51 protein-coding genes, 1 tRNA gene and 1 riboswitch (1 of these 53 running past the window's edge) are annotated in these 57,215 nt (G+C 65.3%); of the genes, 19 read left to right on the plus strand and 33 right to left on the minus strand.

Features of this window, described 5'->3' with window-relative positions; all coding sequences use genetic code 11:
• Positions 1–136: 136 nt before the first annotated feature.
• The 8 genes from kduI to DM806_RS18980 all read right to left on the minus strand — a co-directional run bounded on the left by kduI (position 137) and on the right by DM806_RS18980 (position 7,356).
• Complete coding sequence (gene kduI, locus DM806_RS18945; RefSeq protein WP_179044661.1) at positions 137–970, minus strand: 5-dehydro-4-deoxy-D-glucuronate isomerase; 834 nt, start codon at positions 968–970, stop codon at positions 137–139.
• Positions 971–1,069: 99 nt separating this feature from the next.
• Positions 1,070–1,684, minus strand: coding sequence for a LutC/YkgG family protein (locus DM806_RS18950; protein ID WP_179044718.1), 615 nt, complete (start codon positions 1,682–1,684; stop codon positions 1,070–1,072).
• A complete protein-coding gene (locus tag DM806_RS18955) occupies positions 1,681–3,102 on the minus strand; it encodes a lactate utilization protein B (protein ID WP_179044719.1) in 1,422 nt (473 codons plus the stop codon). The genes DM806_RS18950 and DM806_RS18955 overlap by 4 nt, the downstream gene beginning before the upstream one ends.
• Positions 3,099–3,854 (minus strand): (Fe-S)-binding protein, encoded by a 756-nt coding sequence (locus DM806_RS18960; RefSeq protein WP_179044720.1) that lies wholly within the window; start codon positions 3,852–3,854, stop codon positions 3,099–3,101. Before DM806_RS18960 ends, DM806_RS18955 begins: the two co-directional genes overlap by 4 nt.
• Positions 3,851–4,825, minus strand: coding sequence for an alpha/beta hydrolase (locus DM806_RS18965; protein ID WP_179044721.1), 975 nt, complete (start codon positions 4,823–4,825; stop codon positions 3,851–3,853). The genes DM806_RS18960 and DM806_RS18965 overlap by 4 nt, the downstream gene beginning before the upstream one ends.
• On the minus strand, positions 4,822–5,628 hold the full coding sequence (locus DM806_RS18970) for a rhamnogalacturonan acetylesterase (protein WP_179044722.1): 807 nt from the start codon (positions 5,626–5,628) through the stop codon (positions 4,822–4,824). Before DM806_RS18970 ends, DM806_RS18965 begins: the two co-directional genes overlap by 4 nt.
• A 115-nt stretch (positions 5,629–5,743) precedes the next feature.
• Positions 5,744–6,508, minus strand: a complete 765-nt coding sequence (locus tag DM806_RS18975; RefSeq protein ID WP_179044723.1) for an SDR family NAD(P)-dependent oxidoreductase — start codon at positions 6,506–6,508, stop codon at positions 5,744–5,746.
• A gap of 23 nt (positions 6,509–6,531) precedes the next feature.
• Positions 6,532–7,356, minus strand: a complete 825-nt coding sequence (locus DM806_RS18980; RefSeq protein ID WP_256869399.1) for an IclR family transcriptional regulator — start codon at positions 7,354–7,356, stop codon at positions 6,532–6,534.
• Between the two features lie 246 nt (positions 7,357–7,602).
• Here DM806_RS18980 and rhmD point away from each other — a divergent pair, with 246 nt between their 5' ends.
• The 7 genes from rhmD to DM806_RS19015 all read left to right on the plus strand — a co-directional run bounded on the left by rhmD (position 7,603) and on the right by DM806_RS19015 (position 14,356).
• Positions 7,603–8,787: an L-rhamnonate dehydratase gene (gene rhmD, locus DM806_RS18985; protein ID WP_179044830.1), complete on the plus strand. Its 1,185-nt coding sequence runs from the start codon at positions 7,603–7,605 to the stop codon at positions 8,785–8,787.
• A 26-nt stretch (positions 8,788–8,813) separates the two neighbouring features.
• Complete coding sequence (locus DM806_RS18990; protein ID WP_179044725.1) at positions 8,814–9,671, plus strand: fumarylacetoacetate hydrolase family protein; 858 nt, start codon at positions 8,814–8,816, stop codon at positions 9,669–9,671.
• A complete protein-coding gene (locus DM806_RS18995) occupies positions 9,668–10,417 on the plus strand; it encodes an SDR family NAD(P)-dependent oxidoreductase (RefSeq protein ID WP_179044726.1) in 750 nt (249 codons plus the stop codon). Before DM806_RS18990 ends, DM806_RS18995 begins: the two co-directional genes overlap by 4 nt.
• 130 nt (positions 10,418–10,547) lie before the next feature.
• Positions 10,548–11,450, plus strand: a complete 903-nt coding sequence (locus DM806_RS19000; protein ID WP_179044727.1) for an amidohydrolase family protein — start codon at positions 10,548–10,550, stop codon at positions 11,448–11,450.
• On the plus strand, positions 11,447–12,511 hold the full coding sequence (rhaT, locus tag DM806_RS19005) for an L-rhamnose/proton symporter RhaT (RefSeq protein ID WP_179044728.1): 1,065 nt from the start codon (positions 11,447–11,449) through the stop codon (positions 12,509–12,511). The genes DM806_RS19000 and rhaT overlap by 4 nt, the downstream gene beginning before the upstream one ends.
• Positions 12,511–13,551, plus strand: coding sequence for a glycoside hydrolase family 43 protein (locus DM806_RS19010; RefSeq protein WP_179044729.1), 1,041 nt, complete (start codon positions 12,511–12,513; stop codon positions 13,549–13,551). Before rhaT ends, DM806_RS19010 begins: the two co-directional genes overlap by 1 nt.
• Positions 13,538–14,356 (plus strand): alpha/beta hydrolase, encoded by an 819-nt coding sequence (locus tag DM806_RS19015; protein WP_179044730.1) that lies wholly within the window; start codon positions 13,538–13,540, stop codon positions 14,354–14,356. Before DM806_RS19010 ends, DM806_RS19015 begins: the two co-directional genes overlap by 14 nt.
• Positions 14,357–14,360: 4 nt before the next feature.
• Here the strand turns inward: DM806_RS19015 and DM806_RS19020 are convergent, their stop codons facing one another.
• From DM806_RS19020 to DM806_RS19055, 8 genes are all read right to left on the minus strand, one after another.
• Entirely contained in the window at positions 14,361–15,407 is a 1,047-nt protein-coding gene (locus tag DM806_RS19020) for a LacI family DNA-binding transcriptional regulator (RefSeq protein WP_179044731.1), read from the minus strand.
• Between the two features lie 40 nt (positions 15,408–15,447).
• Positions 15,448–16,413 carry a glycoside hydrolase family 43 gene (locus tag DM806_RS19025; protein ID WP_179044732.1) on the minus strand — a complete coding sequence of 322 codons (966 nt, stop codon included), beginning with the start codon at positions 16,411–16,413 and terminating at the stop codon, positions 15,448–15,450.
• Entirely contained in the window at positions 16,410–17,600 is a 1,191-nt protein-coding gene (locus tag DM806_RS19030) for an SGNH/GDSL hydrolase family protein (protein ID WP_179044733.1), read from the minus strand. Before DM806_RS19030 ends, DM806_RS19025 begins: the two co-directional genes overlap by 4 nt.
• Before the next feature lie 10 nt (positions 17,601–17,610).
• The gene (locus DM806_RS19035) at positions 17,611–19,146 is read right to left on the minus strand and encodes an MFS transporter (protein ID WP_179044734.1); all 1,536 of its coding nucleotides are present in this window, start codon (positions 19,144–19,146) and stop codon (positions 17,611–17,613) included.
• Between the two features lie 271 nt (positions 19,147–19,417).
• On the minus strand, positions 19,418–20,533 hold the full coding sequence (bglB, locus tag DM806_RS19040) for a beta-galactosidase BglB (protein WP_179044735.1): 1,116 nt from the start codon (positions 20,531–20,533) through the stop codon (positions 19,418–19,420).
• Entirely contained in the window at positions 20,534–23,557 is a 3,024-nt protein-coding gene (locus DM806_RS19045) for a glycoside hydrolase family 35 protein (protein WP_179044736.1), read from the minus strand.
• 10 nt (positions 23,558–23,567) lie between these two features.
• On the minus strand, positions 23,568–23,882 hold the full coding sequence (locus tag DM806_RS19050; RefSeq protein ID WP_179044737.1) for an L-rhamnose mutarotase: 315 nt from the start codon (positions 23,880–23,882) through the stop codon (positions 23,568–23,570).
• A 113-nt stretch (positions 23,883–23,995) separates the two neighbouring features.
• Positions 23,996–25,192, minus strand: coding sequence for a rhamnogalacturonan acetylesterase (locus DM806_RS19055; protein ID WP_179044738.1), 1,197 nt, complete (start codon positions 25,190–25,192; stop codon positions 23,996–23,998).
• Positions 25,193–25,545: 353 nt separating this feature from the next.
• Here DM806_RS19055 and DM806_RS19060 point away from each other — a divergent pair, with 353 nt between their 5' ends.
• A complete protein-coding gene (locus DM806_RS19060) occupies positions 25,546–28,491 on the plus strand; it encodes a TonB-dependent receptor (RefSeq protein ID WP_179044739.1) in 2,946 nt (981 codons plus the stop codon).
• Positions 28,492–28,678: 187 nt separating this feature from the next.
• Here DM806_RS19060 and DM806_RS19065 read toward each other — a convergent pair whose 3' ends face one another.
• The 7 genes from DM806_RS19065 to DM806_RS19095 all read right to left on the minus strand — a co-directional run bounded on the left by DM806_RS19065 (position 28,679) and on the right by DM806_RS19095 (position 34,275).
• Positions 28,679–29,458, minus strand: coding sequence for an IclR family transcriptional regulator (locus DM806_RS19065; protein WP_179044740.1), 780 nt, complete (start codon positions 29,456–29,458; stop codon positions 28,679–28,681).
• A 166-nt stretch (positions 29,459–29,624) separates the two neighbouring features.
• Complete coding sequence (gene pal, locus DM806_RS19070) at positions 29,625–30,140, minus strand: peptidoglycan-associated lipoprotein Pal (RefSeq protein WP_179044741.1); 516 nt, start codon at positions 30,138–30,140, stop codon at positions 29,625–29,627.
• A 134-nt stretch (positions 30,141–30,274) separates the two neighbouring features.
• The gene (gene tolB, locus DM806_RS19075; protein ID WP_179044742.1) at positions 30,275–31,609 is read right to left on the minus strand and encodes a Tol-Pal system beta propeller repeat protein TolB; all 1,335 of its coding nucleotides are present in this window, start codon (positions 31,607–31,609) and stop codon (positions 30,275–30,277) included.
• Complete coding sequence (locus DM806_RS19080; protein ID WP_179044743.1) at positions 31,606–32,580, minus strand: cell envelope biogenesis protein TolA; 975 nt, start codon at positions 32,578–32,580, stop codon at positions 31,606–31,608. Before DM806_RS19080 ends, tolB begins: the two co-directional genes overlap by 4 nt.
• Before the next feature lie 18 nt (positions 32,581–32,598).
• Entirely contained in the window at positions 32,599–33,069 is a 471-nt protein-coding gene (tolR, locus tag DM806_RS19085; RefSeq protein ID WP_179044744.1) for a protein TolR, read from the minus strand.
• 34 nt (positions 33,070–33,103) lie between these two features.
• Positions 33,104–33,808, minus strand: coding sequence for a protein TolQ (tolQ, locus tag DM806_RS19090; RefSeq protein WP_179044745.1), 705 nt, complete (start codon positions 33,806–33,808; stop codon positions 33,104–33,106).
• Positions 33,805–34,275: a YbgC/FadM family acyl-CoA thioesterase gene (locus DM806_RS19095; protein ID WP_179044746.1), complete on the minus strand. Its 471-nt coding sequence runs from the start codon at positions 34,273–34,275 to the stop codon at positions 33,805–33,807. The genes tolQ and DM806_RS19095 overlap by 4 nt, the downstream gene beginning before the upstream one ends.
• A gap of 179 nt (positions 34,276–34,454) precedes the next feature.
• Between DM806_RS19095 and DM806_RS19100 the strand changes: the two genes are divergently transcribed.
• On the plus strand, positions 34,455–35,333 hold the full coding sequence (locus DM806_RS19100) for a 3-hydroxyacyl-CoA dehydrogenase NAD-binding domain-containing protein (protein WP_179044747.1): 879 nt from the start codon (positions 34,455–34,457) through the stop codon (positions 35,331–35,333).
• 247 nt (positions 35,334–35,580) lie between these two features.
• A complete protein-coding gene (locus tag DM806_RS27625) occupies positions 35,581–36,720 on the plus strand; it encodes a calcium-binding protein (RefSeq protein WP_179044748.1) in 1,140 nt (379 codons plus the stop codon).
• A gap of 50 nt (positions 36,721–36,770) precedes the next feature.
• Here DM806_RS27625 and DM806_RS19110 read toward each other — a convergent pair whose 3' ends face one another.
• A complete protein-coding gene (locus DM806_RS19110) occupies positions 36,771–37,184 on the minus strand; it encodes a DUF1801 domain-containing protein (RefSeq protein WP_179044749.1) in 414 nt (137 codons plus the stop codon).
• Between the two features lie 33 nt (positions 37,185–37,217).
• Positions 37,218–37,385: riboswitch (yybP-ykoY riboswitch) on the plus strand.
• Positions 37,386–37,482: 97 nt separating this feature from the next.
• Between DM806_RS19110 and DM806_RS19115 the strand changes: the two genes are divergently transcribed.
• The 6 genes from DM806_RS19115 to gltB all read left to right on the plus strand — a co-directional run bounded on the left by DM806_RS19115 (position 37,483) and on the right by gltB (position 47,028).
• Positions 37,483–38,061, plus strand: a complete 579-nt coding sequence (locus tag DM806_RS19115; RefSeq protein WP_179044750.1) for a TMEM165/GDT1 family protein — start codon at positions 37,483–37,485, stop codon at positions 38,059–38,061.
• Between the two features lie 99 nt (positions 38,062–38,160).
• Positions 38,161–39,087 carry a complex I NDUFA9 subunit family protein gene (locus tag DM806_RS19120; protein ID WP_179044751.1) on the plus strand — a complete coding sequence of 309 codons (927 nt, stop codon included), beginning with the start codon at positions 38,161–38,163 and terminating at the stop codon, positions 39,085–39,087.
• A gap of 173 nt (positions 39,088–39,260) precedes the next feature.
• A complete protein-coding gene (locus DM806_RS19125; RefSeq protein ID WP_179044752.1) occupies positions 39,261–40,070 on the plus strand; it encodes an undecaprenyl-diphosphate phosphatase in 810 nt (269 codons plus the stop codon).
• A 166-nt stretch (positions 40,071–40,236) separates the two neighbouring features.
• Positions 40,237–41,682, plus strand: a complete 1,446-nt coding sequence (locus DM806_RS19130) for an NAD(P)-dependent oxidoreductase (RefSeq protein ID WP_179044753.1) — start codon at positions 40,237–40,239, stop codon at positions 41,680–41,682.
• Positions 41,682–42,407, plus strand: a complete 726-nt coding sequence (locus tag DM806_RS19135; RefSeq protein WP_179044754.1) for a DUF2059 domain-containing protein — start codon at positions 41,682–41,684, stop codon at positions 42,405–42,407. Before DM806_RS19130 ends, DM806_RS19135 begins: the two co-directional genes overlap by 1 nt.
• 85 nt (positions 42,408–42,492) lie before the next feature.
• Positions 42,493–47,028, plus strand: coding sequence for a glutamate synthase large subunit (gltB, locus tag DM806_RS19140; protein ID WP_179044755.1), 4,536 nt, complete (start codon positions 42,493–42,495; stop codon positions 47,026–47,028).
• 20 nt (positions 47,029–47,048) lie between these two features.
• On the opposite strand, the gene DM806_RS19145 is transcribed toward gltB, so the two are convergent.
• Positions 47,049–47,537 (minus strand): hypothetical protein, encoded by a 489-nt coding sequence (locus tag DM806_RS19145; RefSeq protein WP_179044756.1) that lies wholly within the window; start codon positions 47,535–47,537, stop codon positions 47,049–47,051.
• Between the two features lie 150 nt (positions 47,538–47,687).
• Here DM806_RS19145 and DM806_RS19150 point away from each other — a divergent pair.
• A tRNA-Leu gene (locus DM806_RS19150) sits at positions 47,688–47,774 on the plus strand.
• Positions 47,775–47,817: 43 nt separating this feature from the next.
• Here the strand turns inward: DM806_RS19150 and virB11 are convergent.
• The 8 genes from virB11 to DM806_RS19190 all read right to left on the minus strand — a co-directional run bounded on the left by virB11 (position 47,818) and on the right by DM806_RS19190 (position 55,542).
• Positions 47,818–48,813 (minus strand): P-type DNA transfer ATPase VirB11, encoded by a 996-nt coding sequence (virB11, locus tag DM806_RS19155; RefSeq protein WP_179044757.1) that lies wholly within the window; start codon positions 48,811–48,813, stop codon positions 47,818–47,820.
• Entirely contained in the window at positions 48,810–49,889 is a 1,080-nt protein-coding gene (locus tag DM806_RS19160; protein ID WP_179044758.1) for a TrbI/VirB10 family protein, read from the minus strand. The genes virB11 and DM806_RS19160 overlap by 4 nt, the downstream gene beginning before the upstream one ends.
• On the minus strand, positions 49,886–50,578 hold the full coding sequence (locus tag DM806_RS19165) for a TrbG/VirB9 family P-type conjugative transfer protein (RefSeq protein WP_179044759.1): 693 nt from the start codon (positions 50,576–50,578) through the stop codon (positions 49,886–49,888). The genes DM806_RS19160 and DM806_RS19165 overlap by 4 nt, the downstream gene beginning before the upstream one ends.
• On the minus strand, positions 50,575–51,378 hold the full coding sequence (locus DM806_RS19170) for a virB8 family protein (RefSeq protein WP_179044760.1): 804 nt from the start codon (positions 51,376–51,378) through the stop codon (positions 50,575–50,577). The genes DM806_RS19165 and DM806_RS19170 overlap by 4 nt, the downstream gene beginning before the upstream one ends.
• The gene (locus DM806_RS19175; RefSeq protein WP_179044761.1) at positions 51,375–52,568 is read right to left on the minus strand and encodes a type IV secretion system protein; all 1,194 of its coding nucleotides are present in this window, start codon (positions 52,566–52,568) and stop codon (positions 51,375–51,377) included. The genes DM806_RS19170 and DM806_RS19175 overlap by 4 nt, the downstream gene beginning before the upstream one ends.
• Positions 52,568–54,940: a VirB4 family type IV secretion/conjugal transfer ATPase gene (locus DM806_RS19180; RefSeq protein ID WP_179044762.1), complete on the minus strand. Its 2,373-nt coding sequence runs from the start codon at positions 54,938–54,940 to the stop codon at positions 52,568–52,570. The genes DM806_RS19175 and DM806_RS19180 overlap by 1 nt, the downstream gene beginning before the upstream one ends.
• Positions 54,919–55,152: a type IV secretion system protein VirB3 gene (locus DM806_RS19185; RefSeq protein WP_218647580.1), complete on the minus strand. Its 234-nt coding sequence runs from the start codon at positions 55,150–55,152 to the stop codon at positions 54,919–54,921. The genes DM806_RS19180 and DM806_RS19185 overlap by 22 nt, the downstream gene beginning before the upstream one ends.
• A gap of 69 nt (positions 55,153–55,221) precedes the next feature.
• Positions 55,222–55,542: a TrbC/VirB2 family protein gene (locus DM806_RS19190; protein ID WP_179044763.1), complete on the minus strand. Its 321-nt coding sequence runs from the start codon at positions 55,540–55,542 to the stop codon at positions 55,222–55,224.
• Positions 55,543–55,870: 328 nt separating this feature from the next.
• Here DM806_RS19190 and DM806_RS19195 point away from each other — a divergent pair, with 328 nt between their 5' ends.
• Positions 55,871–56,704 carry a sulfotransferase family protein gene (locus DM806_RS19195; protein WP_179044764.1) on the plus strand — a complete coding sequence of 278 codons (834 nt, stop codon included), beginning with the start codon at positions 55,871–55,873 and terminating at the stop codon, positions 56,702–56,704.
• A 281-nt stretch (positions 56,705–56,985) separates the two neighbouring features.
• A protein-coding gene (locus DM806_RS19200) for a phage tail protein (RefSeq protein ID WP_179044765.1) crosses the window boundary here: on the plus strand, positions 56,986–57,215 show its start. The gene runs 379 nt beyond the window's last position; the window shows 230 of its 609 coding nt (coding positions 1–230); its start codon is at positions 56,986–56,988; its stop codon lies beyond the right edge, outside the window.

The following is a 57,215-nucleotide window of genomic DNA, read 5'->3' on the forward strand; positions in this document are numbered from 1 at the left end:
GCCGGAAAGATCGAAGGGGGTGGTCATGTCATGTCTCCTTCGTCATTCCCGCGCAGGCGGGAACCCATCTCCCATGCCTCACGTCCAGCGCCACGGTCGGGAGATGGGTCCCCGCTTTCGCGGGGATGACGGCAAATTACCGCAGCTGGCAGATGTCCAGCACGTTCATGTCGGTATAGTCGAGATTCTCGCCGCCCATCGCCCAGATGAAGGCATAGCTCTTGGTGCCCGACCCCATATGCACCGACCAGGGCGGAGAGATGACCGCTTCCTCATTCTCGATGACGATGTGACGCATGGCGTCCGGCTCGCCCATATAATGGAAGACGCGGTCGCCGCCCTGAAGGTCGAAATAGAGATAGATTTCGCTACGGCGGTCATGAAGATGCGGCGGCATGGTGTTCCACACGCTGCCGGTTTCGAGGACCGTGAGGCCCAGCAGCAGCTGCGCGCTCTCGCACACGCCGGGGATCACCAGCTGATAGATGGTGCGATGGTTGGAGTTGGCGAGGTCGCCGCGCTCCAGCGGGTTCGCTTGCTCCAGCGTGATCTTCTTGACCGGGAAGGCTTTGTGGGCGGGCAGCGAGGCGATGTAGAAGCGCGCTTCGGCGCCCTCGAAGATCACTTCCTTGGTGCCCATGGGCACGTAGAGGCATTCCTTGTTGCCGATTTCGTAGCGGGCGCCGTCGACGGTGATCGCGCCGGGTCCGCCGATATTGACGAAGCCCGCTTCACGGCGTTCCAGAAAGGGATGGCCCGCCGCCGACGCCGGCTCGGTCTGGTCGGGGAGCTTCAGGCTGCCACCGGCCGGCACCGCGCCGCCGATCACGAACCGCTCATTATGGCTGTAGTTGAGGACGACCTCACCCTCGACGAACATGCCGCCCACCAGATGACGGTCGCGCAGGCTCTCATTGTCCACGCACTCCATCATGTCAGGGTGCGTCGCGTGATAGGTCTTCTCGAACACAGGAATCTCCTTCGGGGATTTTTCCTGCTTATAGCGCCCGGCGACGCGAAAGTAAGCCTTTATTCCCGTAATGTGGAATGAAGTTCTACCATGCGGTGATTAATCGCGAAGCAGGATGACATGGAGGAAGCGGGGGCCATGCGCGCCGCGAACATAGCTGCCCTCGATATCGGTCGTGCCCGATACGCCCGTCACCCAATAATGGGCGCGGGGCTGGACGCCCGGTAAGGGGGCGTCCTCCAGATAAGGCGCGATGTCCTTCACCGCCAGCAGCACGATATGATGCAGGGTCAGGAAATTCGGAAGCATCGGCGCTTGCGGCGAGGTTTCGAAGACGAGCGAGCCGGTTTCGGCGATGCCTTTGCGCGCTATGGCGAGGGTGGCGGCTTCGTCGGGGGCGGCGGACTCGTGGAGGGTGAAGCCGGTCCAGTCGCAGGTCGCGAGGCGCGGATCGGGGGGCAGGTAGAGGGTGAGGTGCTCGCCCTGTCCCTCCAGATAGCGGGCGATCGCGGCGGGCAGGTCCGCCATGGCGGCGATAACGTCATGGCTGGCGTTGACGCTGGGGAGCGCGAGGCGGGCGAGAAATTCGGCCTCGAGCGCGGATTCGTCCACGGCCGGACGTTCGGGGGCGGTCAGCAGGGCGGCGGCTTCGGCCTCGATGGGGCCGGGCGCGGTGCTTTTGAGGCGGGAGAGGATGGCGTCACGGGCGCTCATTTGCGGCGCTCCTTATTATATTGGGCCATGAAGGTCTGCGCGGCGGGCCTGGGCATGTCGCGATACTGGGTCCAGCCGCCTGCGAGCGGGAGCCTGTCGATCCAGCCCTTGCGGCCCAGCAGGCGCATCGCGCGCACGGCGATGCCGGTGCCGAAACGATAGAGGGCAGGGCGGCTGGCGACCCAGGCCCAGACGCCAAGGCCGACGCGCATCGAGGTTGGCTCCAGCCCTTCGCGCCAGCTCTTCTCGCGCCAGCCCTTGAGCAGGGTGGGGAGCGGGATGCGGACGGGGCACACTTCCTGACATTTGCCGTTGAGCGTGCAGGCGTGGGCGAGGTCGCGGCTTTGCGGCAGGCCATCGAACACCGGCGTCAGCACCGACCCCATCGGCCCCGGATAGGTGCCGCCATAGGCATGGCCGCCAATCTGGCGGAAGACGACGCAGTGATTCATGCACGCGCCGCAACGGATGCAGCGGAGCATCTCGGCCAGCCCTTCCTCGCGCATCTTCGTGCGGCCATTGTCGACAAGCACGATATGCATCTCTTCCGGCCCGTCGCGGTCGCCGGGGCGTTTGGGGCCGGTGTAGAAGGTCGTATATTGGGTCAGCGCCGCACCGGTGGCCGACCGCGCCAGCATCCGCAGCATGTGGACGGCGTGGGGCATGGACGGCACGATCTTCTCGATCCCCGCCGTCACGATATGGACGCGGGGCGGCACGAGCGAGAGTTCGGCATTGCCTTCATTGGTGACGGTGCAGATCGCGCCCGTGTACGCGATCAGGAAGTTCGCGCCCGAAATGCCGACATCCGCGCCCAGCATTTCGCCACGCAACTGTCTCCGGGCGCTTTCGGCCATGGCGGCGATAGTTTCTTCCTCATGCGGGCTGCGATGCTTCGCCTTGAACAGGGCGGAAACCTGCTCGCGCGTCTTATGCATGGCAGGCCAGATGATGTGCGACGGACGCTCGTCGGCCAACTGGATGATATGTTCGGCGAGGTCGGTCTCGACCCGGCCGATCCCGGCTTCGGCCAGCGCATGGGGCAGGCCGATCTCCTCGCCGAGCATGGATTTGGAGCGGGCGACGCTTTTGGCGTTCGCCGCCTTGCAGAGGTCGATGACGATCTTGCAGGCTTCGTCGGCGGTGCTGGCCCAATGGACCTTCGCGCCGGCGGCGACGGCGTTCGCCTCGAACATCTCCAGATAGTGGCCGAGGTGCGCGACGACATGATCCTTGATCGCGGCGGCGCGGTCGCGCGCGGCGTCGAAATCGGGGAAGGCGGCGACGGCGATGCCGCGCTTGGTTTCGGCGGTGCCGGCGGTGCGCTCGACCGCGACCTTGAGGATGCGGTCGGCCAGCGCGGCGTCGGTGCGTTCTTTGAAGGTCGCCGTGTCGGCTTTGGCTGTGAAGCTGCTCATGCCTCTTCCCCGATGGCCGGGCCGTCGCCCATGCCCGCGATCAGTTCGATGGCGTGAAAGGCGCGGACCTTGCTCCCCTTGCGGTTGAGCTTGCCCGCCATGTTCATCAGGCAGCCAAGATCCCCGGCAAGCAGCAGGTCGGCGCCGGTGGCGTCGATGGCGTCGGCCTTTTCCCCGACGATAGCGTTGGAGATGGCGGGATATTTGACGCAGAAGGTGCCGCCGAAGCCGCAGCAGGTTTCCTCTCCCTGCAATGGCGCGAAGGTCAGGCCGTCGATATTCTTGAGCAAACGGCGCGGTTGCGCCTTGATGCCGAGTTCGCGCAGGCCGGAGCAACTGTCATGATAGGTGGCTTTTGCATCGACCGTGACGCCCTCCGGCTTCCAGCCGCAGACCTGATCGAGATAGGCCATGACTTCCCATGTTTTGCCCGCCACCGCCTGCGCGCGGGGGAGCCATGCCGCGTCATGTTCGAAGATTTCGGGATAGTGGCAGCGGATCGTACCCGCGCAGGAGCCGGAGGGGACGACGATCGCTTCATAGGGTTCGAGCGCCTCGATCGTCTGCTTCGCCAGCGCGGCGGCATGGTCGCGGTCGCCGCTGTTGAGCGCGGGCTGGCCGCAGCAGGTCTGGCCCTGCGGCACGACCACGTCGCATCCCGCTGCCTCCAGCGCGCGGATCGCGGCGAAGCCGATGCGCGGACGCATGACATCGACCAGGCAGGTGACGAAGAGGGCGACGTTTCTGGTCATAGTCCGTGGCGTTTCGCGAAGGATAGGAAAAGGTCGGGCCAGTGCGCCGGGGCGGCCGGTTCGGGTACCAGCCCAAATCCATGGCCGCCATTTTCGAACAGATGGCATTCGGTCGGGATGCCCTTCGCCCGCAGCGCCGCCAGCATGGACAGGCTGTTTTCGGGCGGCACCGCCTTGTCGTCCAGCGCATGGGCGAAGAAGACGGGCGGCGTTTCCGCGCTCACATCCTGATCGAGCGAATAGGCGCGCAGCCGCTCAGGCGTCGGGTTGGGGCCAAGAAGCTGGGTCCGAGACCCCTGATGCACGAACGCCCCCTCCATCTGGATCACCGGATACATATAGGCGGCGACCGCAGCCCTGATCGGTTCGCGGTCGGCGGCGTCGATGGGCTTGTAGGTCTCCGCAGGCGTCCGGCTGGTCAGCCAGGCGGCGAGATGGCCGCCGGCGGAAAAACCCATCACGCCGATCCTGTTGGCGTCGAACTTTTCCTTGGGCGCGAGCGCGCGGACGAGGCGCAGGGCGCGCTGGGCATCCTGCAAAGGCGCTTGCGGGCCGGCGGCCCAGCCGTCGCCGGGCAGGCGGTAGAGCAGTACGAAGCAGACATAGCCTGCCTCGGCGAAGCGGCGGGCGATCTTATAGCCTTCATGGCCGATCGCGACACGGGCATAGCCGCCGCCCGGTATCAGCATCATCGCCGCGCCATTGGGCTTTGCCGGGCGCAACATGGTCAGCGTAGGCGTGACGATGTGGGTGAAGGCGGTGTCGTCCGGGCCGCTGTCCGGGCGGCGTTTGGTTTCGATCTCCTGCACGGTCACGCGCTCGCCGCCGGGCGCCTGGCCCGGCCAGATCGGAAAACGCTCGAACCCCTGTGGAACCGGGAAACCCTGCGCCATGGCGGCAGGAGCGAATGAAGCGGCGGTCGCTGCGGCGATCGCGCCGGTCATGAGTTCGCGTCGGTCAATGCTCGTCATTGGCAGCTCGTCTTTCCCAGTGGGGTGGTGCGGGCGAGGGCCGCGCGGTCGGCCAGCACCTTTGCGGAAATGGGCAGGTTCAGCGCTTTCAGGCCACCTGCTACCAGATTGGCGACGTTGCGGGCGCCGACTTCGCTGAAATGGGTGTTGTCGGCGATGCCTTTGGGGAAGGCGGCGATGCCGTCCTGCGGCGTGTAATGGAGATAATAGGCCTTGGCCGCGTCCGCTCCAGCCTTATCCAACCAGGCGCGCGACAGCGACTCAAGATCGATCAGCGGCACGTGCAGGTCGGCCGACAATTGCCGCATGACGCCGGAATAGTCGGGATAATCGGCTTTCGCCTTGCCGTCCGGGCCGAAACTGCGCCGCGCGACCGGCGTCACCAGCACGGGGGTGCCGCCTGCAGTGCGGACGTCCCAGATGAAGCGCATCAGATTGTTGCGATAGTCGGTCTGGGCTGGCGCCCAGCGTTCGGGTTTGTTCCGGGCCTGATCATTATGGCCAAACTGGATCAGCACCGTGTCGCCGGGGGTGACTTCGCCAAGCAGCCTTTCCCAACGCCCTTCGCTCAGGAACGTGCGGGTGGAGCGGCCGCCCATGGCGTGGTTGCTGACCCGGACGTCCGACGAGAGGCCGCATTGCAGCATCTGGCCCCAGCCGGTCTGGGGATAGCGATCCGCCTTGTAGGTGGAAGCGGTGGAATCGCTGGCGATGAGGATCGTGTCGCCCGGATGCGTGGCGTGCGCGGATTGGGCGGCAAGCAAGGCTGCCAGGGCGGCGGCGATTCTGGGAGCGATCCTCATGGGCGACTTCCTTTTTCCCCTCTGTCATTCCCGCGGAGGCGGGAATCCATCTCGCAACGTTGCATCTGGGACTAGGTCAGGAGATGGATCCCCGCCTTTGCGGGGATGACGATAATTATTGAAGGTTCACATACATGCCGCCGTCGACCAGCAGCGCGGCGCCCGTGACATAGGCGGCCATGTCGGACGCAAGGAAGACGATCGGCCCGGCCAGATCCTCCGGCGCGCCAAGGCGGCCGAGCGGGGTGCGGGCCTCCATATATTTACGCTTTTCGACGTCGGCCAGGTCATCCTTGTTGATTTCGGTCAGGATGGTGCCGGGCAGGACGCTGTTGCAGCGGATACCATGCTTGCCCAGCGCGATCGCGGTGGACTGCATCAGCGAATGCACGCCCGCCTTGGTCGGGGTGTAATGGGTCTGATATTCACCGCCGACCAGCGCCGAGATGGAGGAGACGGCGACGATCGATCCGCCATGGCCTTGGCGAACCATCTGCTGCGCGGCGGCCTGCACCATGAAATAGGCGCCGTGCAGGTTCACCTTGAAGGTGCGCTCCACCACGTCGACCGGCATGTCGAGGAAGGCGTGGAAGGGGCAGATGCCCGCATTGCTGACCATCACGTCGACCTTGCCGAAGGCTTCGACTGCCTTCGCCACGAAATCCTGCGCGGTCTGCGGGTTGGCGACGTCGCCCTTCACGGCGATGGCGCGCTGGCCCAGCGCCTCGATCTCCGCCACGCAACTGGCGGCCGGGCCGTCGCTGCTGGCATAATTGATGACGACGTCGGCGCCATGCTGGGCGGCGCCGATGGCGGCGGCGCGGCCGATGCCGGTCGATGCGCCGGTGACGAGGACGGTCTTGCCTTCAAGCAGCTTCATGGGATCGGTCTTTCCTGTGGAAGTTAGCGCCGCACGGGGCGGCGGGGTGGTTTGACGCCGGGGGTCCAGCCCAGATCGGCGCTGACTTTCTGCGCGGTCGCGCGCACTTCTTCGCTCAGCACCTGCATCCGGTCGTCGTCCATATATTGGGCGGCGCTCGACAGGCTGATGGCGGCGACGATGGCGCCCGAAGCGTCGCGGATCGGCGCGGCGACGCAGCGAATCTGATCTTCATTCTCCTCCAGATCGAAGGAGCGGCCCGCCGTCGCATAGCCGCGCATCCGCTCCAGCCATGCCTCATAGGCGATGGGATGGGTGCCGGCGGCCTGGTCGGCGTCGAACAGGCGGTGCCAGTTGGCTTCGGGATCGTCGAGCAGCAGCGCCTTGCCAAGGCCGGTGGAGGTCAGCGGCTGGCGGTCGCCGATCCGGCTGGAGATTTCGACGCGGCGGCGGCCGGGAATCTTGTCGAGATAGAGCGCCTGGTCGCCATCGAGCCGGCCCAGATGCACCACATCCTCGCTTGCGGCGGCCAGCGCCTCGATATGCGGGCGGGCGATCTGCACGACGTCGGCCTGGCTTTGCGCCAGGAAGCCGAGCTGGAGCAGCTTCGGCCCCAGCTGGTAGCCCTCGCGCGGCAGGAAGGTCAGGAATCCGCGCTCCACCAGCGCATTGGCGAGCCGGTGCGTGGTCGACCGGGTCAGCCCCATGCGTTCGGACAATTCGGCCAGCTTGATCGGGCCGTCGATCACCTGATCCAGCAGGTCCAGCCCCCGTTGCAGGGTCTGCGACCCCGACGCCTTGGCCGGCTCGGCTTTTTCCGGGGCCGTCGTTTCTGGGGCCGTCGACATGTCCGCTCGCTCTCCTGATCCCTGGCCCAATTCAGGGTTTGACGAATTTTGTCTCATCTACTAATACTCTATCCCACAAAATGAGAAAAACAAGGGCGAAGGAGGGGCCGACATGATTCTTCTCGATCACGCCAGACCCTCAACTCGCCCGGCATCATGCGAGTTTGACCATATATTGGAAGTAGTTGCCGCTGTTTCCCACAATCTGGACAGCGGACAGGCTCAAGGAGTGAGTGCGTGCCGATCGTGACCTTGCCGAAAATCAAACATGTCCGTGCCTTCACCGTGCGCGGCGGTGGCGCCGACTATCATGACCAGGGCGAAGGCCACTGGATCGACGATCACATCGCGACGCCGATGTCGCGCTATCCCGAATATCGCCAGTCGCGCCAGAGCTTCGGCATCAACGTGCTGGGCACGCTGGTCGTGGAGATCGAGGCGGAGGACGGCACCGTCGGCTTCGCGGTGACGACCGGCGGCGAACCGGCCGCCTATATCGTGGAAAAGCATCTCGCCCGCTTCCTCGAAGGCCGCTCGCCGACCGACTATGAGAAGATTTGGGACCAGATGTATTTTTCGACCCAATATTATGGGCGCAAGGGGCTGGTCATCAACGCCATTTCCGGCGTCGATCTGGCGCTGTGGGATCTGCTCGGCAAGCTGCGGCAGGAGCCGGTCTATCATCTGCTGGGCGGCGCGGTGCGCGACGGACTGCAATTCTACGCCACCGGCGCGCGGCCGGACAAGGCGAAGGAATTCGGCTTCATCGGCGGCAAGATGGCGCTGCACCATGGCCCGGCCGAAGGCGTCGAGGGCCTGAAGAAGAATATCGCCGAACTGGCCGATATGCGGTCGAAGGTCGGCGACGATTTCTGGCTGATGTGGGACTGCTGGATGGCGCTGGACGTCGACTATGCCACCCGACTTGCCATCGCTGCCCATGAACTCGGCCTCAAATGGATCGAGGAAGCGATCAGCCCCGACGATTATTGGGGCTATCAGCAGCTCAAGCGCAACGTGCCCAAGGGCATGCTGGTGACGACCGGCGAGCATGAGGCGACCCGCTGGGGCTTCCGCATGCTGATGGAAATGGACTGCTGCGACATCATCCAGCCCGATGTCGGCTGGTGCGGCGGCGTGACCGAATTGCTCAAGATCAGCGCGCTGGCCGACGCCCATGGCAAGATGGTCGTGCCGCACGGATCGTCGGTCTACAGCTATCATTTCGTCATCACCCGCCACAATTCGCCCTTCGCCGAATTCCTGATGATGCATCCGGGGCCGACGGAAGTGGTGCCGATGTTCCACCCGCAATTGCTGGGCGAACCGGTGCCGGAAAATGGCCGCATGAAGGTGAGCGCGCTCGACAAGCCGGGCTTCGGCGTCGACCTGAACCCCGACATCGCGATGCACCGCCCTTACACCCATTGATTGCCTGTTAAAGAGAGACCGATCCCATGAAATTCGTTCGTTACGGCCAGCGTGGCCAGGAAAAGCCCGGCGTCATCGACAGCGAGGGTAAGATTCGCGACCTGTCGGCGGTCGTCCCCGAACTGACCGTCGCCACCCTCGCCAAGGCGAAGGGCGCGGACATCGACGCGCTGCCGGTCGTGGAAGGCGAGCCGCGCTATGGCGTGCCGGTCAAGGGCATCGGCAAGATCGTCGCCATCGGCCTCAATTATGAGGATCATGCGATCGAATCCAACCTGCCGATCCCGACTGAGCCGATGATGTTCATGAAGGCGCTGTCGTCGCTGAACGGCCCGAATGACGAAGTCGTGCTGCCGAAGAACTCGACCCATGGCGACTGGGAAGTCGAACTGGGCGTGGTGATCGGCGAAACCTGCCGCTTCGTGTCCGAAGAGGAAGCGCTGTCGAAGGTCGCGGGCTATACCCTGGTCAACGACGTGTCGGAACGCTTCAACCAGAAGCAGCGCGGCACCCAGTGGAGCAAGGGCAAGGGCCATGACACTTTCTGCCCGGTCGGCCCCTGGCTGGTGACGCCCGACGAGGTCGGCGACCCGCAGAATCTGGACATGTATCTGAACATCAATGGGACACGGATGCAGACCGGCAACACGAAGACGATGATTTTCAATGTCGCCCAGCTCATCTCCTATGTCAGCGAATATATCACCCTCTATCCGGGCGACCTGATGATCACCGGCACGCCTCCGGGCGTGGGCGAGGGCAAGAAGCCCAACGCCATCTACCTGAAGGCCGGCGACGTCATGGAACTGGGCATCGAGAAGCTCGGCACCCAGAAGCAGGCTGTGGTGGAATGGCGTCACCTGGGCGACGAGGTGCTGGGATGAGCGTCTTTTCCGGTCGTTATGAGGGACGCTGCGCCATCGTCACCGGCGGCGCGTCGGGCCTTGGCAAGCTGGTCGCCGCGCGCATCGTCGCCGAAGGCGGCAAGGTCGTGCTCTGGGATCTGAACGCTGACGCACTGGCCGCGACGAAAGCGGAGGTCGGTGCAACCCATGTGGTGGCGCTCGACGTGTCCGATCAGGCCGCCGTCGCCGCCGCCGCGAAGGAAAGCGCCGACGCGCTGGGCAAGGTCGACGTCCTCATCTGCTCGGCGGGCATCACCGGTGCGACCGCCACGGCGTGGGACTATCCGGTCGACAGCTGGCAGCGGGTGATCGACATCAACCTGAACGGCCTCTTCTACTGCAACCGGGAAGTCGTGCCCTTCCTGCTCGAAAACGGCTATGGCCGGATCGTCAACCTCGCCTCGGTCGCGGGCAAGGAAGGCAATCCCAACGCCTCGGCCTATTCCGCGAGCAAGGCGGGCGTGATCGGCTTCACCAAGAGCATCGGCAAGGAACTGGCGGGCAAGGGCGTGATCGCCAATGCGCTGACCCCCGCCACCTTCGAAAGTCCGATCCTGGAGCAGCTGCCCCAGAGCCAGGTCGACTATATGCGCTCGAAGATCCCGATGGGCCGTCTTGGCCTGGTCGAGGAATCGGTGGCGATGGTCTGCTTCATGGCCAGCGAGGAATGCAGCTTTACCACGGCGTCGACCTTCGACACGTCGGGCGGGCGTACCACCTTCTGATTATCTGTTGTACGCGATTTCCGAGTCATCAGATGCAGGCATCTGATTAGAAATCGCTTCCGTAAGTTGCGCGGCGCGACCGGCCACCCAAGAGCCGGAGCGCCGCTTTTTCACCACGGGAGAGGATTGCATGATCCCCTTTGTCGATGCCCATATCCACCTGTGGGACCTGAACCACATCCGCTACGACTGGCTGACCCCGCCCTTCACGGACGAGGGGCCTAACGGCAGTGTCGAGGCGATCGCCCATGATTATGGCGTGGCCCAGTATCGCGCCGACCTTGCCCGCTGGAATGTCGTGGGCGCCGTCCATGTCGATGCCGGGGCCGCCGCCGAGAGCGCGGTGCGGGAAACGCAATGGCTCGATGGCCTTGCCGAAGCGGAGGGTCTGCCCACCGCTTTCGTTGCCTTCGCCGCGCTGAATGACCCCGACCTCGACGCCCTGCTGGCCGCGCAGGCGGCGCATCCCCGCGTCAAGGGCATCCGCCATATCGTCAACTGGCATCCCAGCCCGAAGCGCACCTATGGGCCGGTCGACCTGACCGTCGATCCCCAATGGCAGGCAGGTTATGCGCTGCTGGCCAAACATGGCCTGTCGTTCGACCTGCAATGCTATCCGGGGCAGATGCCGGGCCTTGCCGCGCTGATCGAGCGCCATCCCGACATAGCGGTCATCATCAACCATATCGGCATGCCGGTGCTGACCGACCCGGACGGGCTGGAGGACTGGCGGCGTGGCATGAAGGCGCTCGCCGCGCTGCCCCATGTCGCGGTCAAGCTGTCGGGCATGGGCTTCATCCGTCCCGACTGGACCCGCGAGAGCGTCGAGCCGTTCATCCGCGAGGCGATCGATCTGTTCGGCGTCGCGCGTTGCGCCTTCGCCAGCGACACGCCGACCGACAAGCTGTTTGCGCCCATCGATCGTTCGCTGGAAGCCTATCACGCCATCGTTGCGGACTTCCCCGAAGCCGATCGCCGCGCGCTCTTCGCCGGCAATGCCAATCGCCTCTATCGACTGGGCCTTGATCTATGACCCCCAATCCACTGCTCGGCGTTCTCTTCCACTGGCTGGGGGGCTTCGCCTCGGCCAGCTTCTACGTTCCCTTTCGGGGCGTCAAACGCTGGAACTGGGAGATATTCTGGCTCACCGGCGGCATCTTTTCCTGGGTGATCGCGCCCTGGTTCTTCGCCTCGATCCAGACCAACGACCTGATGGGGGTGATGGCCAGAGTGCCGTCCTCCGTGGTCGGCTGGTGCGTCTTCTTCGGTTTCCTCTGGGGCTTTGGCGGCCTCACCTATGGCCTGACCATGCGCTATCTCGGCCTGTCGCTGGGGATGGCGGTGGTGCTGGGGCTGTGCACCGTGTTCGGCACCCTGATCCCGCCGATCTTCGATGGGACGTTCATGACGCAGATCGCCGGCACCCTGCACGGGCAGATCGTGCTGCTGGGGCTGGCGGTCACGATCGCCGGCATCGTCGTCGTCGCCCGCGCCGGCGCGCGCAAGGATGAGGCGCTGTCGGCGGAGCAGAAGGCCGCTGCCGTCGCCGAGTTCGATTTCAGGAAGGGCATCGCCGTCGCGGTCTTCTCCGGCATCATGTCGAGCTGCTTCGCCTTCGGCCTGGCGGCGGGCGAGCCGGTCAAGGCGCTCTCCGCCGCCGCCGGCACCGGCCCGCTCTGGACCGGCCTGCCGACGCTCTGCCTCGTCATGTTCGGCGGCCTCATCACCAACGCGCTCTGGTGCGGCTGGCTGATCGCGAAGAACAGGTCGGCGGGCCAGTGGGCCGGCGCGCCCGACGCCAGCGGGCACCGTCCGAAACTGCTGCCCAATTTCCTGCTCTGCGCGGTGGCGGGCACCGCCTGGTATTTCCAGTTCTTCTTCTACACGATGGGCGAAAGCCAGATGGGCCGCTTCGGCTTTTCCAGCTGGACGCTGCACATGGCCTCGATCATCATCTTCGGCACCTGCTGGGGCTTTGCCTTCCGCGAATGGAAGGATGCCGCGCCCGCCGTGCGCCGCATGGTGTGGAGCGGGGTCGGCCTGCTGATCTTCGCCACGCTCATCATCGGTTACGGCAACCGGCTGGCCAGCTGATGCGGATGGTCCTGACCGCCCTGCTGCTGGGCCTGTCGGTTCCGGTCGGGGCGGCCGACGCGCCACTGCTGACGTCGCATCTGCGCATCCATGATCCATGGGTGGTCGCCGAGGAGAGCGCGAAGACCTACTGGCTCTTCTCGAAAAACGACCCGGCGGTGACGGGCGACAAGCGGCTGGGCATCATGGCCTATGCCAGCGACGACCTGGCCCATTGGCAGAGGCCCAAACTGGTCTTCGCCCTGCCCGAGGGTGGCTGGGCCAATGAAGGCGGCTGGGCGCCCGAAGTCCATCAGTGGAAGGGGCGCTGGTATCTGTTCGCGACCTTCCATAATGATCGCGCGGCGATCGCTTCCACGGGCAAGCGCCCGCTTTACCGGCGCGCGACGTTGCTGGCAGTGGCGGATCGGGTCGACGGTCCCTACACACTTATCCACAGGGGCGAACCGCCGACGGCGGCGAGCGACATGACCCTCGACGGCACGCTGCATGTCGATGCGGCGGGCAAGCCGTGGATGGTCTATGCCCATGAATGGATGCAGACGGGCGTCGGCACGATCGAGGCGCTGCCGCTGAAGGACGACCTCTCGCCCGCCGGCAGGCCGCGCCTGCTGTTCCGCGCCAATGAGGCCGACTGGGTGGTCGGGCAGAAACAGCCCGAGGGCGACACCGGCTATGTAACGGACGGGCCGGAACTGTTTCGCACGAAGACCGGCACCTTGTTGATGCTCTGGTCGAGCTGGGGCAAGGACGGCTATGTCCAGGCGCAGGCGCGGTCGAAGAGCGGAACGATCGCCGGGCCTTGGGAGCAGCTTGGCCCGCTGGTCGAGCGCGACAGCGGCCATGGCATGATCTTCCGCGCGTTCGACGGGCGGCTGATGATGGTGCTGCATCGCCCGTTCAAGCGGGCGCTGGCCAAATTCTACGAGATGCGCGACGCGGGCGACCGGGTCGAGGTGGTGCGTGAGGCGGTCGAGCTGGATGGCGAGGCCTGGCCCACGCACGGATGCCCGATGGAGACAAAAGATGCTGGCTGCTGATCTGGTCTGGCCGCTGCGCGACGCGGCGAGCGGTGCTTTCACGCTGGAGGATGCAGCGGCTGCGCCCGAAACAGCAGTAGTCACCGCCGTCGATCGGCCGGTGCTGCTCGGCTATGCGCCCGAAACCCCCAATGGCCGGGCGATGCTGGTGCTCGGCGGGGGCGGCTATACCGCGCTGATGGCGGGGCGGGAGGGCGTGCAGGTGGCGCGCTGGCTGAACGCGCTCGGCTATCACGCCTTCGTCCTGATCCACCGCTTCCCCCATGCCGGGACCGGCCCGTCCGCGCCGCTCGACGATGCGCTGGCGGCGATGCGGATGATCCGCGAGAGTGGTTTCGCGGCTGAGGGGCTGGGCGCGGTCGGCCTGTCGTCGGGCGGGCATCTCGCCTCCTGCCTGATCGCCGACTATCCGGCTGAGTGGGGTTCCGTGGAGCCGCAGCGGCCGGATGTGCTGGTGGTGGGCTATGCGCCCATCTCGACCAATGCGAAGGGGCGGACGATCATCGCCGACAAGCCGCCCTTGCCGCCGGTGGAAAAGCAGGCGCTCTATGATGCGCTCCAGCCCGACGCGCAGCTGCTGCCCGATCCGCCGCCCGCCTTCATCGTCTATGCCGGCAATGACCCGGTGGTGCCGGTGGAGAACGCCCGTCGTCTGCACCGGGCGCTGAGCGCGGCGGGAGGAAGCGCGGAACTCCATGTCTTCGCCGACGCCCCGCATGGCTTTGCGCTTGATACGCCGGGCTTGCCGGTGTCGGTGTGGCCGTTGCTGTGCGAGACGTGGTTGCGGCAGGTGGGGTTCTTGTGACGCCTTAGTGCCGCGCGGGGATCGCGTCCGACTGGCGGCGGATGAGCTGATAGTCGAGCTTCACCCGGCCAAGCGCTTCATTCTCCACGCCTTCATCCTCGTTGCGGAAATGCGCCCCCAGCAGGCCGATCGCCTCGCGCGCCATGTCGCGGATCGGCTGGCGGATGGTGGTCAGCGCTGGCCAGATCGCGCTGGCCAGCGGCGTATCGTCGAAGCCGCAAATGGTCACGTCCGCCGGCACGTTGATCCGGCGCTGGTGCGCCACGGTGATGGCGGCGGCGGCCATGTCGTCATTGCAGGCGAAGATGGCGCTGGGCGGGGTGTCGAGGCCGAGCAGCTGCTCCGCCGCGTCGAGGCCCGAGCGATAGGAAAAGTCGCCCGGCACGATCCAGCGTTCGTCGAAGGTAATGCCGCGATCGGCGAGGCATTCGCGAAAGCCCTGCAATCGGCGCGCGCTGGCGCGGTGGCGAGGATTGCCCTCGATGAAGCCGATTCGGCGATGGCCAAGGTCGATCAGATGGCGGGTCAGGTCATAGGCGGCGTGGCGGTCGTCGATCCCGACCGAGAGCATGCCCGCGCCTTCGCGGTCGGGTGCGATGCCGACCACGGCGATGTCGCGCGCCTGCAGCAACTCCACCAGCTCCGCCCAGTCGCACAGCGGCGGCGGCAGGATCACGCCCGCGACATGCGCCTTGGCGACTTGTTCGACGATTTCCGGGGCGAAGGCGCCCGGCGCGCATTGCTCCACCACCAGATGGAGGTGACGCTGCGGCGCCTCGCTTAGCGCGCCCAGCAGCAGTTCGCCCAGATAGGCCGAGGTGGTGCTGTTGCTGTGCAGCAGCGCGACCCGGCGGTCGGCGCTGCCCGCCAGCGCGCGGGCCGACGCGTTGGGGACATAGCCCAGCTCCGCCACCGCTTGCTCCACCGCCCGCTGCGCCTTGGCGCTGACCAGCGCCTTGCCATTGATCGCGCGGGATGCGGTCATGACCGACACCCCGGCGCGGGCGGCGACTTCCTTGATCGTCGGCGGCTTCTTCTTCGGGCTTTTCATGCCCCGGTCCTAGCCGCTTTTGCGGTGCAGGAAAACGGCCTCAGGGTTTTAGGCGGACATGGGTCGGCATGTCGCGGTCGACGCTGATGACACCGTCCTTTTCCTTGAGTTCAGCGATCTGGAGTACGGTGCGACGATAATATTCGGGGTCGCTCTTCGCCGCATCCTCGCCCTCCTGATGGACGAAGTAGATGATATAGGCGCGTTCGCCGGCGACGACGATATCGGGATGCTGGCCCTTGGCGCGATCGGTCGGCTGGGTACCGGGCGTGGCGAGGATATGGCCCGGCTGGGTGGTCCAATGCTCGCCGTCGTCGGAGCGCATGACCAGCAGCCCCTTCCACGCGTCGGAGATCAGCCAGGTGCGCCCCTTCCAACGGAACGCCTTCGGCCCTTCGCCGGGCGTTTGCGTCAGCCGGTCCTTGACTGTCCAGTGGATCAGGTCCGGGCTGTCGGCGGTGATGATGGCCTTGTTCTGCTTTTCATCATTGAAGAACAGGCGATAGCCGCCTTTCGGCAAGGCGAGGACGCTGGCGTCGATCACCCGGTCCGAACCCAGTTCCAGCCGCTCGCCGCAGGTCCATTGTTTGAGGTCCGGGCTGCTCAGGTGGACGATGAAGCGCGGTGCGTTCCAGTCGCGGAAGACGCCCGGCACCACCGTCAGCCACATGTGCCACTCGCCCTTCAGCCACTGGACTTCGGGCGCCCAGAGCGTGTCGCCGGTGCAGCTTTTGGGAATGGCGGCCGTGCCGTCATAGCGCCAGTGCGCGCCGTCCTTCGACCGGGCGACGCCGATGGCGGTGCCATGGACCCAGCTGACATCCTTCGCATCCGCGCGTGCGATGTTGGCGCGGCGGTTGGTGTAGAATATCACCCATTCGCCGGTCTTCGCGTCGCGCACGGTCGAGGCGTCGGCCGCGCCGTCATGCACCGGGTCGCGGAACAGCGGCTTGGGCGCAATCGGGCCGCTTGCGGCGGCGGCGAGCATCAGCAGCGATGCGATCATCGGAACAGCTTCAGGTCGAAGGCGGCAGCCATGGCGCGGAATCCTTCATCATTGGGGTGGAGCGCGTCGCCCACATCATAGGGCTTGGCCATGCGGGCGGGATCGGCGGGGTCGGCAATCGCCTTGTCGAGATCGACGAAGCCGTCGGCCTCCTTGTTGTCGCGAATCCAGGCGTTGACGGCCATGCGCGCGGCGTCGCCCTCCGCGCTCCAATAGCCCGCGCCCTTATAGGGCAGGATGGTGGCGAGGATGACCTTCACGCCCCGGTCGTGGGCGCGGGCTATCATCTGTCGATAGGCGCCGATCAGCGCTGCGGGCGGCAGCATCGGCTGCTGGCTGCGGGCGGCGTTGCCAAGGTCGTTGACCCCTTCGAGGATCACGACATGGGTGACGCCGGGCACGGCGAGAACGTCGCTGTCGAACCGGGCGAGGGCGTTATAGCCGTCGCCTTCGGACAATAGCCGGTTAGCGCTGATCCCGGCATTGGCGACGCCGACCGATGTCCGTCCCGCCTGTTGCAGCCGTTCGGCGAGCAGGTCGGGCCAGCGGCGATTGCTGTCGGGGGTGGCGCGCACCCCGTCGGTGATGGAATCGCCCAGCGTGACGATGGTGGCGCCGGGTTTGCGACTTTCCACCTCGACGCCGGAGATGATGACGCGCGGGCCGAGCGTGGTCGAGTCCGACAGGCGAGGCGCGGCGGTCTGGTCGCCGGGCGCGGTCCAGCCGGTGGCGGCGGAATAGCTGTGCACCGTGGCGTCGGGTGCGCCCTGCGGCAGGTGGATGCTGATGGTGAGGCGGGTGAGCGGCTTCACCTGCATCGCGATCGGATCGCTCAGCAACGGCGCGCGGGCGGGGATGGTCGCGCCCTGCGCCTGGTTGAAGGTCACGACATGATCCGTGCCCGGCAGCGTCTCGCCATTCTCGCCCGCCAGCGCGACATGGACCGCGCCCAGCAGCAGCGGCTGGGTCGACATTTCGTTGGAGAGGCGAAGGCGGATACGCTGGCCGCCGCTGCTGATGCGGACGACCTGCCGCAGGGTGCGGTTATTGAGGTCGGGGCGCTTTTCCGGCGGCGCCTTCGACACCAGCGGCGCGGCCATCCAGCTGCGCGACCAGTTGTCCGCCTGCGCCGGCGTCGTGGCGAGCGCGAGCAGCAGCGTCGCGCCGAACATCATCCGTCCCGTCATCCTGATTCCCTTATTTCGCGGCCGATTGCGCCACCGGGTTGTTGCCCCAGAGCTGGTCGTAGCGCCAGCCCGACAGATCCTCGACTACAATGGCCGCGCCGGGCGAACTGGGCGTGCGCGCGCCGCTGCGCAGATGCTCGATCTCGCGCATCAATATGTCGTGGGTCGCGGGGCTGAGACGGAAGCGGGTGGACACCCATATGCCGAAGCACAGGCAGCCGACCGTGCCGACGCCCAGCAGTAGCGCCATGGTCAGGATCGCACCGTGGCTCTGCGCCTGCGCGCCGGACACGAAGCCGCCCGCCTGCATGATGAAGCCCACGCCCGCGACGGCGGCGGCCTGCGTTGCCTTGCGCACGAAGGTCATGACCCCGGCGAAGCTGCCCTCGCGCCGCTGGCCGGTGACGATCTCGTCCACGTCGGCCATATAATTGTAGGTTGCCCAGGGGATATAGTTGAGCGCGCCACGGCCGAGGCCCGCGAGGATGATCGGCAGCCAGATCCAGGGCGAAGTGGCGGGAACGCCGAGCAGCCACAGGCCGATCAGCGCGAACACGCCCACCGCGAAGTCGGCGGCGGCGACCTGATAGGCGCGGCTGGGCGAGGCGCGCAGCGCGAGGTTGATGGCGATGATGACCGCCACGAACTGGACGATATACATGGTGCCGAGCAGACCCGAGGCGATGGCGGTGGACCCCGCCAGCGCGAAGATCACGAAGAAGGTGAAGGCCGCGTTGAAGATGTCCTGGCTGATATAGCCGCCCAGATACATGCCGAGGTGCAGGCGGAAGGCGCGGATGCGCATGGTCGAGAAAAGGTTGCGGTAGAGCGCCTTCAGCGCCTGCCCCGCGCCGCCCGCTTGCGCCCGTTCAGGCACAGCCGCCAGCGATCCGGGCATATGCCGTTCCCAGCTGAACAGATAGAGCAGCCCCGCCGTCACCATGAACAGGGCGGCGAAGATGATGCCCATGTAGAAGAAGGTGTCGGCGCTGTCGCGGCCGAGCGCGTTGATAAGCCAGAGCGGCAGGAAGCCCGCGAGGATCGCCGACGCCTGACCGAAGAGGATGCGCGATCCGGCGAACTTCGCCTTGGTGCGATAGTCGCTCGACATTTCAGCGGCCAGCGTTTCGAACGGAATGATCTCCATCGCATAGACCAGCTCGAACAGCACATAGCTGACGAGATAATACCAGAAGCCTTGCCCCGGCAGCCACATCAGCGCGAAGCTGGGCAGCAGCGGAATGGCGGCGAGGATGAAGAAGCGGCGGCGGCCGAACTTGCGGCCCAGCCAGGTCGATCCGAAATGGTCGGAAATATAGCCGATCATCGGCGAGGCGAAGGCGTCGAGGATGCGCGCCACTGCGAAGATGGTCGCCGCCTGTCCCGCGGTCAGGCCGCAGAACTGGGTGTAGAAGATCAGCACCCAGCCGGAGATGACCGCCATCGATCCCGCGCCGAGCACGTCGTTCGAGCCATAGGCGAGGTAATTTTGCAGGCGAACCGGACGGCCTTTGGGGGCGCTTGCGGGTGGGGCAGTATCGGGCAATTCAGATCCTCCGCCTAATCATTCTGGCTCGCCGCGATCGATCGGTTCTGCTCTTGCCGCCGCGTCGACATGGCCGAAAGGGACTCATCCCTGTGCCACATAGTGAACAACTATAATATTATATGAGACTTTCGCAAGGCAAACATGTCCGACTTATTGACTTGGACCAGCATGAAAAATGCCGCCAGCGCATGGCGCGCTGACGGCATCCTTCAGCCGGGCCTGACGGGGATCGTCCTTCCAACTCCGATCCCCATCCCGCCGTCTGCCTTCAGATATAGGTGCGCAGGAACTCGCCCAGTGCACAGATGGCCAGGCTTTGGCCATAGGGCATGGAGGTCAGCGCGATGTCCTTGTAGAATTGCTGAGTGTCGCCCATCGCGGTGCCGAAGCTGACCTGCTGAAGTTCGCCCTTGTCGTCGATATTGGCCAGCACGCCACGCACCGCCTTGATGCCGACTTCCTCATAATGGCGGGGCAGATAGCCCTTCCGTACGGCCTTCAAGATGCCATAGGCGAAGCCGGCGGTGGCCGATGCTTCCAGATAGCTGGTTGGATCGACGATCAGCGTGTGCCACAGGCCGGTTTCGGCGTCCTGCGTCTCCGCCAGCGTCTTTACCTGGGCGGCGAGCGTATCGATCAGGAAGGTGCGGAAGAAATCGCCGTCCTGCAGGTCGAGAATCTCGATGATCTCGGGAATGGCGATCGTCACCCAGCAATTGCCGCGCGCCCACAGGGCTTCGGCGAAATTGTGGCGGCCGTTGAAGTCCCAGCCGTGGAACCACAGGCCCGTCTTGGTATCGAAGAGATATTTGATATGGACCAGGAACTGGCGCTTGGCTTCTTCGATATAGGCGGGGCGGTTCAGCAGCAGGCCGATCTTGGCCAGCGGCAGCACCGACATCATCAGCGTGTCGTCCCACATTTCGCCGGGATTCACGTCATTATAGACGATGTGCTGGAAGCCGCCCTCTTCGGTCTTGGGCAGGCCGTCGGCCGCCATCAGCCATTCGGCCCAGACATCCAGATAGGGGATGTAGCGCGGGTCCGGCTCATATTCATACAGATAGGCGAGCGTGATGAACGGCGCCATCGTGTTGATATTCTTGGTCGGCGTGCCTTCGGCGAAGCGATCCTCGAACCACTGCTTGATGATGCCGAGCGCCGTCTGGTCGCCGGTCTGCTCGAAATAGCGCCACATGCCGAACAGGCCGACGCCATGGGTCCATTCCCATCCGGCCCAACCCTTGGTGTCGATGATGCGGCCATCTTCCAGATGGAGCAGGAATTCGCCCGTCTCGTCCTTGATATTGACGAGATTGTCCATCAGCCGGTCGATGGACTCGACGACCTGCTGGCGCGGTACATCATGATTGAGAGCGGCCACTTATTTAATCTCCTTGAGGTCTGAAGGTGCGTTGGGCGCGGTTACCATCTGCACCGGCAGACCGCCTTTGACGTTGCGTAGGGTGACGAGGCGCACGGTTTCGAGCGCATCGCCGGGCGCGCCGTCTGACGTGACGGCGAGCGCGATCTGGTTCCGGCCCCGGTGATTGAGGATGCCTTCGGGAATGGGGAAGGTGCGTTGCGGGCCGACATGGGCGATGAACTGGCCCATGTTCCAGCCATTGACGAAGATCAGCACGCGATAGCGGACGGGCGAGCGCGGCTTGGACGCGTCGCCGAAGCTGAGGCCGATCGTCGCGTCCTGCCCTTTCGGCACGGTGAGCGCGAAGCTGGTGCGATACCAGCTGGTGCCGGACTCTGCCTGGGTCGCGGGGACGCTGGCCTTGTGCCATGTGCTGTCGTTGAAGCCGGGCAGGTGCCAGCCCTTGCGCTCGCCAAAGAGGCCGCCATTGTTGGCGGGGCCACGGGCGATATCGGGCAGATCCTCGCCGCCCTGCTTGCCCTGGATCTTCCACGCGATCGGCACGCCGAAGCTGCGCCCGCTGGGGCCGCCTTCCAGCGAGGCGGAGATGAGGCCGCGGGCTTCCTTGTGGAAATCGTCGCTGTCGAGATCCCAGTTATGGCCGTTGTTGCGGACCATGACCGATACGACATGCTCGCCGGGCGCCTGTGCTTCGGCTGGCAGGGTGAAGCGGGCGGTGCCGGTGGTGATCGGGCGGGGCAGGCCGCCGGGGGTTTCGCCTTCGCCGACGAACTTTCCGTCGACCCAGGCCTGCACCAGCCCCGAACCGCCCGCGCCATAATAGAGCGCCAGTTGTTTCGCGTCGGGCGAGCCGGTGAAGCGGCCGCGATACCAGACGTCGCCGTCATGGAAGCCATAGGCGTCCATGCTCATGTTCGGCTGGCCGTCGGGCCGCGCGGTGATGGGGGCGTAGGACCGGTTGTCGACCGCCTGCCATGCGCTGTCGTCGAAGGCCGGATCGGCTTCGGGCGACCCTTTGGCCATGCGCCAGTCGGTGAGAGCGGGCAGGGTGACGTCGGCGGGACCGGCGAGCGGTTGGGCGGCGGCGAGGCTGCCGACCGGCGTGGCTTTGGTTGCGACCTTCGCGCCGTTCCATGTGATGGAGCGGAACGCCTTGGGCGCCCAGATTTCGAGCGGGCTGGCTTCCGCGGTATCGCCGGTCAGCGCCACCGCGCCACCCTTGATCGAGGCGCTGCGCACCAGCGCGGGGCCGCGTACCAGCACGTCCTGCTCGCGCCAGTAGCGCGCACCCTCCGCCTCGTCGGCGAGGATCAGCGTCAGCGGCGGACGATCGCCGCCCTCGATCCGCACCACAGCGCGGCCCTGATGGGTATAGCTGAGCTTGAGGTCGCCTTTCGCTGCGTCGAAAGCGCTGGTGCCATTGCCTTCCAGCACCGTCACCTTCGGCGCGGACGCGTAGCGCAGGACCGTCTCGCCCGGCTCCCCGGCGCGGCCGTAGAGCAGGATCAGGTCGGCCTTGTCGATGACCTGCGCGGACTGGAGTTCGGAGGTCGAATAGACCAGCCGCTGCCCGCCCAGAGTGACGCCCGCGACCAGCCACTTGGCATCGAAGCCATTGAGCTGCATCGGCACGGTGTAGCGGCCATCGGGCAGGTCAGCGGTAAAGCTGAAAGCATCGCTGGTCTGCCCGTTCGACGGCTTGTGCGTCACCATCAGGAAGCGCGCGTCGGTTTCGGGGCTTTTGTTGTGATAGACTTGAATATTGGGCGAGCTGATTTCCGGCGTCCCCGCAGGGATCATCCCCGCCATGTCGGGGACCGAGGCGATCAGACCGCCCAACTGCTTCATTTCCAGCGCCTTTTCCCGCACCTCGCGCGGTTCGGAGATGGCCGAGCCATAATCATAGCTGGTGAACACGACCGGCGCGGGCAGCCAGCCCCAGCTGGTGCCGCCATAGCCCATGTAGAAGCTCTGGATGCCGATGCCGTTGGCGAGGTTCGTGCCGTAGAAGACGCGCTGGAACCGCTTGCCGCGCTGGATCGCGTTGCATTCATAGCCGCCGTTCGAGCCCCAATAGTCGAACCAGCCGCCGCCGAACTCGGCCAAGAAGCCGGGCGTATCGGGCGATGCGGACGCGCCGCCCTTCGCCCCGCCGGGACCATAATAGCCCCAGTCGGGGGCAGCGACGCCGCGCGTCGGCTTGCCCTCGACCGTGCAGGTGCCGCCGGGATAGCCGTCGAACGCATACATGTCGTTGGGGCCGTGGACGACCTTCTCCACCTTGGAGCTTTCGGGAGTCCAATAGCCGTTGCGGCCCTGGTCATTGTGGAAGAGCGGCACGGTAATGCCGTCGGCGCGCGCCTTGGCATAGAGATGATCCATGTAGCGGCGCTGCGCCGGGGTCGTCATCGCCAGTTCGTTTTCGATCTGGTGCAGGATGACGCCATATTTGCGCTTGGGATCGGTATTGATCTGGTGCTTGGCGATGATCGCGTTGATCCTGGTCAGCCATTCGTCGGCGGCCGCCAGATAGTCGGGATCGTCGGTGCGGGCGCGGGCGCGCTGATTGACTAGCCAGCCGGGGAAGCCGCCGCGCGACAATTCCGCATTCACATAGGGGCCGGCGCGGGTGATGACGTAGAGGCCTTCCTCCTCCGCCATCGTCAGCAGCCGGTCGATGTCGCGGATGCCGCTGAAATCATAGACGCCCTTTTTCGGGCTATGAAACCCCCAGTCGAAATAGACGGCGACGCTGTTGAAACCGCTGGCCTTCATCTTTTGCAGGATATCGCGCCACAGGTCGGGCGAGGGCAGGCGGAAATGGTGGAATTCGGACGACCAGATCACCATCCGCTTGCCGTCGATCATCAGCGATCGCGCATCATAGGAAACGCGGCCGAAGGTCTTGACCGGCGCGGACAGGTTGGCGGTCGGCCCTTTGACGGCGGATTGGACCTGCTGCGCCAGAGCGGGGGTGGCGAGCATCGTGCCGAGGGCAAGGGCGGCAAGGAAAGAGCGCATCGGTCCTGGCTCAGTTCATGTGGAACAGCAGGGGGAGCGGCCATTCCTTGGGCTGGTTGCCCGGCTGCACCTCCATCAGCGGAGCCATATAGTCCCACCAGCGCTTCATCACCGGATGATCGGGCAGCGTGTCGCGGCTGTTATCGTCGCGCAGCTTCAGCACCGCGAACAGGCTCAGCGTGTCCTCGTCCAGGAAGATCGAATAGTCGTAGATGCCCGAATCGGACAGCAGGCTGGACAATTCCGGCCAGATTTCGTCATGGCGGCGCTGATATTCCTCTACCACGCCGGGCTTTAGCTGCATCTTGAAGGCGTGGATGGTCATGGCTTCCCCTCGTTGAACCATTGGCTTGGAACCATATTATGGAACTTAAGACCTATATTTGGTAACATCGTCCCACATTCTAGTCAAATGGGATATGGTCGTAGGCGGGCGGCTCAGCTGCCCGCCGGGCGCTGGTCGCTATGGATCAGGCTGGGGACGATCGTCACGGCGCTTGCGGCGGGCGGTTTCGCCGGGGCGAAGGCCGGCATCGTCACATGCGGGGCCAGTTCCGGGATCTGCGTCCTGATCCGCTCCGCCACCGCGCTCGCCAACAGCCAGGCGCCGTAGTTATTATGATGCGTCTTGTCGGCCCCGCCGTCGTTGAAGGCGGTTGGCGCGATCTCCGGTCCCAGCGCTTCATAGATGGTGCGGCTGTCGGCATTGAGGTCGATCAGCGGCACGCCTTCCTCAGCCGCGACCTTGCGGACCGCTGCCGCATAGCTGCCCAGCGTATCCTTGATCCTGCCCTGCGCGTCGAAATTGCGTCGTTCGGGCGACGTCACCAGCACCGGATGCGCGCCGCGCCTCCGCGCCTCCGCGATATAGGTGCGCAGATAAGCCGGATAGGTGACGTCCGCGTCGACATAGGTCTGCGGCCATTCCTTCTTCTGGTCATTATGGCCGAACTGGATGAGGAGCCAGTCGCCGGCCTTCATCCCCGACAGCAGCTTGTCGAAGCGCAGGTCGGTCAGGAAGGATTTGAGCGTCGCGCCGGACTTGGCATGATTGGCGACCGCGACCTTGTCGTCCAGCAGCGCGGGCAGCATCTGCCCCCAACTGGCGGCCGGCTCGGCAAACTGGTCGGTCACGGTGGAATCGCCCGCCAGATAGAGCGTCGGCGCCTCGACCGGCGCGATCGTCACCGACGTCACCTGCGGCTTGCCCAGAAATTCCAGCGTCAGCTTGTCGTCCCACGTATATTCCTGCGAGTCGCGCAGGGTGAGCCGCACCTGCTGGCCGCCCGGCGCATTGGCTGGCGGCGGTGGCAGGGCTGGCGTGCGGATATTGACCAGAAAGCTGCGCTCGACAAACTGTCCCTTGCGGGTCGCGACATCGCGCAGCATCAGCCGCCGTGCCTCGGTCTTCACCGTCGTGTTGCCCGCCGCGCGCGCATCGCCCAACCGCACCGTCACCCGATAATTGCCCTCCGGCAGCGCGACCGAGAATAGATAGTCGGACGCGGTGCTGCCCGGTTCCATACCATGGCCGCCGGGTTGATAGGCTTGCTGGCGTAGCGGCGACGCAGCGTTCAGGTCGAACGTTTGCGGCGCGGCGGCGGCCGCCATCAGCAGGAGAAGGCTTGGCAGCATGGCGCGATAATCCTGTCAGCGAAAAGGAAAATGGGGGAATGCGCCGGGATGGGCGCATTCCCCCAAGACAGCCGCCCGTGCAGAGGCGGTGATTCGTGTGGTCCACATCGAACAGACGCGAGCGGGGCCAAATAACTCAAGGGATGACCCGTCCCATAAATTAGATGCATGGACCATATGGAGGGACTTTAAATATCGCAAGCCCCTTGTTCCTTAACTATAATATTTTTCACAATGTGGCACGAGCGATCATATAATGATTTTTGTAGCAAAGCTGCAAAGAATCCGCTACAATGGCTGACAGTTCCACATAGTGGGGCATCCGGCAAGACCGGATAAAGGGGAGGATATTTATGTTGCGCCACGTTACCCGTGCAGCCTTCGCACGTCGCAGCTCGACCATTGCCATCGCGTCGACCATGTTCATCGCCGGAACGGCCATCGCGCAGGACCAGTCCGCCGCGCCACAAGCGCCGGAGCAGGAAGCCGCCGACATCGTTGTTACCGGCTTCCGCGCCTCGCTCGACAGCGCGCTCGGCATGAAGCGCCAGGAAGCCGCCGCGATCGATTCGATCGTCGCCGAAGACATCGGCAAATTCCCGGACTCCAACCTTGCTGAATCGATGCAGCGCGTGCCGGGCATCGCGCTCCAGCGTGGCGACGGCGGCGAAGGGCGCAACATCTCGGTCCGCGGCCTTGGCCCCGCCTTCACCCGCACCCGCATCAACGGCATGGAAGGCACGTCGCAGACCGGCTCGTCCGACATCTATGGCGCGGGCAACAACGGCCGCAGCTTCGACTTCAACGTCTTCCCGACTGAAATCTTCTCGGCCCTGTCGGTGCGCAAGACGCCGTCGGCCGATGTGGAAGAAGGTTCGCTCGGCGCGACCGTGGACCTGAGCGCCCCCAAGCCGATGGATCAGAAGGAGGATTTCGTCCTCTCCATGACCGCGCGCGGCGTCTATAACGAACTGTCGAAGAAGGTCGATCCGCGCGCCTCGCTGCTGGTGTCGAAGAAATTCGGCGACAGCGGCTTCGGCATCCTCGGCTCGGTCGCCTATCAGAAGCGCCATATCCGCGAAGTCGGCTATTCGTCGGTGGACATCCTGTCGGCGAACACCAATGGCGGCTTCTGCTCGCCGATCGGCTTCACCCCGCAAAATCCGGGCGACAGCGCGCTCAAGGGAACCGACGCGCTCAACTGCTCGACCGGCAATCCGCGCACCAGCACCAGCGCCGCCTATCAGACCATCTATGATCTGCGCCGCGACGACCTGCCCAACACGCCGGGCAGCGGCGCCTTCCTGCCGCGTATCCCGCGCTACCTCAATTCGGAGCAGAATCAGGAGCGTATCGGCGGATCGCTGAGCCTTCAGTTCAACCCCGATGACGACACCGACATCTCGCTCGACATGCTCTATTCGCGCTTTGAGGTGACACGGCGCGACAATTATATCGCCGCCATCTCCTTCGCCCGCTCGGCCGCCAATAACGGCCAGCCGATGACTTCGGTGCGCGATATCGAGTTCGACGAGAATGGCTCGCTGGTGCAGGGTGTGTTCGACGGCGTCGACGTCCGTTCCGAAGGTCTGGTCGACCATTTCGTCTCGACCTTCAAGCAGGCGAACCTGAACTTCCGCCGTCGCCTGAACGACAGTCTGGAAGTCAGCGGCATCGTCGGTTTCAACCGCTCCATCTGGGACGGCAAGAAGCGCCTCCAGACCTTCATGGACGCGATCGACACCGATGGTTTCTCGATCGACTATAGCAAGGGCGGCACCACGCCGACGCTGGGCTTCGGCATCGACGTCAATGATCCGGCCAGCTTCAACTATGCGCCGGGTCGGGCCGACGGCACGGTGCTCGGGGGCTTCAGCTTCCAGGGCAAGCCGTCGAAGAACACGACCGACAACATGACCGCCGAAACCAACCTGAAGTGGACGGTCAGCGACGCCTTCTCGATCAAGGCGGGCGCGCAATATCGCCGTAGCAACTTCCTCTCCACCTTCCTGCGCCCCTACAATGCCGACACTGTCGTCCGTGCCTTGCCGGCCGGAACGACGCTGGCCGACATCACCACCACGATCACGGGCGTCGACAAGCTGTGGGGCAATGGCGCGCCGTCCAGCTGGGTCGCGATCGATCCCGACAAATGGGCCAGCACCTTCAACTTCGACGCGGTCCGCTATTGCGGCGTCGAATGCGGCGGCGGGCGCAGCCGGGTTCGCGAAGAAGTCATGAGCAGCTACCTCATGGCCAATTTCGACCTGCGCGATGCGATCGGCTTCGGCGTGCGCGGCGATGTGGGTGTGCGCTACGTCAAGACCGACATGCTGTCTTCGGGCTATATCACCGTGGCCAATGCCGCCTCGCCCACAGGGCTGGCCGGCCAGTTCGCGGCGGCCAGGAACAGCTATGATGATTGGCTGCCGTCGGCCAACCTCGTGGTCGAGCCGATCGACAATCTGCTCTTCCGTTTCTCCGGTGCTAAGGTGCTGGCGCGGCCCGAACTCGGCCTGCTGACGCCGACCAGCGGCGTCAATCCGGTCACGCGCGTCGGCAACGTCAACAATCCGTTCCTCGACCCGATCCGCGCCAACACCTTCGATGTCGCCGTGGAATGGTATTTCCGTCCCGGTTCGCTGCTCTCGGCTGCCTTCTTCTATAAGGATATCAAGAGCTTCATCCAGAATGTGAACAGCCAGATTCCGTTCAACCAGCTGGGCCTGCCCACTGCGCTGCTGGCAAACAGCAATACCGCGCCGGACGAGCTGTTCACCGTGTCGCAGCCCTTCAACACGCCGGGCGGCAAGCTCAAGGGCATCGAGCTGAACGCGCAGATTCCCTTCACCTTCCTCGATGGCTTCTTCAGCAATTTCGGCGTTTTGGCGAACTACACGCACGTCACGTCGAAGATCAATTATATCCTCGCCAGCGTGAACGGCGTGCCGACCGTGACGACCACGGCGGATCTGGTCGGCCTGTCGCCGAACACCGCTTCGGGCACGCTCTATTATGAGGATGACAAGTTCAGCATCCGCACCACGGGCAATTTCCGCGACCAGTTCATCCGCGGCATCCCGGCCTCGCCGGGCAGCGATCTTCAGGGCAATGCCAAGACCTTCTACATGGATGCGTCGGTCAGCTACAATGTCACCGACCGCCTGAAGATCATCGTCGAGGCGCAGAACCTGACCGACGAGCAGAACCGGCTCTATATCGACAGCCAGCGTCAGGACACGCTGTTCGAAACCCGGATCGGCCGCACCTTCACCTTTGGCCTGACCTACCGGATGTAAGCATTTCGATCCTCCCCCAACTGAAAGGGCGCGGCCACCCCGGTGGTCCGCGCCCTCTTTGTCTTCATGTCCTGTCCTATCGGCGGAAAGTCAGGTATATTCGGTTCTCACTTGACCGAAAATGTCCCGTGCCTGTTCGAAAATTTCAGGATCAGCGGGAAATGTGCGAAGTTAAGCGCAGCTTTTCCTATCGGCGCGGCCCGCTATAGCCCACCGCGCCGCCGATCTGCTCGGCCGACCGCATCACCTGTTCGGCGAGGCCGGGGCGCAGGTCGTCGGTCAGATAATGGGCTGCGCTGGCGATCGAGATGGCGATGCAGATCTGGCCCTTGGCATCGCGGATCGGCACCGCGATGGAGCGGACGCCGTCGCCCAGTTCGCTGTCATGCAGCACTTCGCCCCGCGCCTTGTGTCCACGCATTTCCTCCAGGAAGGCATCGATCTGCGCGCGGTCGGCCTTGCCGCCCTTCGCCTCGACATAGAGCCGCTCCCAAGTCGCTTCTTCCTCGTCCAGCAGCAGCGCCTTGCCGAGGCCGGTTTCCGCGACCGGGCGGCGGTCCCCCGGCGCGGTCGCGACGCGCAGCCGCTGCGTGCCGGTGACGCGATCGAGGTGGCGGGAATGGTCGCCCTCGCGCTTGCCGACGAAGACGCAGAAGCCGGTGCGTTCCGACAGCAATTCCATGAAGGGGCGGGCGACGCGCACATAGTCGATTTGCTCGGTCGCCAGCACTCCGAGCTGGAGCAGCTTGGGGCCGAGCGCGAAGCCATCGCGCGTGACCGCCAGATAGTTGCGCGACCGCAGCGCCTGCACCAGCCGGTGGGCGGTGGTCTTGCTCATGCCGAGCTTGCGGGCGAGATCGGCGGCGCGGATCGGTCCGTCGATCACCTCGTCCATGATGTCGAGCGCCCGCATCAGCGTCTGCGTCCCCTTGACGCCCTGTTCCTGTTTCTCGTCCGTGTCCTGCATGGTCGTCCCAATCCTGAAGGGCGTCCCACATGGCGGGTGCGTCCCATATATAGGAAGCATATTGACCATAACGGGGCGCTTGTCAGCAGCTTTGTTGCGGCCATGTGAAAAGGCCCGCCGGTCGCGGGACCGGCGGGCCTTTCAAGGTCCAGCGCTGACGCGTGGATCAATATTGGATGGTGACAGTCACCGCGCGGCGATTCTGCGCCCAGGCCGCTTCGTCCGATCCCAGCGCGGCCGGGCGTTCCTTGCCATAGCTGACGGTGGTGATGCGGCCCGGATCGATGCCGAGCGAGGCGAGATAGTTCTTGGTCGCATTGGCGCGGCGTTCGCCCAGCGCAATATTATAGTCGCGGGTGCCGCGTTCGTCGGCATGGCCCTCGATCGTTACGCGGACGGCGGGATTCTGCTGGAGCCAGGCGGCCTGGCTCTGGAGCGTGGCCTGGTCCTCCGCGTCGACATCATATTGGTCGAGGCCGAAGAAGATGCGGTCCGACGCGACTGACGCGATGAAGTCTTCCTGGCTGCCCTTGACCGGGCCGGACGGCGTGGCCGGGCCGGTCGGCGCGGTGGCGCCACCGGTGCCACCGGGGGCGGGGGGCAGTTCGGCCGGCGGCTTTTTCGAGCAGGCGGCGAGCGCGATGATGGCGGTGGCCATCAGCAGGGTGCGGGACAATTTCATCGGGAGTGTCTCCTTATTGCGCTGTCTGCCGCCCGCGCGGGGCGGCGAGAAAGGTCTGTGAACTTCGTTACGCTGTCAAGACGAATGGGTTCCGTCCTGCTTGGGATTTTGGGCTTGCGGAATGGCCCGGAATCTCAGGGCAGCAGCGGCCCCCAGGCCGGATCGGAACCAGCGAGCGGGGTCGGGATGCGGCGTTCGTTCACCCCGGTCAGGTCGACCTGCCACACCTGGCTGCTGCCTTGCTTGCCCGGCGTGGTGCGGAAATATTGCAGCACGCGGCCATTGGGCGACCAGGTCGGCTGTTCGTCCTGCCAGCCATTGGTCAGGATCCGCTCATTGTCCCCCGTTGGGGACATGACCGCGATCTTGAAGTCGCCCGACAGCTTGGTGAAGGCGATCAGGTCGCCGCGCGGCGACCATTCGGGCGTCGCATAGCGGCCGCCGCCATGGCTGATCCGGCGCTGGCCCGATCCGTCGGCGTTCATGACATAGATTTGCTGCCCGCCCGACCGGTCGCTTTCGAACACGATCTGGCGGCCGTCGGGCGAATAGCTGCCGCCCACATCGATGCCCGGGGAATTGGTGAGGCGCACCGGCGACCCGCCGCTGGCCGACACGCGATAGATGTCGGTATTGCCCGCCACCGCCATGGAGAAGAGGATGTTGCGGCCATCGGGCGACCAGCGCGGGGCGAAGGTCGCATTGTTGCTCTCCGTCACCAGCTTCTGCTGGCCGGTGCCGATGTCATAGACATAGATGCGCACCCGGCTGCCCAGATAGCTGACATAGACGATCGACTTGTAATCGGGCGAGAAGCGCGGCGTCAGCGCGATCGACTGGCCGTTGGTGATGAAACGGTGGTTGGCGCCGTCCGAATCCATGATGGCGAGCCGCTTCACGCGGTTATTCTTGGGACCGCTCTCGGCGATATAGGCGATGCGGCTGTCGAAGAAGGGGCTTTCGCCCGACAGGCGGGCATAGATGGCGTCGGCGCATTTGTGCGCGGCCCGCCGCCAGTCGCGCGGGGCGACGACATAGCCCTGCCGGGTCAGTTCCTGCTTCAGCGCCACGTCATAGAGGTAGCAGCCGACGGTGATGTCCGCCTCGCCGCCGGTGGTGCGCACGAAACCCTGCGCCAGCGCCTGATAGGCGCCCCATTTGTCATATTGGGGGAAGGTGACTTCGGGAAAGGTGATGGCGGGCAGGCCGCCCGGTCCCGACGGATCGAACAGGCCCGACCCCTTGAGGTCCGTCGCGATCACTTCGGCGATCTTGCGGCCCAGTTCGCTGGCGGTGCCGGCGGGCGTGCTGACATCCTGCTGCGCGGGGAGCGGCGGCACGGCGATCTTCAGATTGCTGTCGATCTCGCCGGTGACGTCGACCGAAAGCTGCGCCATGGCGGGCGCGGAAAGGGCGGCGGCCAGCGCAGCCGTGGCGAAAGCCAGGCGGCGGAGCAGAGTCGTCTTCATCGGTTCAGCCTCGCGTCAAAGCGGAGTGGCCGCAGCCATTTCCACTGGTCATAATATTCGGGCGGGAGATTGCGGAACGGCGCGGCGAGCTTGACCGCCTGGATTGCGCGCTCCGCATGGAGCCTGGCCTGCGGCTGGTTGCTGGCGGTGACGCCCAGCTGGTCGATCACCTCCGGCGTGCCGATCAGCCCCCCATTCTTGTCGAGCCGCACTTCCAGCAGCGTGACGAGCTTGTCGGCGTCGGCACCCGACGGTGCACGCCAGTGGGGCTTCAACTGCCGGCGGATTTCAGCGTCGAGCGCGGCCTTTTGCTGCGGTCCCAAGGCGGCGGCGGGGGAAGGCGCAGGCTGGCGCGGCGCGTCGGCCTTCGTGTCGATGCCCTTGAGGAAATCCTTGCCCAGCAGCGATCCCTTGGGCTTGTCCGCCTTGCCCGCGCCGGATGCGCGTGCGGGGGCGTCGCTCTTGGCCTTGGCGTCGCTCTTGCTCGGCTTGGACGGCGCGGCGGCGGCCTTGGGCTTTTCGGGCGCTGGCTTGGGCTGGGGTTTGGGCTGGGCCTTGGGGGCAGGCTTTTCGGGCGCCGGCTTGGGCTTGGCCGGGGTCTTAGCCACTTCCTTCTTCGGCGGGGTCGGCTTTGGCTGCGGCTTCGCCACCGGCTTGGGCGGCGGTGGAGCCGGGGTCGGCTTTGGCGGCGGGGGCGCCGGTTCAGGCTCCGGTGCTGGCTCCGGCAGCGGAGCGGGCTTGGCGTCCTGCGTCGGTCCCTCTTCCGGCGCGACGCTGGGCGGGGGCGGCTGGGTCGAGATTTGCGGTGCGGTCGATTGCAGCGCGACCTCATCCACCAGGCTCACGTCCATCGGCGGCGACTTCAGCTTCAGCGGGTTGGGCGTGGCCAGGAACCCGGCCGACAGCAGGCCGAACAGCAGGACATGTCCTGCCGTCGCGACGCCAAGGCCGATTTTTTCCGCGCGATCCATATAGCTGGCCTATGGTCCCTATTCTGAACCGCCGCTGTCCGAACCTGCGCTCGAACCGGCATCGGTGCTGACCAGCGAGACCTTGTTCAGGCCGGCCCGGTTCAGCTCGCCCATCACCCGCATCACCCGGCCATAGTCGAGCGCGGTGTCGGCGCGCAGGAAGATCTGCTGCGGTTCCGGCTTGCCGGCATTGGCGGAGGCGATCTCGGCCAGGCGGTCGGGCAGGTCGGTATCGCTGACCTGGCCGTCGTCGATGAAGATGCCGCCGTCGCGGTCGATCGAAATGACCGTCGGCTTGGCGTCCTGATCCAGTCCCTTGGCGCGGGTTTCGGGCAGGTTCACCGGCACGCCCGTCACCAGCAGCGGCGCCGTCACCATGAAGATGATCAGCAACACCAGCATGACATCGACCAGCGGCGTCACGTTGATATCCGCCATCGGCGCGCGATTGCGCCCGCGACGGCTGGACGGAGGGCCGGACATCGCCATTATCGCGCTCCCTGTTTTGCAGCGATGCCCAAGTTCATCGCTGCGCCTCCAACTCACGGCTCAAGGTCGAATAGAAGCCGTCGGCAAAGCGCGTCAGGCCCGATTCCAGTCGGTTGATGCCATGGCTGAAGCGGTTGTAGGCGATGACCGCCGGGATCGCCGCGAACAGGCCGATCGCGGTGGCGAACAGGGCTTCGGCAATGCCCGGCGCAACGACGGCGAGCGAACTGTTCTGCTCCGCCGCGATCGAGGTGAAGGCGCGCATGATGCCCCACACGGTGCCGAACAGGCCGACGAAGGGGGCGACCGATCCGATGGTGGCCAGGATATTGAGCCGGTCGGACAGGCGATCGACCTCGGCCGCGATCGTGCTCGACATCGACGTCGACAGGCGGTCGCGCGTCCCTTCGCGGTCGATCACCTTCTGCGCGGTCGAGCGGCGCCATTCGGTGACGCCGGCGGACATCACCTTGGCGGCCGGGAAGTCCGACTTGCCGCGCGATTCGTAGAAGCGGTCGATATCCTCCGCCTTCCAGAAATCCGCCTCAAACTTGCGGCTTTCCTTGCTCGCCTTGCGCAGGGTGACGCTGAAGCCGATGATCATGGCCCAGGTCCAGATGCTGGCCAGCAGCAGGCCGATCATCACCCCTTTGACGACGATGTCGGCCTGAAGGAACAGGGCGAGCGGGGAAATGGTCGCGGCGTCGGTCATCGCGCCGGCAGGCAGGTTGAGGGTCATGGGTGGATGTCTTCCCCTTGGCAAAGGCGGGTGAAAATGTCGGTCCAGGCTTTGGGTTGCCGTTGCGGACGGCCTTGCGGCGTCAGCCAGGCGACGGTGATGGTGGCGTGCGTCAACTCTTCTTCGCCCCGCATGACTGACTGCTGAATGGAACAGCTGGCCGCGCGCACCTCTGTCACGCGGCTGACCACCATCAGGTCGTCGTCCAGCCCGGCCGGGCGGCGGTAGCGGATCTGGAGGTCGGTGACGGCATAGACGCCGCTGCCGCCTTCATGTTCGCCGCGCTGGTCGATGCCGGCGATGCGCAGCATGTCGGACCGGGCGCGCTCCATATAGCGGAGATAATTGGCGTGGTAGACGAGGCCCGACAGGTCGGTGTCCTCGAAATAAATCCGCAGCGGGAAATGATGCACGGCGGCGACGAAGCGTCCGGTCGCCGGCGCTGGCATCAAGTCGGAAACAGGCATGGCGGGCTTTTAACCATGGCGACGGCCCGGCGCAAAGCCGGAAATGATGCATCTGCACCAATCCGTCGGTTGCGACTGCACAATTCATCGCCCCCCGGATTCCATAGGCGCCGCACTATGGCCGTCGGGCGGCGGCGCGGTTAAGGGGAAGGGGACGATTCAATAAGGAGAGACTGGGCATGACGGACATTCGCACGGTGGGCGTGATCGGCGCGGGACAGATGGGCGCGGGTATTGCCCAGGTCGCGGCGCAGGCGGGCTATGACGTCATCCTGTCCGACATTGACCTTGCCCGCGCCGAAAAGGGGGTGGCCGGCATCGCGAAATTGCTCGCCCGCGCGGTGGAAAAGGAAAAGATCAGCCAGGTCGATGCCGACGCCGCGCTCGTGCGCATCAGGCCGGTGGGCGAGATCGCGTCGCTTGCCGGTGCGCAGCTGGTGATCGAAGCCGCGACCGAGCGCGAGGAGGTGAAGTGCGCGATCTTTGCCAATGTCGGCCAGATCCTTGCGCCCGACGCGATCCTCGCCACCAACACCTCCTCCATCCCGATCACCCGGCTGGCGCAGGCCGCGCCCGACGCGGGCCGCTTCGTCGGCGTCCATTTCTTCAACCCGGTGCCGGTGATGGTGCTGGTCGAGGTCATTCGCGGCCTCGCCACCACGCCTGAGACGGTCGCGGCGGTCGAAGGCTTTGCCGCGAAGATCGGCAAGACGACGGTGCACGCCTTCGACGCGCCGGGCTTCGTCGTGAACCGAATCCTGCTGCCGATGCTCAACGAAGCGGTGTTCGTGCTGGGCGAGGGCGTGGGCAGCGTCACCGATATCGATCAGGGCTGCAAGCTGGGCCTCAACCATCCGATGGGACCGCTGACCCTGCTCGATTTCGTCGGTCTGGATACGGCTTTGGAAATCCTCAATGTTTTCCTCAGCACCACCGGCGATCCCAAATATCGCCCCGCGCCGCTGCTGGTGAAATATGTCGAGGCCGGCTGGTATGGTCGCAAGACCGGGCGCGGCTTCTACGATTATTCGGGGGCTGAGCCGGTCCCGACCCGCTGATCTTCCATCCCGATCCGGCTGGCTCGCAAAGCCGTCCGATCGACGCCCAGTCGCGCCGAAATCGCGCCGGGCGGGAAGCCTGCGACCTATCGATCTCCAACCGCGCCCGTCTAGGGCCACCCTGGGCGGGCAACCGGGCGACCTACGTCGCCCGGCGGGGCTGCCTGGCATGCATCGTTGGACGAAAACATTAACGGGCCGGCGGTAGGATATTCCGTCGGCATCGTTGAGAAAGAAGAGGTCGTACATGGCTAGGCTGGTAGGAACCAACCTCAAGAACAGTATCAAGGGGACTGCGCAGAACGACACCATCTCGGGACTGGACGGCGACGACCAGATCTGGGGCGGTTCGGGCGACGATTATATGGAGGGGAATGCCGGCAACGACACCCTTTATGGCGAGGCGGGCAATGACCGGCTCGATGGGGGGCTCGGCAACGACTATCTTTATGGCGGAAGCGGCAACAATATCGTGTCGGGCGGCGATGGCGCCGATACGATCGAAACCTATGACGGCCACGACCAGATATTGGGCGACGCTGGCAACGACACCATCCGATCGGGCGGCGGCCGTGACTATCTCGACGGCGGGGCCGGCGACGATATCATCTATGCCGGCGCAGGCGATGACGGCTTCGTCAACGAGATCAATCCCGCCACCGGCAAGCTGACGACCCAGGCGGTCGGCGGCGGCGCCGGCAATGACCGGATCTATGGCGAGGACGGCAATGACAAACTGAAGGGCCAGTCGGGTGACGACTATGTCTATGGCGGCCTTGGCGATGACCGTGTCGATGGCGGCGACGGCAACAATTATCTCACCGGCGACGCGGGCGACGACATCATCGTGTCCGAATGGGGGCTGGACAAGCTCTACGGCGGCGATGGCCGCGACAATCTCCAGGCCGGGGCGGGGAATGATTTCCTCGACGGCGGCAATCAGGACGACACGATGAGTGCCGAGGACGGCAACGACATCCTCTATGGCGGCGAGGGCAACGACCTTCTCTATGGTGGCTTCGGCGCCGACGAACTGCATGGCGGTGGCGGGATCGACAAGATCTTCGGCGAGCAGGGCGCTGACAAGATGTGGGGGGATGCCGGCGCCGACTGGTTCATCTTCAAGGGCGCGGGCGCGCTCGATGGCGGCGACAAGATCATGGATTTCCAGGACGGGTCCGACCGCATCGTGCTCGAAAAGCTGGGCGTGACCAAATTCTCGTCCAGTGGCGCGGCGGGCACCGTCTTCGCCCATGACGGCGCGTCGGGTCATGTCATCCTCGACGTCGTGACCTCCGCCGGCGCGGAATTCAGCATCGACGTCGCCAGTTCGGGCACGACGCTGACGGCCAGCCATATCTCGGCGGCGGACTTCATCTTCGCCTGAGACTGACGCTTCAGGGACGCCGCGCTCTCCGGTCCGGTGGGCGCGGCATCCTATCGGGGATAGGCGCTGTCCATATGGGCGAGGCTGCGGACGATCAGCCGTTCCAGCACCGCCATGTCGATCTGGTCGAGCCGCTTGACATAAAGGCAGCCCTTGCCGCGCCGATATTTGCCGAGCGGTACAAAATCCGCGTCCTCCAGCCCGGCGAGGTAGAAGACCAGTTCCGCCTTGCGCGGGGAAAAGCCGATCCGGCACATGTCGCCCTCGCGCTCGCTGTCGTAACGATAATGGTAGCGGCCAAAGCCGATGATGCTCGGTCCCCACAGGACCGGCGCTTCGCCCGACAGACGCGCCATCAGCGCCGTGACCGTCCGGCCGTCCGCCTGCCGCTCGGCCGGTTCGACCCGCGCCAGAAAATCCTCGACCGCCGCGTCGGTTTCCGTCGTCTTGATCCCCTGCGCCATGGCTTGCCTTTCCTGCCTGCCTCGCCTAGAGGCTAGCGCGTCATCTGGGGAGTAGCCAGCCGTTCCGATTGCCGGAGCGGGCCATGCGTCAACATATTTGGCCGAGAGGTCATGGCGTATGGGATGCGGTCGTTAAGCATCGCGCGTAAAAGTGGGCACCGGTTTTACGCCTACAGCGATGCGACAACGAACAGCCGCATCGGGCGAGACCAATGGCATCGGCGCTTTTCTGTCCGGCCGGGCGGGGAGGCGACGGTGGCATTGTGTCTGTAACCTTCGCCCGGCCCCGGAATAGATGATGGAAGCTCTCCTTACCTCCTCCGCGCTCGTCGCGCTCGCCGAAATGGGCGACAAGACGCAGTTGCTCGCCATGCTGCTCGCCACCCGCTTCCGCAAGCCGGTGCCGATCATCATGGGCATCCTCTTTGCGACGCTCGCCAATCATTTCCTCGCCGCGCTGGTCGGCCATTCGATCGCGGGCGTGCTGACGCAGCCCTGGTTCCGCTATGCCGTCGCCGCCTCCTTCATCGCCATGGCGGCATGGACGCTGATCCCCGACAAGATCGACGAGAATGCACCGCTCAAGGCGCCGTCCAAGGCCGGCGTGTTCGTCACCACGCTGGTCGCCTTCTTCCTGGTCGAGATGGGCGACAAGACGCAGGTTGCGACCGTGGCGCTGGGCGCGCGCTTCGACAATCTGCTGGCGGTCACGGCCGGCACCACGCTGGGCATGATGGTCGCCAATGTCCCGGCCGTGCTGTTCGGCGATGTGCTGGCCAAGAAGGTGCCGATGCGCGCCTTGCAGGTCGGCGCGGCGCTGCTGTTCCTGGCATTGGGCCTGTGGATGCTCGCTGACTTGCAGGGCTGGATCGGGTAAAAAAGGGCCAGCGCCGCACGCCTGCCGGTTGTCAGCGTGCGGCGGCTGTTGCAAGGGGATTGGCAGTCATTCCCCTGATCAAAATATAGGACGCGCGTGATGAAGGACAGTCTGGTTACGATCTTCGGCGGCGGCGGCTTTCTGGGTCGTCAGGTCGCGCAGGCGCTGATGGCGCGCGGCGCGCGTGTCCGGATCGCGCAGCGCGATCTGGCCAATGCGGTCAAGGTGAAGTCGCTCGGCAATCTGGGTCAGACCCAGTTCGTCGCCGCCGACATCCGCAAGCCCGCAACGGTTGCGCGCGCCATTACCGGCAGCGACATCGTCATCAACCTGGTCGGCGTGCTGAGCGGCGACTTCGACGCCTTCCATCATGAAGGCGCGGCCAATGTCGCGAAGGCTGCTGCTGCTGCCGGTGTCGATGCGCTGGTCCATATTTCGGCGATCGGCGCGGATGCCGCCAGCCCGTCGGCCTATGGCCGGTCGAAGGCGGCGGGCGAGGAGGCGGTGAAGGCCGCCTTCCCGACCGCGACCATCATCCGCCCGTCCATCATTTTCGGGCAGGAGGACCAGTTCCTCAACCGCTTCGCCCAGATCATCAGCTCCGCGCCGGTGATCCCGGTGATCGGCGCCGACACGAAGTTCCAGCCCGTCTATGTCGCCGACGTCGCACAGGCGATCGCCAACGCGGCCGAGCAGCCCGGTGTGTACGGCGGCAAGACCTTCGAGGTCGCTGGCCCGCAGGTGATGAGCATGAAGGATATCAACTGCTGGATCGCCAGGACGATCGGTCGCGACCGCCCGATCATCGAGGTGCCGGGCGGGATCGCCTCGTTGCTCGCCATGCTGCCCGGCGGTCCGATCACCCGCGACCAGCTCGCCATGCTCGGCCGCGACAATGTCGCCGCGCCGGGGTCCGAAGGGCTGGTTGCACTGGGTGTTGCGCCCACGCCGCTGGGATCGGTCGCCGACAAATGGATGGTCCGCTATCGCCGCCACGGCCGCTTCGCCGGTCGGGCCAAGGCCTGATCGACCCGGCGCTCGACGGGCCGATCATCGACCGCGACCGGCCGTGGCCGGGCGTCCTTGCCTTTTCGCTGCACTGCGGCATGGTGCGGCTCGAATCTCCCGGCGCCTTTCGCCCCTCCCCTGACGGGGGGAGGGTTTGGCGCGTCCAGCCCCGCTGAGGATATCCCACCCCCATGGACATGCATTATCTGACGGTCATCCTGCTCGGCATCGTGGAGGGGTTGACCGAATTTCTACCTGTGTCGTCCACCGGCCACCTGATTCTGGCCAGCGAACTGCTCGGCTATGACGCATCGACCTGGGCGATGTTCAACGTCGTGATCCAGCTTGGCGCGATCCTGGCGGTGGTGGTGCTTTACTGGCGCACCTTCTGGGCGGTGGCGATGGGCCTGTTGCGGCGCGAGCCGGTCAGCTGGCGTTTCCTGCGCAACCTCGTGCTCGCCTTCATCCCCTCGGCCATCATCGGCCTGGCGCTCCACGACTATATCGAGGTGCTGCTGGGCGCGCCGCAGGTGGTCGCCTGGGCGCTGATGATCGGCGGCGTCGCGATCCTGCTGATCGAGCGCGCGGTCAAGGAGCAGCGCTTCCACGGCATCGCCGATATTCCGGCCATGCGCGTGCTTGGCATCGGTCTGATCCAGTGCATTGCCATGATCCCCGGCGTCAGCCGTTCTGGCGCCACCATCATGGGCGCGTTGACGCTGGGCGTGGAACGTCGCACCGCCGCCGAGTTCAGCTTCTTCCTCGCCATCCCCACCATGTTGGGGGCGACGACACTGGAGCTGCTCAAGAAGGGCGACCAGATCACCAGCGCCGCGGTGGGCTGGGACAGCATCGCGCTGGGCTTTGTCGTGTCCTTCTTCGTGGCGCTGCTGGTCATCAAATGGTTCGTGGGACTCGTGTCGAAGCATGGCTTCGCCCCCTTCGCCTGGTACCGAATCATTGCCGGTGCCGCCGCGCTGGTCTGGTTGGCGATGAGATAGGTCCGGATCGGTTCTGATACGTTCGCTATATTTGCGACCTGTTCGCAACACGGAGTAAAAAGACCATATAAATAGTCAGTATCATTGACCTAAATGCCAGAATCCACGTGACTCCGTGGGTTTTCCTGCTATGCGCGGCTTCAGCAACATAGTCAGGGACGTAGGTATGGCCGATAATCCGATGCTGAAATTTGTGGGCAAGGCGCAGGTCTACCCGGAAAAGCGCGCGGCCGGTGATCGTGCCGAGGATTTCCTGGAAATCAGCAAGTCCTTCATATTGGACAAGGCGGAAGAGCAGGCGTCGCGCTGTTCGCAGTGCGGTGTGCCCTATTGCTCGACTCACTGTCCGCTCCACAATCATATTCCGGACTGGCTCCGCCTGACCGCCGAAGGGCGTCTGCGTGAAGCCTATGAGCTGTCCAATCTCACCAGCACCATGCCGGAAATCTGCGGTCGTATCTGCCCGCAGGACCGCCTGTGCGAAGGCAATTGCGTCATCGAATTTTCGGGCCATGGCTCCGTCACCATCGGCAGCGTCGAAAAATACATCACCGACACCGCCTGGAAGGAAGGCTGGGTCGAACCGCTCGTCCCCGGCAAGCCCACCGGCCAGTCGGTCGGTGTCATCGGCGCGGGGCCTGCGGGCCTCACCACCGCCGAATATCTGCGCGTCGCAGGCTATGAGGTGCATGTCTATGACCGGCACGACCGCGCCGGCGGCCTGCTGACCTATGGCATTCCCGGCTTCAAGCTGGAGAAGGATGTGGTCATGCGCCGCGTCCAGCGCCTCAAGGACGGCGGCATCGTCTTCCATGAAAGCTTCGAGGTCGGCCGCGACGCGACGATGGAGCAGCTGCGCGAAAAGCATGATGCGGTCCTGATCGCCACCGGCGTCTACAAGCCGCGCGACATCAAGGCGCCGGGCGTCGGTGCGCCGGGCGTGGTCAAGGCGCTCGACTATCTGACCGCCTCGAACAAGGCGGGCTTCGGCGACGCCGTGCCGGAACATGAGGATGGCACGCTGCTCGCGACCGGCAAGAATGTCGTCGTGATCGGCGGCGGCGACACCGCGATGGACTGCGTCCGCACCGCCATCCGCCAGGGCGCCGCTTCGGTAAAGTGCCTCTATCGCCGCGACCGGGAGAATATGCCCGGATCGCAGCGCGAAGTCGCCAACGCCGAGGAGGAAGGCGTCGAGTTCGTCTGGCTGACCGCGCCGATCGCGTTCGAAGGCACCGAGCATGTCACCGGCGTCAAGGTCACGAAGATGCGCCTCGGCCAGCCCGACGCCTCGGGCCGCCGCGCGCCGGAAGCCGATCCGGGCAGCGAGCACACGCTCGACGCCGATCTGGTCATCAAGGCGCTGGGCTATGACCCGGAAGAACTGCCCCGCCTGTTCGGCGCGGAAGACCTGTCCGTCACCCGCTGGGGCACGCTGCGCGTCGATCACAAGACGATGATGACCAGCGTCGACGGCGTCTTCGCGGCCGGCGACATCGTGCGCGGCGCATCGCTGGTCGTCTGGGCGATCCGCGACGGCCGTGACGTGACCGAGCATATGCACCGCTATCTGAAGGCCAAGGCCAGGGCGGGCGAGAAGGTGTCGGCGTGATGCGCCGCGCTTTCCTCTCCTTGCCGCTGTTTCTGCTGTCGGCTCCAGTGGCTGCGCAGGTTCAGCCGGCATCCGTGCCGGCGGCCGATGTCCAGCCCGTCGATCCGGCGCTGCTGGCCAAGGCGCAGCCGATCGCTTCCGTCATCCTGCCCGATGGCACGATGGAACGGATGATGGGGCCGATGATGCAGAAGATGATGGCCCCGATGATGGACGGCATGACCAAGATGCCGATCCGCGAGTTCCTGAAGGTCGGGGGCATGGACCCGGACAAGGCGGACAGCCTTGGCGAAGGCACCATGGAGGAGATGATGGCGATCATCGATCCCAGTTTCCGCAAGCGGATGGATGTGATCGTCAACACGATGATGCCGGCGATGGGTCGCTTCATGGGACGGTACGAACCGGACATGCGCCAAGGCATGGCGGAGGCGTTCGCCTATCGTTACAATGCGGCAGAGCTGGACCAGATCGCGGCCTTCCTGAAGACGCCCATCGGTGCCAAGTTCGGCGCGGGCTTCATGCAGCTGGCCACCGATCCGCATTATCTCGGTCGGATGCAGAAGATCATGCCCGACATGCTGCGAGCCATGCCGGAGATCATGAAATCGTCCGAAGCCGAACTCGCCAAGCTGCCGAAGCCGCGCGGCTATAAAGACCTGACCAAGGCCGAACGGGACCGTCTGACCGCATTGATCGGGGCGGACGCGGGCAAGGCAGACTGAAGATCGACGCCGGCAATGCCGGAACCAATGGAATGACAGAGGCCGTACCCGAACAAACGGGCGGCCACAGGCAAGGGTAGTCATCATGACCGACACCAATTTCATGGCCAGCCCGGAAGAGCGCGCGCGTATCGCTGCGCAGGGCATGTATCATCCCGATCTGGAAGGCGACGCCTGCGGCGTGGGCCTGGTCGCCGCGACCGATGGTCGCCCCAGCCGCCGCGTGGTCGCCAGCGCGATCGATGCGCTCAAGGCCGTGTGGCACCGTGGCGCCGTCGACGCCGATGGCAAGACCGGCGACGGCGCGGGCATCCATGTCGACCTGCCGGTCCGCTTCTTCGATGACTGCATCGCCGACAGCGGGCACAAGCCGCTGCCCAACCGCCTCGCCGTTGGCATGGTCTTCCTGCCGCGCACGGACCTTGGCGCGCAGGAAGCCTGCCGCACCATCGTCGAAAGCGAGATCATCGAAGCGGGCTATACCATCTATGGCTGGCGCCAGGTGCCGGTCGACGTGTCGGTCATCGGCCAGAAGGCGCAGGCGACCCGTCCCGAAATCGAGCAGATCATGATCGCCGGTCCGATGCCGGAAGAACGCGACATGGCCGAGTTCGAGAAGGATCTCTACCTGATCCGCCGCCGCATCGAAAAGAAGGCGATCGCCGCGCAGATCAACGACTTCTACATCTGCTCGCTGTCGTGCCGTTCGATCATCTACAAGGGGCTGTTCCTCGCCGAATCGCTGTCGGTCTTCTACCCGGACCTTCAGGACGAACGGTTCGAGAGCCGCGTCGCGATCTTCCACCAGCGCTATTCGACCAACACCTTCCCGCAATGGTGGCTGGCCCAGCCGTTCCGCACGCTCGCCCATAATGGCGAGATCAACACGATCCGCGGCAACAAGAACTGGATGAAGAGCCACGAGATCAAGATGGCCTCGCTGGCCTTTGGCGAACAGTCGGAGGACATCAAGCCGGTGATCCCGGCGGGCGCATCGGACACCGCCGCGCTCGACGCCGTGTTCGAGGCGATCTGCCGTTCGGGCCGCGATGCGCCGACCGCCAAGCTGATGCTGGTGCCGGAGGCATGGCAGGACGACAGCGCCGAACTGCCCAAGGCGCATGCCGACATGTATGAATATCTCGCCTCCGTGATGGAGCCGTGGGACGGCCCTGCCGCGCTGGCTATGACCGACGGCCGCTGGGTCGTGGCGGGCGTCGACCGCAACGCGCTGCGTCCGCTGCGCTATACGCTGACCGGCGACAATCTGCTGATCGTGGGGTCGGAAACCGGCATGGTCGTCGTGCCCGAAACCACCATCGTCAAGAAGGGCCGCATGGGTCCGGGCCAGATGATCGCCGTCGACTTGCAGGAAGGCGAAATCTACGACGACCGCGCGATCAAGGACCAGATCGCCGGTGAGCGCCCCTATGGCGACCTGATCAAGGACTTCCTGACCGTCGATGACCTGGCCGACGCGCCGAGCGCGCTGCCGGCATGGGACAAGGCGGAACTGACCCGCCGTCAGGTGGCCGCCAACCTGACGCTGGAGGATATGGAGCTGATCCTCAGCCCCATGGTCGAGGATGCGAAGGAAGCCATCGGATCGATGGGCGACGACACGCCGCTCGCCGTCATTTCCGACAAGCCGCGCACCATCAGCCATTTCTTCCGTCAGAATTTCAGCCAGGTCACAAACCCGCCGATCGATCCCTTGCGCGAACGGCATGTGATGAGCCTGAAGACGCGCTTCTCCAACCTCCACAACATATTGGAGGAAGGCGCGCAGAACAGCCATGTGCTGGTGCTGGAATCGCCGGTGGTGACGAGCGCCGAATGGGCGCGGCTCAAGGCCTATTTCGGCCCGGCCGTGGCCGAGATCGACTGCACCTTCCCCGCGACCGGCGGGCAGGAGCAGTTGCGCGCCGCCATCGCCCGCATCCGCGAGGAAGCCGAGCAGGCGGTCCGCGAAGGCCGCACCGAAATCTTCCTGACCGATGAAGGCGTCAGCGCCGAGCGCGTCGCCATTCAGGGCGTGCTGGCGGCCGCCGCCGTCCACACCCACCTGGTCCGCAAGGGGCTGCGCAGCTACGCATCGATCAACGTGCGGTCCGCCGAAGCGCTCGACACCCATTATTATGCGGTGCTGATCGGCGTTGGCGCCACCACGGTGAACGCCTATCTGGCCGAAGCCAGCATCGCCGACCGCCACGCCCGTGGCCTGTTCGGCGATTTGAGCTTCGACCAGTGCGTCGAGCGCTATCGCGTCGCGATCAACGAAGGCCTGCTGAAGATCATGTCCAAAATGGGCATCGCGGTCGTCAGCTCCTATCGCGGCGGCTATAATTTCGAAGCGGTCGGCCTGTCGCGCGCGCTGGTCAACGATCTCTTCCCCGGCATGCCGGCGAAGATTTCGGGCGAAGGCTATGCCTCGCTCCATTACAGCGCGATGATGCGCCATGACGCCGCGCATGACAGCGCGGTGGTGCGCCTGCCGATCGGCGGCTTCTATCGCCAGCGCAACGGCGGCGAGGCGCATGCCTATTCGGCGCAGCTGATGCACCTGCTCCAGACTTCGGTCGCGACCGACAGCTATTCGACCTATCTGCAATTCTCGCGCGGCGTGCGCGACCTGCCGTCGGTCTATCTGCGCGACCTGCTGGAGTTCAACTTCGCGCGTGAGGCGGTGCCGATCGACGAGGTCGAGGCTACCACGGAAATCCGCAAGCGCTTCGTGACGCCGGGCATGTCGCTGGGCGCGCTCAGCCCCGAAGCGCATGAGACGCTGGCGATCGCCATGAACCGCATCGGCGCCAAGGCGGTGTCGGGCGAGGGTGGCGAGGATGCCGCGCGCTTCAAGCCCTATGAGAATGGCGACAACGCCAATTCGGTGATCAAGCAGATCGCGTCGGGCCGCTTCGGCGTCCATGCCGAATATCTGGGTTCGGCCGAGGAAATCGAGATCAAGGTCGCGCAGGGTGCCAAGCCCGGCGAGGGCGGCCAGCTGCCCGGCTTCAAGGTGACGGAATTCATCGCCCGCCTGCGTCACTCGACGCCCGGCGTGACGCTGATCTCGCCGCCGCCGCACCATGACATTTACTCGATCGAGGATCTGGCGCAGCTCATTTACGACTGCAAGATGATCAACCCGCGCGCCAAGGTGTGCGTGAAGCTGGTCAGCCAGGCCGGCATTGGCACGGTCGCGGCCGGCGTGGCGAAGGCCCATGCCGACGTCATCCTGATCGCCGGCCATGTCGGCGGCACCGGCGCATCGCCCCAGACCTCGATCAAATATGCCGGCACGCCGTGGGAAATGGGCCTGTCGGAAGCCAATCAGGTGCTGACCCTCAACGGTCTGCGTCACCGGGTGAAGCTGCGCACCGATGGCGGGCTCAAGACCGGCCGCGACATCGTGATCGCGGCGATCCTGGGCGCGGAAGAGTTCGGCATCGGTACGCTGTCGCTGGTCGCCATGGGCTGCATCATGGTGCGCCAGTGCCACAGCAACACCTGCCCGGTCGGCGTCTGCGTGCAGGATGAAAAGCTGCGGGCGAAGTTCACCGGCACGCCGGAGAAGGTCATCAACCTGATGACCTTCATCGCCGAGGAAGTGCGCGAAATCCTCGCGCGTCTGGGCTATCGCAGCTTGGACGAGGTGATCGGGCGGACCGAACTGCTCAAGCAGGTCAATCGTGGTGCCGAGCATCTCGACGATCTCGACCTCAACCCGATCTTGGCGAAGGTCGACGCGCCTGACGATCAGCGTCGTTTCAGCCTGGAGGGCCGCAACCCGGTTCCCGAAAGCCTGGACGCGCAGATGATGAAGGATGCGCGCGCCGTGTTCGAGCGGGGCGAAAAGATGCAGCTCACCTATACGGTGCGCAACACGCATCGCGCCGTGGGGACGCGCCTGTCCGCCGCCGTGACCGAGAAGTTCGGCATGTCGACGCTGGCTGACGGCCATCTGACCGTCCGCCTGCGCGGCAGCGCGGGCCAGTCGCTGGGCGCGTTTCTGTGCAAGGGCATCAAGCTGGAAGTGTTCGGCGACGCCAACGACTATGTCGGCAAGGGGCTGTCGGGCGGCATCATCTCGGTGCGCACGACCGTGTCCTCGCCGCTGTCGTCGAAGGACAACACCATCCTTGGCAACACCGTCCTCTACGGCGCGACCAGCGGTAAGCTGTTCGCGGCGGGTCAGGCGGGCGAACGCTTCGCCGTCCGCAATTCGGGCGCGCAGGTCGTGGTCGAAGGCTGCGGCGCGAATGGCTGCGAATATATGACCGGCGGCACGGCGGTGATCCTGGGCCAGACCGGCGCCAATTTCGGTGCGGGCATGACCGGCGGCATGGCCTTCATCCTCGACGAGGATGGCAGCTTCCCGACGCGCGCCAACCCGGAAAGCATCGTCTGGCAGCGGCTGGAAAGCGCCCATTGGGAGGCCGAGCTGAAGGCGCTGATAGCCCAGCATGCGGTGGCGACCGACAGCAAATGGTCGAACACCATCCTGGACGACTGGGACCGCTGGCGCCGCTATTTCTGGCAGGTGTGCCCGAAGGAAATGATCAATCGCCTCGCCCATCCGCTGAGCGACGCGCAGGCGGAGGTCGTCGCGGCCGAATAAGCCGCCGACGTCGCTAACCTTTATTGGGGGCTGGTCGGGACGATGGGGGGCGCTTGCTCCGCGTCGGCCTGCCCGGCCCCTGATTGTGTCGGCACCACCGCCACCGGAACCGTGCGGGCGGCCACCGGCGCGCTGTCGGCGAATCGGACGACGCTGACCGGGGGGGATGGCGGCGGCACTTCCGTAACCGACGGCACATCGGGCGATTCGGACAGATAATCCCGCACCACCGGATCGTCGCTGCCCGAAATCATGCCGTCACCATCGAGGCCCGCCATCTGCGCGGCATAGTGGCGGTCGGCGAGCGTCGGCCCGCATCCGGTGCAGTGAATCTCGGTCGGACCGGGATCGGCCGGCGCGGGCGCTGCCTCGCTCGCCTGCGTCGCGCCATAGGGATCGTCCGGCCGTTCCAGCGGCGATCGCTGGGGACTGGTGACATAGCCGCCCAACGCCAGCCCCATGGCCGCCGCTGCGGTCATCGTCGTTGCTGACAGCATCCACAGGCGCATCGCTCGTCCACGCTCCTATGCCAGAAAAGAAACAACTCCTTTTGCGACAATCATAACGCAGATGCAGATCACTTGTTGCATGACCCAAAAGCCTTTGCTAAGGGCCGCCTCCTACCAAGGCACCGGCGCCGCCGGTTTCCTGTTTGATGTGCGGTCATGGCGGAATTGGTAGACGCGCAACGTTGAGGTCGTTGTGGCCGAAAGGCCGTGGAAGTTCGAGTCTTCTTGACCGCACCATCATCCTTTACCGGAATGATCATCGCCTTCGGGCACACTGCGCTCAGCGCGCGATCACCACGTCCGTCACCTGTCGCTTGCCGCCCACGCGGCCGAGTTGGACATAGACGCCGATGCAGCTCTGCACATAGTGGCGCACATCCTCCCGGCTGAGGCGCGACCCGCCCTGGAGCACCAGCAGAACGATCTGCTCGATCGCCCGCGCGGGGCTGTCGGCATGGACCGTCGTCATCGATCCGGGATGGCCGGTATTGACCGCACGCAGGAAGGCATAGGCTTCCGGCCCGCGCAGTTCGCCCAGGATGATCCGGTCGGGCCGCATGCGCAGCGACGCCGCGACCAGATCGTCGGCACTGACCTGCGCTTCCCCCAATTCGCTGCGCGACGCCAGCAGCCCCACGGCATTGTCGTGGCGCAGCAGCAGTTCGGGCGCATCCTCGATCAGGATCAGCCGCTCTTCGGCCGGAATCTCGCGCATCAGCGCGTTAAGGAAGGTAGTCTTGCCGGTGGAGGTGCCGCCCGACACCAGAATCGTCTTGCGCGCCCGCACCGCCGCCGCCAGCGCGCCGCCGACATCGCCCCGATCCAGCAGCGCGTTCAGCGCCTCATGCCCTGCATGATGATTCGGATCGACATCGGTCCGCACGCCGTCGAACGCGCCGCTGGCGACATAGTCGGCCAGTTCCAGATCGGGCGAGAGATGCTTGCGGATCGCCATGGCGAGCGGCCCCCGCGTTGCCGGCGGTGCGATGATCTGGACGCGCGCGCCGCCCGGCAGCGTCGCCGACAACAGCGGATGGGCGCGGCTGATCCCCTGATTGCTGAACGCCGCGATCTGCGTCGCCAGACGCGCCAGCAGACTTTCGTCGATCGCCGGCAGGGCGTGGCGCTCGATCTGGCCGACTATGGTTTCCGCCCAGACTTCGCCCGGCCGGTTCACATAGATATCGGTCACATCCGGCCGCGCGAGAATATCCTGAAGTGGCGCGAGATAGCTGGCGAGATAGACTCCGCCGCCCGCCGGATCGATCGGCTTCATCGCGCGCCTTCGACATCCGTGAAGTCGAGGTCGCGGGCGACGAAGACACTGATCGATGCGCCCGGCTTCACCTTCAGCGTCGGCGGGATCTGTGGCGTCTGGATCGCTTGGTTGACGCCGTTCACCGACCCCTGGATCGGGACGATGATCTGGGTGCCGCGCCGGGACGTCGCCAGCCCGACGCCGACATCGAGCGCGGATTGCAGGATCGCCCCGGAAAAGCGATCGAGGAAATGGCTGTCGACATCCGCCTTCATGCCGGTTCGGCCGACCCGGTCGGCCGATGGCGAGGCGATGCTGATGGTCGCGCCGTCCGGCCGGATCAGGCGCGTCCAGTTGACCAGCGCGCGCTTCTGCCCCTGCGCGGTATCGGCGCGATATTCGCCGACCAGCCGGCTGCCGCGCGGGATCAGGATGCGCGTGCCGTCAAAGCCGTAGACATTGCGCGACACGATGGCGCGGGCAAAGCCCGGTCGCGAGGAATCGAAGCCCGATTCCAGCACCGCCTGAATCAGCGTCCCCTGCACCACGGTCGTGGCGCGATCGGCGAACATGCCCGCCCGCGCGCGATCGCTGTTGGTCGGCGTCGGTGTCGAACCAGGGGATGGCGCCACGTCCGGCACCGCATCGCCCGGCTTCTGCCCGGCAGCGCTGTTGTCGATGACGAGCGGATTGCCCTCGGCGCGGCGCGGCGGCGCTGCGGGCGGCGCTTCATATTGGGGCGGTGGTGGCGCGGTGTAGGGGATGAAGCTGCCGGGCACCGGCCCGCGCGCCGGCGGCGCCACCGGGAATGGCTGTGCGGGCGGCGCGACATAGGCGACGGCCGGCGGCGGGGCCGGTTCGGGCGGGATGAACAGCGAAGGGAGGGGACTGCCTGCCTGTACCTGATCGGTCGAACCGGGCGCGACGCTGGGCGCGCTCAGCGCCTGACGGCGCGCATTGAGGACGGTGAACAGGCCGACCGCGGCGAGCAGTGCGATCAGCACCAATGCGATCGGAGGCAGGCCGCCGCGCGGGCGCTGCACCACCGGCAGGACCGACTCCTCCGGCGATTCCGGGGGCGTGGATGCGGTCATGGCTGCGCCTCCGCCGGCACGGGCGCCTCGGCCAGACGCTTCGCCCGCGCGACATGCTTGTCGACGCGGAAGACGAGCTGCTGGGACACCGCGTCGATCACCAGCCGGTCGTCGCGCATCATGCCGTTGATCAGCATTTCCCGTCCCTGCCCGTCCACCGCATAGACCGCCGGCAGGCTGACGTCCGTGGCCCATTGGATGAAGGTCCGCTCGCCATCGTCGCCGATATGGGATGGCCAGAGCGTCCGGTCGCCGGTCAGCCGATAGGCATGGGTCAGGCCGACCGGCACCGCGCTCATCGGCGGCGGGGGCGGCGGGTAGTTGAAGCGCAGTCGGTAGAGAGTTTGCGCATAGCTGGGCACCAGATCGAAATGATAGCTACGCTCGGTGGTCGCAACCGTCATGTTGGTGGTGACGCCGCCCTGCGCGGCCTTTACGACCAGCTGGTTGCCGGCGCGGTTTGCCGCCACCTGCCACACGCCGCTGTCGCCCACGGCGACGCTGGTGATCCTTTCGTCCGCCGCAAATTCGATCGTCAATTGGTAGCCGGCGGCGCATTCGATGCGAAACACCTGATCGGCCCGATAGTCGATCGTGCGCACGCGCGGGTCGACCGCGCCATCCTGCGCGATCGCGGGCATGGCTGCGATCATCGCCCCTATCATCGCCAGGCTGTGGATAACTTTCATAACTCCACCGGCGCGGCTTGCGGGCGGGGAGCCGGGATGATGACACGGCCCGGCGACTGGACGCCCGCAGGGGATTGGGACGCCGACGGCGCGGTAGCCGGTGCCGGCGCGGGTTCGGGCGCCAACGCCTCCGCACTGACCGCGTAGCTTTGCACCTGGAAGCCGAGCGGGTTCACATAGCGATCCTCGACCGACATGGGCGCGTTGGAATAGCCATAGCGCACGACCGTTACCCAGGGCTGCGCCGCCGCCGCCGGCCGTCCCGCATCCTGCCGCACCGTGTCGAAGCGGACCAGTGCGCTGTTGGGACCGATGGTCGATACGCTCTTCACCCGCACGCTGACGATGCTGCCGCGCGGATAGAGGGCGAGCGGACTGCGCGGGTTGGACGCGGGCATCTGCGCCAGATAGGCCGCCCGCGCCTGCCCCGTCGACCAGAGCGCGACCTTGCGATAATTGGCTTGCAACCCATTGATGTCGAAGCTTTCCCGCCCGATCACATATTGCACCAGGAAGGACTGGGTCAGCGCAGCCTTGCTGGACACAAGCTGCGGTTCCAGGGGTTTGAGCGCCTGGACATAGCCGGTCTGCCGGTCGACCATCAGCGTATAGGGTTCGACCTGTTTCAGCGGCACCAGCAGCACCAGCGCCAGCGCCTCCAGCAGCGCGACGGCGACGGCGACAATCGCCACGATCCAGGCGGTGCGGCGGGACGATCGCAGGGCGTCGGTCCGATCCTCGGACCAGCTGCGCGCTTGCTCGAAATAGGTGTCGAGCGGTTCCTTGGTGGCGGCTGTCATGATGCTTTGTCTCTGCGGCGCGCGGTGGCGGACATGCGGGTTCCGACCCGGCGGGGGGCGATAGCGGTGCGCGGGGCGATGCCGTCCGGCGATGCGCCGCCGACACCGGGCGTCATGCGGCCGGATGCGGCGGCTGCACCGGACAGGGCCGGCCCGGTCTCACGCCGCTGCGTGGCGGCGATCGCATCGACGATGGCGGCCGCGCGCGAATGCTCCTCGGACGCGCCTGCGCTGCCGCGCGCGACGCTGGTGAAGGCGCGCTCGCTGCTCTCGCGTGCGCTGAACCGCTCCTGCAGCCGCGTCGCCATGCCTTCGGGCAGGCGCAGGCTCCAGGCGACCCGGCCCGTCCCGATCAGGATCGTCGCCAGCACCAGCGCGAAGACGATCGCCCCCGCCAGCAATTGCGCCGCCGCGCCGGGGATGGGCTGCTCGGCGGCACGCTGCGCCAGAAGGTCGGTCAGCCATGGCTCGAACAGCGCCAGTTGCACGCCGAAGACCAGCATCGCGCCGACCATGCCCATCAGCACGCCCATCAGCACGCGCAGCCAGCCGACGAACCAGCCGCGCGTCGCATCGAACAGCAGGAAGGCGATGAAAAAGGGGCCAAGCGCCAGCAGCAACCCGGCCAGCAGTTGCAACCCGGCAAAGGCAGCCGTCACCTGCACCAGGAAGACGACCCGCGCCGCACCGACCGCAAACGTGTCGAACCCGCCGAACAGCGGCGGCGGCACGCGCGACACCAGGGGGTCGGGGCGCGGCCCTACACCCTCGATCGCCAGCGCTTCCAGCCCATTGTTCAGCCCGTCCAGCCGCGCGACCAGCCCGCCTTCGCTGCCCGGCACGCCCGATGCCGGGCCGATGGTCGCGGCGATCTGCGCTGGGGCGTAGAAGATCATGTCATAGGCCAGCGTGCGATAGCCCTGCCAGCCCGTCGCCAGCGCCAGCACGGCGCCGATCTTGACCAGCGCCAATACGCCCGCCCGCACCCCCGGCACCTCGCCCAGCAGCATGCGATAGCCGATCAGCGCGACGAAGATGGTCAGCATCGCGGTCAGGCTGACCGATGCGATCGATCCCGGCGCGGCGAGCGCGGCATAGCCCTGCGCCCCCAATGTCCGCGCCTGGCAATCGGTGAAGGCCAGGAAGTTCTGGAGATAGCCGCTATCGAGCGGATAATAGGGGCACGCCATCAGGCCCGCTCCAGCAACAGATCGAGCCAAGTCGCCGGATCGTCGCCCCGCTCGGCCCGGATTTCGTCGAGCAGCCGCACCGTGCGCTCGCGACCGGACAGGATCGTCAGCAACTCCCGCTCGCCGGTCAGGTTCAGCCGCACGACCACGCTTTCGGCGCCATGGCGGATCAGGAAGCAATGGGCGCTGTCGGGCAGGGTGCGGATCAGCTCGAACTCATGGGCGGACAGGCCGAAGCCCTCCATATAATCCTCTGCGCGCGCGCGTGGATTGGCCATGAAGATCTGGGTCGCGGCCTGTTCGATGATGGCGCTGGCGATGCGGCTTTCCAGCGCGTCCTGCGCGCTTTGCGTGGCGAAGCCGACGATGCCGTTGCGCTTGCGGATCGTCTTTTCCCAATCCTTGATCCGGCGGACGAACACATCGTCGTCCAATGCCTTCCACCCTTCGTCGACGACGATGATCGCGGCGGTGCCGTCCAGCCGTTCCTCGACCCGATGGAACAGATACATCATCGCGGGCGTGCGCAGCGCGGCGTCGTCGAGGATCTGGGTCATGTCGAACCCGACCGCCTCGGCGTCGATGTCGGTGCGGTCCTCCTCATTGTCGAACAGCCAGGCCCGCTCGCCATCGCCGCACCAGGGCGCGATACGCGACCGCAGGTCGCCGGGCGTTGGCCGGCTGCTGCCACGGAACAGCTCGACCAGATAGCGCAGCCGGCGATGCTGGGGCGGCTGCTGGAAATTGGCGTCGACGGCATCGCGGATGCGCTCGGCCTCCTCCACGTCCACGCCGCCCGCCAGCTGCGCCAGCCAGTCGATCAGGAATTGCCGGTTGGCCGGCGTGTCGGGCAGCAGCAGCGGATTGAGGCCCGCGCCCGTTCCCGGCCGCAGCACGTCATAGCTGCCCCCGATCGCGCGGATAAACAGCTCCGCGCCGCGATCCTTGTCGAAGAAGATGATCCGCGGCGCGAACTTGCGCGCCTGCGCCAGCAGGAAGTTGAGCACGACCGTCTTGCCCGATCCCGACGGACCGATGATCGTGAAATTGCCCAGGTCGCCCTGATGGAAGTTGAAGAAATAGGGACCGGCGGCGGTCGTCTCCAGCAGGGTGACGGCGTCGCCCCAATGATTGCCGTGTGATTGTCCGACCGGGAAGTTATGCGCGCTCGCAAGACCCGCGAAATTGCCGGTCGATACCAAAGCCGGGCGGGCGATGAACTTGAAATTGCCGGGGAATTGCGCCCAGAAGGCTGGCTCCAGCGCCATTTCCTCGCGCACGCTGATGACGCCCAGTTCAGCAAGCGCGGCCTGCACTTCCGCGACGCCCGCGTCGACGGCGGCAGGCGTGTCGCCATGCACCGCGACGGTCATGTGATGCTCGCCAAAGGCCGATCGTCCGGCCGCGACCTCGTCCTTGGCCTGACCAAGGTCGCCACGCAGGCTCACCGCCTCATCTTCGGCCGACCGCATCCGCCGCAGCGCCAGGTTCATCCGCCCCAGCGCCGCCTGCCGTTCGACGAAGCCGAAGGACTGCGACATGGTGAGTTCGAAGGGCAGGCGTAGCAGTTCGTCGAACATGCCCGGACTGGTCTGCGCCGGATAATCCTTGATCGACACGATGCCGGTGAAGGACCGGGCCAGATGCCCCGCCGCGCCCAGTTCGATCGTCTCCTGTCCAAAGCTGACCCGGCGATAGGGCAGATAGTCGGCAATATCCTGGAAAGGCAGGCGCACCGGCCGCTCTTCCCGGTTATAGAGCATCGACAGGAATTCGAGCGGCTCCGAACAGGGACCATTATCCGTGTCGTAGATATGGAGCAGTTGCGGTTCGTAGCTGCCCAGCGCCGCCATCAGCGCGTCGCGCGCCGTATCCAGCTCGCGCAGGTCGCGCGCCATCAGCGCCGCGCCGTCCCGGTCCGCACGGCCCAGCGCGTCGCGCGCGCGGTCCAGCCAGCCGACCTTGCCGCGCAGCGGACGCCGCACCAATGTCAGATAGAGGTCGTTCACATAGAGGCGGCGCGACGCCAGCCGGTCCCGCCACGCCGCGTCCACCCGCGCCGAAAAGGCGTCGCGATAGTCGCCCTCCAGCCCGGCCTCCACGGTGCGGCGGATGATATGATGATAGAGGGCGAAGCGAGATGATCCGATCGCCTGCAACATCGCGTCGCGCAGATGCTTGCGATAGTTGATCTCGTCCGTATCGGCCGTCTCGAACAGCAGGCCGCGCAGCCGGATCACCTGCATCAGATGGCCGCTTCGCGTCTCGATCGTGGCGCGATCGACATGCCGGCCATAGGGCAGGTGGCGGCCGGCCGGCGCTTCGCGATCGATGACCCGGCGGTCGCGCGTCAGGGCCGGTAGGAGTTGCATTTCCAGATCGCATAGTTCCGCACGCGCGGACAACGACTGACCCGCACCAGCCAGAGGTCGAAGAAACGCGGTTCGCGCAGGCACAGCAGCACGCCGGCGGCATGGACCAGCAGCGCGGCGGCGATCGCCCAGACCGACCGAAAGATCAGGAACAGTTCGGTCGCGATAATCGCATTCGCCACGAAATAGCTGTAGGTCACGCCTGCGAACATTTGCGGGCGCGTCAATGCGGTGAACAGCGGATCGCGGCTGACGCCTTCCACCTTGCTGGCCCCCGTCACTTACTGGCCAAGGCCGGCGGTCGACTGGATGCCGGCCACGATGCTGGCCGCGCCGAACAGGATGAAGCAGCCCAGGATTACCGTCGCGCCATAGCGCCAGTTGATGCGGCCGGTCAGCATCAGGAAGCCGACCGATGCGACCGCGATCACCGCGACGACGGTCGCGATCGTGCCCAGCAACGTCCCCTCGATCCAGCGGACGGCATTCAATATCGGTCCCGAACCCGCCGGATCGCCATAATCCTGCGCCATGGCGGCGGTCGACCGGATCAGCGCGAGAATCGCGCCTGCCCCGCCTGCCAAGCGATGCCTATATTTCATTATGACCATATCCCCCCTTCGGACCGGGCGTAATGATAGCGTGCTCCGGCCCGAAAGCTAGGGCAAAGCCAGTCGCTTATGCTTTCGATCATGTCCGGTTCGATACAATCCGGCCTTACCAACACCGATCCGGGCATGTCGCCGAAAGTCTCCTGCTGTCAATTGCTTTGCGGTTTCCTTATTCAGGGTCTGTGATAGATAGAGGCCGTGCTGGGGAGCACTGGGGAAAAGCTTTGCCAAATATGGCTGGTCGGCGACAGGATCTGGACGGGCGGGGCGTTGGACTTTCCCCGGCCGGATTTCTGTCGTCTTGCCCGATGCGGTACGCATGACGGTGACTGGCGGGCCTGTCGCCATCGGCGGCATCGGCGGAAGCGGCACCCGCGTCGTCGCCGCGCTGCTGCGACAGATGGGGCACTATATCGGATCGGACCTGAATCCGGCGCTCGACAATCTCTGGTTCACTTTGCTTTTCAAACGGCGCAGCGTCCTGCTGGAGTCCGACCGTGACTTTGCCTGGCTCTGCGACCAGTTCTGGATGCGTATGACGGGCGCGCCGGATGTGCGGGGCGATAGCCTGGAGCGCATCGCCCGACTGGCGGCGCCCGACCGGATGGCGCATAGCTGGGACTGGTACCGGCAGCGCGCGGCGACGTGGAAGGATGCGCCACCGGTCCGCGCATCGGCCTGGGGCTGGAAGGAACCCAACACGCATCTGGTGATCGACCGGATGTTCGCGCTGCGGCCGGACCTGCGCTATATTCACGTCCTTCGCAATCCACTCGACATGGCGCTCAGCAGCAACCAGAATCAGCTGAAACTCTGGGGGGCGATCCTGCTGGATCGCGCGGTCGCGGAAGGGCCGGAGGATTCGCTCAGCTATGGCTGTGCCGTGGCGCGGCGGATCATGCGCATCGCTGACGATCATCCCGGACGCATCTGCATGGTTGAATTCGAAAGGCTGTGCGACGCGCCGGCTTCGGTCGCGCGCCAGATCGCGGACTTCATCGGCGCGCCCGTCGGCGACGACATTCCAGCCTGGTTTTCGGATATCGTCGAGCAGGGTGCACCCGCGATCGGCCGGCACCGACACATTCCGCCGGACATGTTCGCGCCGGACGACCTGCACTTCGTCGCCACGCTCGGCTATGCGGTGGATTGACGGATCGGGAACATCGTTAAAATACTGATCAGTATAGACAAGAAAAAGTCCGTTTCGCAATCAATTATCAATCGAGAATGCACAAATAATAAGCGCATGAAATTGCGAAAATATATATAGGGCAGTTCAGGGCAATTCATGATTCGCCGACGCATTTGCTACCGGTGCATGGAGCATGATGTCGCGGTCTGAAATATGCGCAAAGGGCGCGAAACAGCGACCATGACCGCGCGCGTTTCATGTCTGTGCCTGGACAATCATTCGATGGATGGAGGGCTGAAATGAGACATGTAAAGAACAGGGTGCTGGCGGCGACGATGGGCGTGGCGGCATTGTTTTCCTTCGCCGGGGTACAGCCTGCCGCTGCGCAGTCCGAACCCTATATCGGCCAACTCGCCCTCTTCTCCTATAATTTCTGTCCCAACGGATGGGCTGACGCCAGCGGCCAGATCCTGTCCATTGCGCAGAATACCGCCCTGTTCTCGCTGCTTGGCACGACCTATGGCGGCAA

The organism is Sphingobium lactosutens, from assembly GCF_013393185.1.
In the GTDB taxonomy this organism is placed as follows: Bacteria; Pseudomonadota; Alphaproteobacteria; order Sphingomonadales; family Sphingomonadaceae; genus Sphingobium; species Sphingobium lactosutens_A.

Bases quoted from the DNA above. Each gene is read 5' to 3' on its own strand.
- DM806_RS18950 (WP_179044718.1), bottom strand. From the start codon at position 1,684: ATGAGCGCCCGTGACGCCATCCTCTCCCGCCTCAAAAGCACCGCGCCC.
- DM806_RS18955 (WP_179044719.1), bottom strand. From the start codon at position 3,102: ATGAGCAGCTTCACAGCCAAAGCCGACACGGCGACCTTCAAAGAACGC.
- DM806_RS18960 (WP_179044720.1), bottom strand. From the start codon at position 3,854: ATGACCAGAAACGTCGCCCTCTTCGTCACCTGCCTGGTCGATGTCATG.
- DM806_RS18965 (WP_179044721.1), bottom strand. From the start codon at position 4,825: ATGACGAGCATTGACCGACGCGAACTCATGACCGGCGCGATCGCCGCA.
- DM806_RS18970 (WP_179044722.1), bottom strand. From the start codon at position 5,628: ATGAGGATCGCTCCCAGAATCGCCGCCGCCCTGGCAGCCTTGCTTGCC.
- DM806_RS18975 (WP_179044723.1), bottom strand. From the start codon at position 6,508: ATGAAGCTGCTTGAAGGCAAGACCGTCCTCGTCACCGGCGCATCGACC.
- DM806_RS18980 (WP_256869399.1), bottom strand. From the start codon at position 7,356: ATGTCGACGGCCCCAGAAACGACGGCCCCGGAAAAAGCCGAGCCGGCC.
- DM806_RS18990 (WP_179044725.1), top strand. From the start codon at position 8,814: ATGAAATTCGTTCGTTACGGCCAGCGTGGCCAGGAAAAGCCCGGCGTC.
- DM806_RS18995 (WP_179044726.1), top strand. From the start codon at position 9,668: ATGAGCGTCTTTTCCGGTCGTTATGAGGGACGCTGCGCCATCGTCACC.
- DM806_RS19000 (WP_179044727.1), top strand. From the start codon at position 10,548: ATGATCCCCTTTGTCGATGCCCATATCCACCTGTGGGACCTGAACCAC.
- rhaT (WP_179044728.1), top strand. From the start codon at position 11,447: ATGACCCCCAATCCACTGCTCGGCGTTCTCTTCCACTGGCTGGGGGGC.
- DM806_RS19010 (WP_179044729.1), top strand. From the start codon at position 12,511: ATGCGGATGGTCCTGACCGCCCTGCTGCTGGGCCTGTCGGTTCCGGTC.
- DM806_RS19015 (WP_179044730.1), top strand. From the start codon at position 13,538: ATGCTGGCTGCTGATCTGGTCTGGCCGCTGCGCGACGCGGCGAGCGGT.
- DM806_RS19020 (WP_179044731.1), bottom strand. From the start codon at position 15,407: ATGAAAAGCCCGAAGAAGAAGCCGCCGACGATCAAGGAAGTCGCCGCC.
- DM806_RS19025 (WP_179044732.1), bottom strand. From the start codon at position 16,413: ATGATCGCATCGCTGCTGATGCTCGCCGCCGCCGCAAGCGGCCCGATT.
- DM806_RS19030 (WP_179044733.1), bottom strand. From the start codon at position 17,600: ATGACGGGACGGATGATGTTCGGCGCGACGCTGCTGCTCGCGCTCGCC.
- DM806_RS19045 (WP_179044736.1), bottom strand. From the start codon at position 23,557: ATGCGCTCTTTCCTTGCCGCCCTTGCCCTCGGCACGATGCTCGCCACC.
- DM806_RS19050 (WP_179044737.1), bottom strand. From the start codon at position 23,882: ATGACCATCCACGCCTTCAAGATGCAGCTAAAGCCCGGCGTGGTAGAG.
- DM806_RS19055 (WP_179044738.1), bottom strand. From the start codon at position 25,192: ATGCTGCCAAGCCTTCTCCTGCTGATGGCGGCCGCCGCCGCGCCGCAA.
- DM806_RS19060 (WP_179044739.1), top strand. From the start codon at position 25,546: ATGTTGCGCCACGTTACCCGTGCAGCCTTCGCACGTCGCAGCTCGACC.
- DM806_RS19065 (WP_179044740.1), bottom strand. From the start codon at position 29,458: ATGCAGGACACGGACGAGAAACAGGAACAGGGCGTCAAGGGGACGCAG.
- pal (WP_179044741.1), bottom strand. From the start codon at position 30,140: ATGAAATTGTCCCGCACCCTGCTGATGGCCACCGCCATCATCGCGCTC.
- tolB (WP_179044742.1), bottom strand. From the start codon at position 31,609: ATGAAGACGACTCTGCTCCGCCGCCTGGCTTTCGCCACGGCTGCGCTG.
- DM806_RS19080 (WP_179044743.1), bottom strand. From the start codon at position 32,580: ATGGATCGCGCGGAAAAAATCGGCCTTGGCGTCGCGACGGCAGGACAT.
- tolR (WP_179044744.1), bottom strand. From the start codon at position 33,069: ATGGCGATGTCCGGCCCTCCGTCCAGCCGTCGCGGGCGCAATCGCGCG.
- tolQ (WP_179044745.1), bottom strand. From the start codon at position 33,808: ATGACCCTCAACCTGCCTGCCGGCGCGATGACCGACGCCGCGACCATT.
- DM806_RS19095 (WP_179044746.1), bottom strand. From the start codon at position 34,275: ATGCCTGTTTCCGACTTGATGCCAGCGCCGGCGACCGGACGCTTCGTC.
- DM806_RS19100 (WP_179044747.1), top strand. From the start codon at position 34,455: ATGACGGACATTCGCACGGTGGGCGTGATCGGCGCGGGACAGATGGGC.
- DM806_RS27625 (WP_179044748.1), top strand. From the start codon at position 35,581: ATGGCTAGGCTGGTAGGAACCAACCTCAAGAACAGTATCAAGGGGACT.
- DM806_RS19110 (WP_179044749.1), bottom strand. From the start codon at position 37,184: ATGGCGCAGGGGATCAAGACGACGGAAACCGACGCGGCGGTCGAGGAT.
- DM806_RS19115 (WP_179044750.1), top strand. From the start codon at position 37,483: ATGGAAGCTCTCCTTACCTCCTCCGCGCTCGTCGCGCTCGCCGAAATG.
- DM806_RS19120 (WP_179044751.1), top strand. From the start codon at position 38,161: ATGAAGGACAGTCTGGTTACGATCTTCGGCGGCGGCGGCTTTCTGGGT.
- DM806_RS19125 (WP_179044752.1), top strand. From the start codon at position 39,261: ATGGACATGCATTATCTGACGGTCATCCTGCTCGGCATCGTGGAGGGG.
- DM806_RS19130 (WP_179044753.1), top strand. From the start codon at position 40,237: ATGGCCGATAATCCGATGCTGAAATTTGTGGGCAAGGCGCAGGTCTAC.
- DM806_RS19135 (WP_179044754.1), top strand. From the start codon at position 41,682: ATGCGCCGCGCTTTCCTCTCCTTGCCGCTGTTTCTGCTGTCGGCTCCA.
- gltB (WP_179044755.1), top strand. From the start codon at position 42,493: ATGACCGACACCAATTTCATGGCCAGCCCGGAAGAGCGCGCGCGTATC.
- DM806_RS19145 (WP_179044756.1), bottom strand. From the start codon at position 47,537: ATGCGCCTGTGGATGCTGTCAGCAACGACGATGACCGCAGCGGCGGCC.
- virB11 (WP_179044757.1), bottom strand. From the start codon at position 48,813: ATGAAGCCGATCGATCCGGCGGGCGGCGGAGTCTATCTCGCCAGCTAT.
- DM806_RS19160 (WP_179044758.1), bottom strand. From the start codon at position 49,889: ATGACCGCATCCACGCCCCCGGAATCGCCGGAGGAGTCGGTCCTGCCG.
- DM806_RS19165 (WP_179044759.1), bottom strand. From the start codon at position 50,578: ATGAAAGTTATCCACAGCCTGGCGATGATAGGGGCGATGATCGCAGCC.
- DM806_RS19170 (WP_179044760.1), bottom strand. From the start codon at position 51,378: ATGACAGCCGCCACCAAGGAACCGCTCGACACCTATTTCGAGCAAGCG.
- DM806_RS19175 (WP_179044761.1), bottom strand. From the start codon at position 52,568: ATGGCGTGCCCCTATTATCCGCTCGATAGCGGCTATCTCCAGAACTTC.
- DM806_RS19180 (WP_179044762.1), bottom strand. From the start codon at position 54,940: ATGCAACTCCTACCGGCCCTGACGCGCGACCGCCGGGTCATCGATCGC.
- DM806_RS19185 (WP_218647580.1), bottom strand. From the start codon at position 55,152: ATGTTCGCAGGCGTGACCTACAGCTATTTCGTGGCGAATGCGATTATC.
- DM806_RS19190 (WP_179044763.1), bottom strand. From the start codon at position 55,542: ATGAAATATAGGCATCGCTTGGCAGGCGGGGCAGGCGCGATTCTCGCG.
- DM806_RS19195 (WP_179044764.1), top strand. From the start codon at position 55,871: ATGACGGTGACTGGCGGGCCTGTCGCCATCGGCGGCATCGGCGGAAGC.